The sequence below is a fragment of the Pseudomaricurvus sp. HS19 genome (genome assembly GCF_009857815.1).
Lineage (GTDB): Bacteria > Pseudomonadota > Gammaproteobacteria > Pseudomonadales > Cellvibrionaceae > Pseudomaricurvus.
Window position 1 is genome coordinate 57,672 of the sequence record NZ_WVVW01000009.1, and the last position, 42,886, is coordinate 100,557.

A 42,886-nucleotide genomic window follows, 5' to 3' on the forward strand; every position below is an offset into this window, starting at 1 on the left:
GTGATCACCAGGGCCAACGCCAAGGCCAATGCGCCGGTGGGTATCCTGCACTTCGGTACCTCCATGCACGCCACCCTGGAAGCGGTAGATCTGCTGGCGGGCGAGGGCATTGCGGCGGACACCTGTCGTATCCGTGCCTTCCCGTTTGCCGATGAGATTGTAGACTTCATCAACAGCCACGAGCAGGTGTTTGTGGTTGAACAAAACCGCGATGCGCAGATGCGCACGCTGCTGGTCAACGAGTGTGACCTGGATCCAAGACGCCTGAACAAGGTTCTGAACTACAACGGTATGCCCATCACCGCGCGCTTTGTTGCCGATGCGGTCAGTGCAGTTGTGAACAAGAGCAGCGGCAGCCAGCGCAAGAAAGCTGCTGCGGCCAAGGCGTAATCCAGGAGGATAGACAATGACTTATTTAAGACCCGAATTTCGTCACCCGCAGCTGCCCGTTAACGAGCTCGGTTACAGCCGCAAGGACTACGAAGGTGCACTCTCCACCCTGTGTGCCGGTTGTGGTCATGACTCCATCAGTGCCGCGGTGGTGCAGTCCATGTTCGAGATGTCCATCGAGCCGCACCGCGTTGCCAAGTTGTCCGGTATCGGTTGCTCGTCCAAAACGCCGACCTACTTCCTCGGCAAGTCCCACGGCTTCAACTCCGTGCATGGCCGTATGCCTTCCGTAGTGACCGGTGCCAACATGGCCAACCGCGACCTGATCTACCTGGGTGTTTCCGGGGACGGTGATACCGCGTCTATCGGTATGGGCCAGTTTGCCCACGCCGTGCGCCGCAACCTGAACATGGTCTACATCGTCATGAACAACGGTTGCTACGGTCTCACCAAGGGCCAGGACTCCGCCACGGCGGATGTGGGTTCCTGCAGCAAGAAGGGCGAGCCCAACAAGTTTGAGGCCATCGACCTGGCCGGCGTGGCGCTGGAATTGGGTGCTACCTTTGTGGCCCGCAGCTTCTCCGGCGACAAGGACCAGCTGGTGCCACTGATCAAGGCAGCGGTTTCCCATCGCGGTTTCGCTTTTATTGATGTGATCTCTCCCTGTGTGACCTTCAACAATAACCCCGGCTCCACCAAGGGGTACGAGTTTGTGCGTGATCACCTGGAGGCCACCGGCACCGTGGACTTTGTGCCCATGCGCGAAGAGATCACCGCCTGCTACCCGAACCAGACCTCGGAAGAGGTGACCCTGCATGACGGTTCTGTGGTGCACCTGTGCAAGATGGACGACAAGCTCAACGTGCGCAGCCGCAACTCTGCGGTGGAGCGCATGAAGAACTACAAGGATCGCGGTCGCATCCTCACCGGCCTGCTGTACATGGACCCGGACTCACAGGACCTGCACGACAGCATCGACAGCAGCAAGAAGCCGCTGCGTCAGCTGGGCGAGAAAGAGCTGTGCCCGGGTGTTGCCGTACTGCAAAACATCAACGACTCCCTGCGTTGATGCCTTTCGGGGCTCGCCGGCACCCTGCCGGCGGGTCACCGCCTGCCTGCTCAATTCCCCGAATTTTACACCGATCACGCCAGACTCCCCCCGTCTGCGCCGCTGAATTGCGTATATTGCACAAATTAATCCGCTAAATGGCCAAGATCCCCCACAGGGCTTGTGCTTAAATGAGGGTTTGTATTGGCTAACCGGGCATCTGCCCGGCTCGTGAGACAGGTGTTATGGATTTTAATCTGAGCGAAGAACAGCTGGCCTTCCAGGAGGCTGCCCGGGCCTTTGCCCAGGGCGAGATGGCGCCCCATGCGGCGGAGTGGGACGAAAAGAAAATATTCCCCACTGACGTGATTGCCATGGCCGGCGAGATGGGTTTTTGTGGTCTCTACTGCCCGGAAGAGAACGGCGGTATGGCGCTGTCCCGGCTGGATTCGGCCATCATCCTTGAAGAACTGGCAGCCGGCTGTACCTCCACTGCGGCGTTTATCTCCATTCACAACATGGCCACCTGGATGCTCTGCAGCTGGGGCACTGATGTGGTAAAGGACAAGTGGGCGGCGGACCTGACCTCCGGTCAGAAACTGGCTTCCTACTGCCTGACCGAGCCCGGCGCCGGCAGCGACGCCGGTTCCCTGCGCACCACCGCCCGTCGGGAAGGCGATGAGTATGTTCTCAACGGCAGCAAGATGTTTATCAGTGGTGCCGGCAGTACCGACGTGCTGGTATTGATGGCCCGCACCGGTACCACCGAGGACGGCGCGCGCGGCATCAGTGCCTTTGCCATTCCAGCTGACGCCGCCGGTATCAGCTACGGCAAGAATGAAGACAAGATGGGCTGGAACTCCCAGCCCACCCGTGCCATTGCTTTCGAAGATGTGCGTGTGCCAGCCGACCACCGCCTGGGTGACGAAGGTGAAGGCTTCAAGATCGCCATGAAAGGCCTCGACGGCGGCCGCATCAATATCGCCACCTGCTCCATTGGTGCAGCCCAGGCCTGCCTTAACCATGCCCAGGCCTACATGCACGAGCGCAAGCAGTTCGGTAAGTCCCTGGCCAGTTTCCAGGCGTTGCAGTTCAAGCTGGCGGATATGCTCACCGAGCTGGTGGCGGCGCGGCAGATGATCCGCCTGGCAGCCACCAAGCTGGATGAGAATCACCCGGACAAAACCACCTATTGTGCCATGGCCAAGCGCTTTGCCACCGACGTGGGCTTCGAGGTGTGCAACCAGGCGCTGCAGCTGCACGGTGGTTATGGCTACATTCGCGAATACCCCATTGAACGCTTCCTGCGCGACGCCCGGGTGCACCAGATTCTGGAAGGAACCAACGAGGTTATGCGCCTGATCACTGCTCGTCGCATCCTCGAAGAAGGGGCGCCGGAAGCGCTGCGCTGAGGCCGTCCGCCCGCTGGCTGGCGCAGCCCCGGGCGCATTGGCGAAGATGCGGGCCAGTGTAGGGATAGTTTCCCGGCAGCCTGCTAGAATCCCCCGCCGGATTTTTAAAAAAACAATACCACGGAGCCATCATGTCTGATCTGCTGAAACTGGAAAAACGCGGACACACCGCCATCATTACCTTCAACAACCCACCGGCCAACACCTGGACGCCTGAGAGCCTGGCCTACCTGAAACAGCTGGTGGAAGATCTGAACGCAGATAAGGACAACTACGCCCTGGTGCTGGCCAGTGAGAGTGAAAAATTCTTCAGCGCCGGTGCCGACCTGAAGCAGTTCGACCACGACGACAAGGGTAAGTCCTTTGCTTCAGCCCAGGCGTTTGGCGACGCCTTTATGGCACTGACCAACTACAACGGCGTCTCCATTGCGGCGATTACCGGTTACGCCATGGGTGGCGGCCTGGAAGTGGCTCTGTGCTGTGATGTGCGTATCTGTGAAGAGCAATCCCAGATGGCGCTGCCGGAAGCGGCTGTGGGCTTATTGCCTTGCGGATTGGGTTCCCAGCACCTCTCCTGGCTGGTGGGCGAGCAGTGGGCCAAGCGCATGATCCTGCTGGGTGAGCGCCTCAAGGCTCCACAGGCAGAAAAGATCGGCCTGGTTTCCGAGGTGGTGCCCACCGGTACTGCGCTGGAAAAGGCCCTGGAGCTGGCGGCCAAGGTGGAAGGCCAGTCCCCCACCTCAGTGCGCTACTGCAAAGAGCTGATTATGGCGGCCCGCGATGGCGACATTAACAGTGCCTTCTACAAGGAGCGCGAGCTGTTTGTAAAACTGTGGGACAGCCAGGACCAGAAAGAGGGCGTCTCTGCGTTTCTGGAGAAGCGCAAGCCCGAGTGGAAAAACGCCTGATCCCGGTTTGTCATTCCCGCCCGGGCGGGAATCCAAAAGCTGAGGATCGGCACTGTAATCTGCAAGATGTCATTCCCGCGCAGGCGGGAATCCAGAGGTTCAGAATCGACACGGGCATCTTCAAGGTGTCATTCCCGCGCAGGCGGGAATCCATGGGCTCCCGCCTGCGCGGGAGCGACGAAGGATGTGCAGAGCGCGCTCCTGCGGGATAAAAATGAGCCGGGGGACGAAAATGAACCGGGTCTCCAAATGTTTGATCCCGGCAAGCGCTGCGCGCTTGCTGTGTTAATGGGGTAATCCATGACTGATGTAGTGTTGTTCGAAGAGCGCCCGGCCGCCGGCGGTAAAAAACTCGCGGTAGCCCAGCTCAATTCCGAAAAATCTCTTAACTCCCTCTCCGCAGAGATGGTCTCCCTGCTGCTGCCAAAACTGCAGCAGTGGCAGGACGATGAGTCGGTACTGGCGGTGTTCCTGCACTCCGCCGGCGACAAGGCCTTCTGTGCCGGTGGCGACGTAGTCGCCCTGCACGCCGGCTCCGCCAACTACGGCGAAGAGTTGCCGGATAACAGCTGCGCCGAGTTCTTCGAAGAGGAGTACCGCCTCGATTACCTGATGGCCACCTACAAAAAACCGCTGGTGGTGTGGGGAACCGGTTTTGTCATGGGGGGCGGCCTGGGGCTGCTGTGCGGCGCTACCCACCGTATCGTCACCGACACCACCCGCATGGCCATGCCGGAGATCACCATCGGCCTCTACCCGGATGTGGGGGGGACTTACTTCCTCAACCGGGCCCCGGGCAAGACCGGCCTGTTCATGGGCCTCACCGGTTGCCAGATCAACGCGACTGACGCGCTCTATGTGGGCTTCGCTGATCACTACATCACTGCCGATCTGCGCGAAGAGGTGATTACCGCCCTCACCGAGGTGAAATGTGAGCGAGGTGTTGCCGGCGTGATGCAGCATTTCGGAGCCCTGTCCGCTGACAGCAAGCCAGCCGGCAATCTGGAAACCCACCTCGACTGGATCAATGAGTCCTGTGCCGGCGACGACCTGCTGGCCATCATCGGCCGCATCCGCGCCTACGAGGGCGACGACAAGTGGTGCGCGCGGGCGGCTCAGACGCTGGCTTCCGGCTGTCCGGTTACCCCCTATCTGGTGTGGGAGCAACTGGTGCGCGGCAAGGAGCTGTCACTGGCAGACTGTTTCCGCCTGGAGCTGACAATGTCGGTGAACTGCGCCCGTTTCGGCCATTTCAAGGAGGGCGTGCGCGCCCTGCTGATTGATAAGGACAAGAGCCCCAGCTGGACGCCATCCCGTTTTGAGGATGTCACCGCCGGGCAGATAGAGGCGTTCTTCGTGGAGCCCTGGGCATCTAACCCGCTGGCCGACCTGTAAGTCGGCGCCGGGTGTGCAGCCGGGGTTTTTAAGGTTAAGAGTTGAGGAGAGTGAGTGATGGGTAAGACAGTAGCGTTTATTGGTCTTGGCAATATGGGCGGCGGCATGGCGGCCAACCTGGTCAAGGCCGGTTTCCAGGTCAACGCCTTTGACCTGATGGAGGCCAACCTGAAAGCGGCGGCAGAGAAAGGTTGTACGCCGGTAGACTGCCCGAAAAAGGCTGTGGAAGGGGTGGATTACGTGGTTTCCATGCTGCCCAATGGCGCCATTGTGGAAGGTGTCTATATCGATGACGGCCTGTTGGATGTGATTCCCACCACCGCACTGGTGCTGGATTGCTCCACTGTGGCGCCGGAAAACAGCCGTCGCGTCGGCCGTGAGGCGGCCATCCGCGGCCATCGTTTTGTGGACGCCCCGGTATCCGGTGGTGTGGCGGCAGCCGCGGCAGGTACCCTGGCCTTTATGGTGGGCGGCAGCGAAGCAGATTTCGAGGCATCGAAGCCGGTACTGCAAGCCATGGGCGCCAATATCTTCCGCGCCGGTGATGTGGGCGCAGGGCAGGTGGCCAAGATCTGTAACAACATGCTGCTGGCCATCCACATGAGCGGTACCGCCGAGGCGCTGCAGCTGGGTATGGATAATGGTCTCGATCCGAAAGTGCTGTCTGAAATCATGCTGCAGAGCTCCGGTTGCAACTGGTCCCTGCAGAAGTACAACCCTGTACCGGGCGTGATGGAGGGTGTACCAGCCTCCAACGGCTACAAGGGTGGCTTTATGGTGGACCTGATGCTCAAGGACCTGAGCCTGGCCCAGGCCGCTGCGGTATCCAGCAAGTCCTCCATCCCCATGGGCTCCGCCGCCCGCAACCTGTTCAACCTGCACAAGAACAGCGGTGGTGAGGACAAGGGCATGCAGGACTTCTCCAGCATCCTGGAGCTCTACTCCCGCTGATTTGCCCGCCCTGCCGGCGACTGATGACCGGGGTCCATGAGGCCCCGGTAGCCGTTTCGGGGGGCCGGATTCAGGCCATTGCCGGCTGCTTGTGAAAATTCGTCCCGTATGTGCGATTTCGCGAATGAATAGTGTACAATTCGCGCCCTTATTTCCTTCTCCAATCACCGTACCGACTGCAGGGTGGCCCCATGTTTGATAAATCTCTGACCATCGAAGCCTTTGATCCTGAGCTGTGGACTGCTATTCAGCAGGAAGAGCGCCGCCAGGAAGAGCACATTGAGCTGATCGCCTCTGAGAACTACACCAGCCCTATGGTAATGGTGGCCCAGGGCACCAAACTGACCAACAAATACGCCGAAGGCTACCCCAGCAAGCGTTATTACGGTGGTTGTGAGTATGTGGACAAGGCCGAAGAGCTGGCCATCGAGCGTGCCAAAGCGCTGTTTGGTGCCGACTACGCCAACGTCCAGCCGCACTCCGGTTCCCAGGCCAACAACGCCGTTTACGCCGCCCTGTGCGCCCCCGGTGATACCGTATTGGGTATGAGCCTGGATCACGGTGGTCACCTGACTCATGGTGCCAAGGTGAACTTCTCCGGCAAGATCTACAACTCTGTGCAGTACGGCCTGAATCCGGCCACCGGCCAGATCGACTACGCCGAAATCGAAGCCCTCGCCGTTGAGCACAAGCCAAAGATGATCGTGGCCGGCTTCTCTGCCTACTCCCAGGTGATGGACTGGTCCAAATTCCGCGAGATCGCCGACAAGGTGGGTGCCTACCTGTTTGTGGACATGGCCCACGTGGCCGGCCTGATTGCCGCCGGTGTTTACCCCAACCCGGTTCCTTTTGCTGACGTGGTAACCACCACCACCCACAAAACCCTGCGCGGCCCACGCGGCGGCCTGATTCTGGCCCGTGAGAACGAAGAGATCGCCAAAAAGCTGAACTCTGCGGTATTCCCCGGTGGTCAGGGTGGCCCGCTGATGCATGTGATTGCCGCCAAGGCGGTGGCCTTCAAGGAAGCCATGCAGGACGACTTCAAAACCTATCAGCAGCAGGTTGTTAAGAACGCCAAGGCGATGGCGGCGACTTTTATCGAGCGCGGCCTGAAAATCGTCTCCGGCGGCACTGAAAACCACCTGATGCTGGTTGACCTGATCGGCAAGGAATACTCCGGTAAAGATGCCGATGCGGCTCTGGGCGCGGCTTACATCACCGTTAACAAAAACTCCGTGCCTAATGACCCCCGCTCCCCGTTTGTTACCTCCGGCCTGCGTGTAGGTACCCCCGCCGTTACCACCCGTGGTTTTGGTGAAGAGGAGTGTGTGCAGCTCACTAACTGGATGTGTGACGTACTGGAGAGCCTGGAAAACGGTAACTCCGAGCAGGTGATTGCGGAAGTGAAAGCCAAGGTGCTGGAGCTGTGCAAGCGTTTCCCGGTCTACGCTGACTGATCGCGCACAAATCCCGGACACAAAAAAACCGGCCATTGGCCGGTTTTTTTGTGTCCGGTCAGAAACTGACTCAGAAGGTATAGCTGGCACCCACCGAGAAGTAATCGATGTCGATCTTGTCGAGATCAAAAAGCTCGTACTCGGCCCGTACCGCCAGGGAGCCCAGCTGCAGCTTGGCGCCGAGACCGTAGAGCGGGTCGGTGCCATCATCGGAGCCGTTAAGGGGGCCGGAGACATCGCCATCCCAGGTGGCCAGTCCCATCTTGCCAAATACACCGACCGGGCCGAGGTTGAAGCCAACCAGTCCGGCTGCGGTCCAGGCATCGACTTCCAGTTTGTTATTGGTAATGTTGGCAACTTCGCCTTCGTGCTTGCCGAAATCAACGTAGGAAATTTCAGCGGCGATATCGATCAGTGGTATCAGGCCGAAGTTGTAACCGGCGAAGACCTTGTAGGCTGTGTCGTCGTCATCAAATTCTACGTCTCCCCAGTTGTTGTTTTCCGAGTAATCCAGACTGGCATTACCGAGGGAGCCGCCCAGGTAAAAACCACTGTCCTTTCCCGCCATGGCGGAGAGCGGCAGGGTGGCGAGGGTGATTGCGGCAAGTGCGGAAGTGAATCGGATATTCATACGGGTAGGCCTCCGTGCTTATTGGTGTGGCGTCAAGCTACTCCGCTTTCCCGAACCTGTCTACCGGCATGAGTGGAATGGTGCCGGCTTTCACAGAACTGTCGCGGCAGGTGGGGATGGCCGATGCCGCAGGCGCCAAAAATTTGTAACAAGTGCCAATAGTGTCTGGGTGAAAGGACGTTCTTGTCTGTCGTGTGGAGCAAGAAGCGTTGCAGTTTGGCGCATTTCTCATTGATCGGTTTAACCCTTCGTCTAATTCCTCAAGTGCCGAGAGTTGTTCTATCCTGAAGCAGGGTGCTGTGCAGTTTGTAAGTTCAGGCGGTCGGTGATTTTTCCCCAATCAGGCTGCCAGGCGGATAAAAAGGTTCGTTGGGTCGGGTTAACTATTGTAAAAGTAGTGCCAGCGGTTGCTTCGGCTGCAAAAGTAATCCAAATTCACTATTGTTGAGTACACAATGAGTGCTCATGCTTCGCCGTTGGCAGATTGCTGCCCGGCAACGTCGTAGCAGTGGCGTGCGTCAAAGGAGTGATAATGCGTAATTCGTGGTTTTCAGGCCTGAATGTCCTGAGTCCGCAGAGGCTGTCCCTGTTGCGTCAGACAGCCGTGATCGCGGCAGCGGCTGCGCTCGCCGGTTGTGCGATGGGGCCGGGGGGCAAGAGCGCCTCTGATCGCAGTCTCGCGTCTTACATGCAGCCCCCGGAGAAGCAGGTCTGTTACGATCGTAGTAAAGAGCCCTATACACCGGTGGTGGATGCCCACTTTCACCCGCGCCCCTTCGGTGGGCCGGCGATCCCCCCGCAAGAGTTGTTCGGCTATTTTGACAAGCTCGGTGTGCGCTTTGTTAACTATTTTGGTATCGGCCAGGTGCTGGAGCTGCAATCCGGTTGCACCTATTACCTCGATTGCCCGGGGGTATCGGCCAAGCCCAGCATCAAGAACGACTTCGTCAATGGTATGGATGTAAAGGCCTACCAGCATGACAACCTCTACGTCATCCTCTCCATGACTTTTATCGATCTGGCGCACCCGGAAAACGCGGCCAGGATGATCGAGCTGTACGATACGGAATTTCCGGGGATGTTTCGCTGGGCCGGCGAGCTGAATGTCATGAAGCAGGCGCTGGTGGAAAACCTGCATGAGCCCGCTACCCTTGCCAGTATCGATGCCTGGGCTCCTTTTATGACGGTATTACGACAGCGTAATATCCCCGTGACCCTGCACGCAGACCTCGGGCATGATGCCAACCCTACAGAGTTCCTCTACCTGATGGAGCATGTGCTGGAGACCTATCCACACAATAAAATTGTCTGGGCACATGCGGGGCTGTCAAAGGAACTCGTTAAAATGAGCCCTGACCAGCATGTCGTCATCATGAGCCGTTTGCTGGATCAGTATCCCAACCTGATGCTCGATATTTCCTGGGATGTGCTCTACAACGCCTATCACCAGTGGGGCGACATTTACCTGCCCCTCCTGAATAAATATTCCGAACGCATATTGCCCGGCTCCGATTTTGTCGCCGCGGGAAGCAAGGATTACGCACAGTATGCGCATGAGCTGGAAGTCACCAGTCGCGCCCTGCGTAGCCTGAACGACGAGGCCTTCCGTAATATTGCGCTCGGCGAAAACTATTTCCGCCTGCTTAACCTGAACTACAACGCCCCGCTGGTCTGTGAGCCTCAGGTTGCCAACTGAGAGCGACGGGCGAGAGCGGCTGCAGGAGCAGCTTGGGCGTACAAAGCTGTATGACCCGGACTTGTTTCAATGGGGTTAGCCGGCGTATGGCGTGAAAGCGGAATTCTGTTGTGCGGGTGTCAGACACAGTGGTGGTCGCACCGGTGCAACGGATTAGGAAGTCTGGTGCACCGGGATGGGGTATCGCATTCTGTGGCCAGGTCTTTTTGTCGTGCCGAAGTTCGATGATGTTGTCTAAAACCGAAGGAGAAACACAATGAAATTGAAGCTTCTGACTATTGCTGTAGCCGCCGGTATCAGTGCTACAACCCTGACCGGATGTATGGGGCAGATGGCGTTGACCAACAAGGTGGTGGAGATCAACCTCAAGGCGGTGGATAACCGCTACGGCCGTGAAGGTTTGTTCCTGCTGTTGTCACCGGTCTGGGGTATTGCCAACCTGGTTGACCTGTTTGTCATTAACGCCATTGAATTCTGGACTGGCACCAACCCGGTAACCGGCAAGTCTCCGGCCGTTGTGGATACCCCGGTTGATGCCTGGATGAAGGTCAATGACAGTCTGGGTGACAGCGTCACTGACGCACCACTGTCGTCCATCAATGTGGAAGATGTGAAGTCTGCCACTATGCAGCAGTTGGATGACAAAACCCTGCAAATGAATATCCAGTACAAGGACGGCACCGAGAAAACCCTGCGCGGTGTTAAGGGTGATGACAGCGTCGCGTTCTATCTGGATGAGAAGTACATTACCACTGTGTCCAGCGCAGAGTTGCAGAGTTACGCCATCGCTACCCGCGGCTGAGGTCGAGTCTGCACCACACAGCGCCCCGCCAGCAGCGGGGCGCTCATTTTTTCGCTTAATAAATAGTTTTATCGATAAATACATAGAAAGCAGCTGGCGGCACAGTGACAACTGCTGTGGTCCAAGGTGTGCCGGAGAGGAACGGATATGGGATCAGGGACGCGAATCCCGCTCGGTTTACTGCTGGTCGCTGTACTGATTGGTGGCGCTGCCAGTGCCGCCGAACTGACGGATGAGCAGCAGCGTCAGGTGGCAGAAGAGTTGCGCCGCTTGCAGCAGGATCGGCAGCAATTGAACGAGCAAATGAAAGCCTTTGACGCGCGTATCCGCGCGCTGGAGTCATTGATGCTGGGCACGCCCGTTACGGAGTCAGCGCCGGAAGCGGTTGCTGCAGCGCCGGCAGGGCAGTCACGGGATGGAGCCGGGAACAAGCCGGCGACCCCGGGCAGCTACACGCCGGGCAAGGGCTTTAGCTTGGCAGCGGGTGAGCAGGGCGAAGTGAACTTCAGTGTGTACACCTATGCCCGCTACCTGAACAACTCCGGTCTCGATGAAACCTACACCGACTCGTTCGGTCGACCACACACTGTTGAGTCCCGTAACGATGTGCAATTCCAGAAACTGACCCTGAACTTCAAGGGTTGGCTGTTTGATCCGAAATTCCGCTACCTGTTCTACACCTGGACTTCCAATACCAGTCAGGGTGATCCGGCGCAGGTAGTAGTGGCCGGTAATCTCGGCTACCAGTTTGATCCGGCGTTCAATCTCTATGCCGGTATCGGGGCACTGCCCAGCACCCGCTCCACCAACTATACATTCCCCAACTGGCTCAAGAATGACCACCGCACCATCGCCGACGAATTTTTTCGAGGCTCCTACACGTCCGGAATCTGGGCCTCGGGTGAGCTGACCAAAGGGTTGAAGTACCGTGCCATGCTGGGTAATAACCTCAGCCAGCTGGGGGTGAACGCCAACCAGCTGGATGATGAATTCAACACCGTGTCGACCGCGCTGTGGTGGATGCCCACCACGGGAGAGTACGGTCCCGGCGAAGGACTGGGGGACTACGAGTACCACGAAGAGCTGGCCACTCTGCTGGGCCTGCACTTTACCCGCAGCCGCGAGGATGCCCAGGGACAGGCTGACGACGAAGGCTTCGAGAATTCCCAGATTCGCCTTTCCGATGGCACGCTGATCTTCAGCGGCGATCCCTTCGGCAGCGGCGGAGACATCCGCAAGGCAACCTATCAGATGGCCGCCGCCAACGCCGGCTTCAAGTATCGTGGCTGGTCTGTGGAGGCGGAATACTATCGCCGCTGGGTAGATGACTTCGTTACCACCGGGCCCATTCCCGTGCGTGAGCTGGATGATGAGGGCTACCAGCTGCAGGCATCTGCTATGCTGATACCCGAGGCATTGCAGGCTTATGTGGGTTATTCGAAAATTTATGGTGAGTACGGGGATCCCTATGACGTCTCCGTGGGTGTGAACTGGTTTCCCTTCCTGCGCCGTGAGGTGCGCATGAATATACAGGGGCTCTACCTTAAGGACTCGCCTGTGGGTTACAGCAGTGTACCGTTTGCGGTAGGTGGTAATGGTTGGGTCATGACGACCGATTTTATTGTGGCATTCTGACAGTGATCCGCATGCCATGTGACTGAGGAGCATACAGGATGAGAGAGAGATCTATGGCAAGCACAGTGCGAGCACCTGCAGGACGGCGGGTTACCTTCTGGTTGGTGGCCCTGACATCATTAACCATGATGGGGTGTGCAAGTATGAAGCAATCCGAGTCGGTGGATGGCAAGTCCCTGGTGGGGAGCAACTGGCAAATCGAGAGCGTCGACAGTGGTGGTATTATCGACAACAGCATGATTACGGCGAGCTTCCCTGAGCAGGGGCGTATTTCCGGCTCCACCGGCTGCAACCGCTATATGGGGAATTTCGTAGTCAGCGGCGAGGGCGCGGTGCAGGTGACAGGTATGGGCAGCACCCGCAGGGCCTGCCCCGAGGCGTTGATGAATCAGGAGAGCCGGGTGCTTGAGGCCTTGCAGGCCACTACCCAGGTGAAGATGGAAGGCAGCCAATGGCTGTTGTTCCTGGATTCCGAAGGCAAGCAGCGCCTGAAGATGATTGCGGTTGAGCCTTGACCGATACCCGGTTGTCGGGCGACAGCCGGGGGCAACTGAGTTAGTCTAAGCCGTCTTCCCCGGGGGACGGCTTTTTGCGTTCTGATGTTGGCCGGCAGGCTGATTTTATATGACTGATATAACAACTATGAAAATTGTGGTGGTCGATGGCAACACCCTCAACCCCGGTGATCTGAGTTGGTCTGCCTTGCAGCACCTGGGTGAAGTGGAAATCTATACACACAGCAGCGCTGAAGAGGTGCTGTCGCGCTGTCAGGACGCTCAGCTGGTACTCACCAACAAGGTGGTGTTTGACGAGCCTTTAATGGCGCAACTGCCGCATTTGCGTTACATCGGTGTGACGGCCACCGGCTACAACGTGGTGGACGTGGCGGCGGCGCGTGAGCGGGGCATCGTGGTGACCAATACCCCGGCCTATGGCACCGACTCGGTGGCGCAGTTTGTCTTCGCCCAGTTGCTGATGATGGCGCAACCGGTGGCGGCCTACTGTGAGGATGTTTCGGAGCGCTGGCCGCGCAGCCGCGATTTCTGCTACTACGACAGCAGCATGCTGGAGTTGGCGGGCAAGACCTTTGGGGTCATTGGCTACGGTGCCATTGGCCGGCAGGTGGCGCACCTGGCGCGGGCTTTTGGCATGCGGGTGCTGATTTACAGCCGTACACCACCGGAAACCCTGCTGGAGGGGTGCCGCTTCGTGGCGCTGCAGGAGCTGGTGGCGGAGAGTGATGTGATCAGCCTGCACTGTCCGCTGACCGAGGCTAACCAGCAGATGGTGAATGAAACCTTCCTGCGAGCCATGAAGCCCACGGCCATGCTGATCAACACCGCCCGTGGCGCACTGATTGATGAGTTGGCGCTGCGGCTGGCACTGAGTGAAGGTTGGATTGCTGCTGCAGCTCTCGATGTGCTGTCGGTGGAGCCACCACCGGCGGACCACCCGCTGTTCGATATGCCCAACTGCTACATTACACCGCACATTGCCTGGGCCACACGTGAGGCGCGTCAACGCCTGTTGCAGGTCGTGGTCGATAACCTCAAGGCCTTCCAGGCCGGGGCGCCCATCAACTGCGTCAGCTGAGCGGTTGCCCGCCAGACTCAGCGCAACATGGCCATACTCTCTTCGGCGAAGCCGGTACCGGCCTCGGTATAGAAGTTGAATACCCGGTCGATACCGGCGGCGTGCAGCAGCTCGCTCTCGTCTTCGTAGCGGGCAATGGCGGCGATCTGTCCTTTGTAGCCCACCAGTTTTAACTGTTGGGTGACGTTGGTGGCGTCTTCCATGGAGGGGAGTGCCAGCAGTACCAGCCGCACCGTGCTGATGTCGTAACCCTCCCAGTAATCCGCGTCTTCACCATCCCCGACGCAGACGTGCATGCCTTGCTTCTTCTGGCGCACCACGCGCTGGCGGTCGGCATCCAGTCCCCACACCCGGTCCCCCAGATGTTGGTAGAGTGCTTCGTAGGCCCCTTTGCCCACCCGTCCCATACCGATCACCAGCACCTCCGCGCCGATGGGATAGGGGTAGACATCCCGGGGCAGGCGCTTGCTGCGTTCGTAGCTTTTCAGCCGGTGTTTGTAGCGGCTGTAAATGCTGTGGGCGTGGCGGTAGGTGCCGCTGGTCAGCGCAAAAGAGATGGAGACCGCCAGCGCCAGGGTCACCAGCCACTCCTTGTCCAGCCAGCCGTTGTCGACACTGATGGCCGCCACGATAAGGCCGAACTCACTGAAATTGGTCAGCGCCATGGAGGTGAGGTAGGCACTGCGGGCCCGCAGGCGCAGGCCGGAGAGCAGCAGCAGGAACAGCATGTACTTCAGCGGCAGCAACAGGCAGATGGCCAGTGCCATGGCCAGCATGCCCCAGTCCGGCAGGGCGGTGAAGCCGATGGAGAGGAAGAAGCCGATCAGGAACAGGTCCTTGAAGCTGAGCAGGGATTTGGCCAGCTCCGAGGCTTTGCTGTGACTGGCCAGCAGGATGCCCAGCAGCAGGGCACCGAGGTCACCCTTGATGTTAACCATGCTGAACAGCTCATAGCCGCCCAGGGCGAGGAAAAATCCCATCAGCGGCAGCAGCTCGCCGTGGCCGGCTTCCTGCAGCAAGCGTCCCAGCAGGGGCCGCAGCGGAATCAGCAATAACAACAGTGGGGCCCACAGGCTCGGTACCTTGCCGGTGGCAAACACCAGAAAACCCACAGCGACTATGTCCTGCATGACCAGGATACCGATGGCCAGCTTGCCGTGTCGGGTCTTCATCTCGCCGCTCTCTTCCAGCAGCTTCACCACGCACACGGTGCTGGAAAAGCTGCTGGCGAAGGCCAGCAGGGCGGCGGAGGAGAGTGACAGGTTGGTAAAACTGCTGAGTCCAACAGCGGCCGCCAGCATCAGCAGGCTGCCGCAGAGGATGATCCACAGCACCATGGCGGCGCTGGTACCGAGCCAGATCTCGGTGGTGAGCAGGTCCTTGATGTTGAGCTTCAGGCCGATGGAAAACAGCATCAGTGTGATGCCGATGTTGGCCAGGGTTTCGAGATTTTGTGCTGGCTGAAAGCCAAGGAAGTGCAGGGCAAAGCCGGCGGCCAGGTAGCCTACCAGGGGTGGCAGTGCCACGAGGCGCATGGCCAGTCCGCACGTAAAGGCGAACAGAATCCAGATAAAGTCCATAAATCAGGAGCTGCAGATACAGGGGTGGTGGTTACAGCCGGGGCTTTGCTCTGCGCCGGCACAGCGTTTACAGGTGCAGTTTAGTCATTTCTCGCAGTCGATGGCCAGCGCGGGCTTGCCGCACGGCGCCGCCATCAGACCAAAGGTGTAGTTGGGCTCACTGCGCCGGTGGCTCATGCAGGAACGAGAACGACAGCTGTATGCCGTGGGGCAGGAACTGCTCCTGTTCCGAGGTGAGGTCCGAGTGAAACAGCATCTCCCGCGCCTGCCACAGCGGCTGGAACTCCAGTTGCAGGGCAGTATTGCCCGGCGCACTGGCGTGATAGCTGTGCAGCACTTCGTTCTGGCGGAACTGGTTGAGGCGAATGGCCAGGCGCAGCAGCAGTGCCAACTTGAGGATGCGCTGCAGGCAGAAAACATCCAGCTCCGGCGCCTGTGACAGCTTCAGGGATTTGCGGTGGCAGAGTAGCAGGAAGGCGAGAATCTGCTGGCGCTCGCGATCAAAGCCGGCGAGGTTGGCATTACTGACGATGTAGGCGGCGTGCTTGTGGCATCCCATGTGATTGATCTGGCGTCCCGCTTCATGCAGCTGGCAGGCCCACTGCAACAGGTTGCGGTAGTCCGGGTGATCGAAGTCCCACTGTGGCGCGACGGTATCAAACAGCGCCAGTGCGGTTTGTTGTACCTTGCCGGCGTGCTCTTCGTCGCAGGCAAAGCGGCGGGCAATGATCTGTACCGAGTGGTGGCGATTGTCCTTCAGCTGCAGTCGCTCCTGGGTCTCCAGCAGCAGGCCTTCACGCAAGGCGGAGTCGCTGTAGTCCATGCTCTCAACGTCGAGCAGGTCGAACACCGCCAGCAGCACCGCCAGTCCACCACAGATGACGCTGCGCCGGTCTTCCGGCAATCCTGGCAGGTCGATCTGGTCAATGTGACCGCAGCGGATCAGTTGCTTTTTCAACTCTTCCAGCGCTGTCAGCGTCAGCGCGCCGCTGCTGATGCCGGCGCTCTCCACACATTGCGCTAACGCCTTGATGGTGCCGGAGGAGCCGATGGCCAGGTCCCAGCCGGTGGCCTGGTAGTGGGCGCGGATCGCTTCCAGCTCCTGCTCGGCCTGCACGATGGCGGCATCAAACGCTTTGCGGGTGATGTTGCCATTGGCAAAAAAGCGCTGGCTGAAGCTGACGCAGCCCATGTTGCAGCTGTGCAGGTGCAGGGGTTGATGGTGCTCGCCAATGATCAGTTCGGTACTGCCGCCGCCAATATCCACCACCAGGCTGCGTCCACTGCGGTATTCGCCGTGGGACACGCCCTGATAGATCAGGCGAGCCTCTTCGATACCTTCGAGAATTTCAATGCGGCCGGGGATCAGCTTGCGCGCCGGTTTTACCAGGGCTTCGATATTGCGGGCGGCGCGGAAGGTGTAGGTGCCGGCGGCGCGGACGATATCGGGCTGGAAATCCTGCAGTATCTGGCCGAACAGGCCCAGGGTTTCCAACGCGCGGTCGATGGCTGGCTGGTCCAGGATGCCATCGGCGCTGAGACCGGCGGCAAGCTGTACCTTGCGCTTCTCCCGGTGGTAGGTCTTGATCCCCTGCGGGCCCACTTCGGCCAGGGTCATGTGAAAACTGTTGGAGCCCAGGTCGAGCACCGCCACCCGGCGACTGCTGGCGGCGGATTCGGGCTCAACCGCCGTGGCGGAGGGGGTGGTGGGATCGGGCACGGCTCATCCTGCGTGGGGACTTCACTGGGGAATCAATCGAAGTCGGTATCTCGGTTCTGGTTTTCAATTCTACTGAGATATTGGTGGATGGCAATTTGTGAGCGAATGCGACGCCCGGGGAGATCCACATAGGGGTTGGTCTGGTTATAGTCCAGCCGCCGCGCCTTGCAGTTGTCTTTCATCTGCAGGTCAAAAATTTCCAGGATCTGGCGGCGCAGGTGGCGGTCGTAGATGGGCACGCCCACCTCCACCCGGTGTTCAATGTTGCGCTTCATCAGGTCGGCGGAGGTGATGTACACCAGCGGATCGCCCTGGTTGCCAAAGATCATCACCCGCGCGTGTTCCAGGAACTGGTCGACGATGCTGTGCACTTCAATGCGGTCGCTGATGCCCGGGTCTTCGGTGCGCAGGGAGCACATGCCGCGCACGATCATCTTCACCTCAACACCGGCGTTGGAGGCTTTGCACAGCAGGCGGGCGATGCCGTTGTCACAGAGGTTGTTGGCCTTGATATGGATGGAGGCGGCTTTACCGGCGGTGGCCGCGGCTATCTCGTCCTCTATCAGCTGGCTGATCTTTTCCCGGCAGTTAATGGGCGACACCATCAGGTGGTTGAACTGATAAGGCTTGTAGCTGCGGTGGATAAATTCAAACACCTGGGCCACTTCACGGGTGATCTCCTCGTGGGCGGTGAAGTAGCTGTAGTCGGTATAGATACGGGCATTGCCTTCGTGGAAGTTGCCGGTGCCGATATGGGCGTAGCGTTTTAACTGGCCGCCCTCCTTGCGCTCAATCAGGCACAGCTTGGAGTGCACCTTGAGGGTGGGAATACCGAAGGCCACGTTAATGCCTACACTCTCCAGTTGCTTGGAGAGTTCAATGTTGTTGTGCTCGTCGAAGCGCGCCTGCAGCTCCACCACCACGGTGACCTTCTTGCCGTTGCGGGCTGCATCGCAGAGGGAGTGCAGCACGCGGGAGTTCTTTGCCACCCGGTAGATATTAATGGTGATTTTCTGCACCCGCGGGTCAAAGGCGGCCTGCCGCAACAACTCGGTAAAGTAGCCAAAGGAGTGGTAGGGATAATAGAGCAGGATATCCTCGTGGGCGATGGCATCGAGGGCGTTGTCAAAGCTGTCAAAGGCGGCGCTGCGAATGGCGGGCAGCTTGCGATGCTCCAGCGACTTACCGCCCACATTGGGGAAGCCGATAAAATCGCGGAAGTTGCGATAGGGGCCGCTGGGAACAATGGAGTCGTGGGACGTGAACTTCAGCCGTTTGGCGAGAAAATCCAGCATCGACTGTGGCATATCCTGATCGTACACCAGCCGCACCGGCTCGGCGGTGAGACGGCGGCGCAGTCCGCGGGACATCTTGTCCAGCACACTCTGGTCGATGTCGCCACCGAGATTGAGTTCGGCATCGCGGGTCATCTTGAAGGAGTAGGCGCGGATCTCGCTGTAGGTGAATACCGCCCCGAAAATATCGTTGAGGCAGTGCTTCATGGCGTCGTCCAGCAGCAGGAACTGCCGTTCACGGGCGTTGTTGGGGAGCAGGATAAAGCGCGAGGTCTCCTTGGTGGGGACTTCCACCACAGCGTGCTCGACGCCATCGTCGCTGAGCATCTCCACCGCCAGGTAGAAGGCGTCATCACTGAGCAGTGCCGGCAGGTCCATGCCGGCGTGAACGATGATCGGGCAGATGTAAGGCAGGGCTTCGCTTTTCATATAGCCCTTCAGCCAGCGTGACTGGTCTTCGCTGAGATCGGTATGGGCCGTCAGGATGCTGATCTTGTTGGCCTTCAGCTCGCGACTCACCTCCTTGTAGAGCTTGTCGAAGCGCTTGTTGAGGCGGAACACCTTGTCCTGGATGTCGTGCAGCAGCTGGGCGTCGTCAACGCCGTCGTCGGAGCTCTCGTATTCCAGGTGAGGGAAGAGAATACGGCGCCGTACGTCGGCCACCCGCACACGGAAGAATTCGTCCATGTTGTTGGAGAAGATGCCGAGGAAGCGCATCCGCTCCACCACCGGATTGTTGCTGTCAGCGGCCTCCTGCAGCACCCGCTCGTTAAACGCCAGCCAGCTCAGCTCCCGCGGCACAATGTGAATCGGCTGTTCCCCGGTATGGGCATCTGCAGTGGTCGGGGTGAAAGGGGTTTGCGGGGCTTGGGACATCCGGAATTCCTCGGTACAGATCGTCTCGCGGCAGCGATGCTGCAGCTTGCCTGTCGTCTGTGACAGTTCCATGACAGTCACTGGGCTGTTGCGCCTTACACTAACGCCGAAGGCGGGTGGCAGCAAGCGTCCACCGTGCTTGCCCCGGGGCTGGGGGGCGCATAGGGTAATTTTGCACTGAGGTCGCCCAAGACCTAGTACAAAGCGGTAATAGGATGCGACAAAATCGCCATCGTGTATAATCGGCGATCCTGTTGGGCTACGGATTTGAACATGTCTGCTAACCATCCGGCAAAACGGGTTGCGGTGCTGGCCACGGATCAGGTCAGTGGCGGCAACCTGCTGACCTGTCGAGACATCCTTTACGGTATTCAGTGGCGCGCTGAGCGGCTCTCCGATTCCAGGCTGGAGTTTGCCCTGTTATCGCCCGATGGTGAGCCGGTAACCTCCTACAGTGGCAGCCGCATCAGCGTTGATGGCGCCCTGGATGATCGCGAGTGGGATGTGATTATCTTCCCCCACCTGTGGATCCGCCCCGAGGTGCTTGAGCCCCTGCAGCCGCAGATCCGCGCCTGGATGCGCCCCCACCTGGCCCGTGACCGCATGGTGGTGGGCATGGGGTGCGGCATCTACTGGGTGGCGGGTACCGGCTACCTGGACGGGCGTGAGGCTACCACCTACTGGCGTGAGCATGACCACTTTGCGGAGATGTTCCCGGGCGTGTTGTGGCAGAAAGACAAGGTGATCTCCGAGAGCGGCAATGTTTACTGCACGTCGGGGGGAACCGCCATGGCGGACCTGTTGCTGAACCTGGCCATCCGTCTGTTCGGTGATGGGGTGGCGCGGGGGATCAGTCGTGACATCCTGTTTGATATTCGCCGCAGCTACGATTTTGCCCCGCTGAAAATCAACCGCCAGCGCCATCACGGCGATCGCCTGATCGAGCAGGTGCAGGTGTGGCTGGAGACCCGCTACAGCGAGGATGTCAGGCTGGCGGATGTGGCGGAACAGCACGGCATGAGCCTGCGCAATTTTGCCCGCCGTTTCAACTCCGCCACCGGTGAAAAGCCCCTCGCCTACCTGCAGCGTATTCGCCTGGAGGCGGCGCGGGATCTGCTGGTGCACAGCGACAAGAGCATTAAACATATTTCCCTGGATGTGGGTTACAGCGATAGCAGCTACTTCTGCCGCCTGTTCCGCACCCAGGTGGGGGTGACCCCGGCGGCCTATCGCAAGCAGTTCTGCGGTGAACCCTGACGGCAGCCGCCAGACAGTTATGACTAACGGCGTGCGTTGGGGCCGCCACGGAAACAACCTTTACACGGGGTGCAGCCCATGCATTGTCCCTTTTGCGGTGCCGACGACACCAAGGTAATCGATTCCCGCCTGGTGGCTGACGGCGACCAGGTGCGCCGCCGCCGCGAGTGCCTCTCCTGTCGCGAGCGTTTTACCACCTATGAGACGGCGGAGCTGCTGTTGCCCAAGGTCATCAAGCAGGACGGTTCCCGCGAGCCTTTTGACGAAGACAAGCTGCGGGCGGGCTTTATGCGGGCATTGGAGAAGCGCCCGGTGAGTGTGGAGAAAGTGGAAACCGCCGTCAGCCAGATCAAGCACAAGCTGCAGGCCACCGGTGAACGCGAGGTGCCCTCCATCCTGATCGGTGAATCGGTGATGGAGCAGCTGCGCGCCCTGGATGAAGTGGCCTACGTGCGTTTTGCCTCCGTTTACCGCCGCTTCAAGGACCTGAATGAATTCCGTGAGGAGATCGACCGGCTGGAGCGCAGCTGAGTCGCGCCGCCACGAATACAACACCCATGACAGACCTCACCGATCGCAAACACATGGCCAGGGCACTGCAGCTGGCTGAACTGGGACTCTATTCCACCATGCCCAACCCCCGGGTGGGCTGCGTACTGGTGCGCGATGGCCGGGTGGTGGGCGAGGGCTGGCACCGCCGCGCCGGCGAGGGGCATGCCGAAGTGAATGCGCTGGCCGCCGCCGGTGACGCCGCCCGCGGTGCCACTGCCTATGTCACCCTCGAGCCCTGCAGCCATACCGGCAAGACCGGTCCCTGCTGCGAGGCGCTGGTACAGGCCGGTGTCAGCCGCGTGGTCTACGCCATGGAGGATCCCAATCCGCAGGTGGCGGGCCGCGGCCTGGCGCACCTGCTGCAGGCGGGGATTGAGGTGGATGGTCCGCTGCTTGAAGAGCAGGCCTGGGGCCTTAATCCCGGCTTTATCCGCCGCATGGAGAGCGGGCGCCCGTTTGTACGCTGCAAGATGGCTATGAGTCTCGATGGTCGCACCGCCATGGCCAGCGGCGAGAGCAAGTGGATCACCGGTCCGCGGGCCCGCGCCGACGTGCAGAAGCTGCGCGCCCGCAGCTGCGCCATTATCACCGGTATTGACTCCATCGACCTGGACGATGCCTCCCTTAATGTGCGGGCAGAGGAGCTGAAACTGGCCGATGCGGCCCTGGCGGCCTCAGTGCAGCCGCTGCGGGTGGTGCTGGATAGCAAACAACGACTACGTCCGCCGGCGAAAGTGTTACAATCGCCGCCCCTCACGCTGGTGGTCTCTGCCATGGCGGAGCCGAATACGGCCCTGACTGGCCTGGACGGGGTGGAGCAACTGAGCCTGCCCGACCGCGATGGCCGTATCGGCCTGCGGGCACTGCTGGCAGAACTGGCGGCGCGCCAGTGCAACGAGGTGCTGGTGGAGGCCGGGGCAACCCTGGCGGGGGCATTCCTGCGTCAGGGGCTGCTGGACGAGCTGGTTATCTATGTGGCGCCGAAGCTGCTGGGCAGCAGTGCGCGGCCACTGTTCGAGCTGCCGCTGGACACTATGGCCAAACAGTTGCCGGTGTCGATCCGCGATATGCGGGCGGTGGGCAGCGACTGGCGTATCACGGCGGTGCCCGACCCGGATGCCTGACCTGTAACCTGGGCGGCGGAAAGGCAGGCGCGGTGAAGCGAGACGAATGAGAGGCAGGATTTATGTTCACAGGAATTGTTGAGGCGCTGGGTGAAATTGTGGCCCTGCAGCCCAGTGGCGGCGACCTGCGGGTGCGGGTGAAAAGCCATGGTCTCGACCTCGGCGATGTGGCCCTGGGGGACTCCATTGCCACCAACGGCGTCTGCCTGACGGTGGTGGAGCTGCCGGGGGATGGTTACTGGGCCGATGTCTCCCGCGAAACCCTGGAGTACACCACCGTCGGCGAGTGGAAGCTGGGCAGCCGGGTCAACCTGGAAAAGGCGCTGACGCCCCAGACCCGCCTCGGCGGCCACCTGGTGAGCGGCCATGTGGACGGCGTTGGCGAGGTGGTATCGCGCCATGCCGATGCCCGCTCCGAGCGCTTCCGCCTGCGGGCGCCCAAGGCGCTGGCAAAGTACATCGCCCACAAGGGCTCCATCTGTATTGATGGTACCAGTCTGACGGTCAATGCCGTGGACGGTGACGAGTTTGAACTGAATATCGTGCCCCACACGCTGGAGCGCACCGTGATCGGCGGCTACAGCACCGGCACCCGCGTCAACCTGGAGGTGGACGTCATAGCCCGTTACCTTGAGCGGCTATTATTGGGTGACAAGGCGGCGGACAGCAGCACCGGAGGCGGCATCGATATGGCCTTTCTGGCCGAGAACGGATTTCTGCAACGCTGAGTCCCGCACGGCGGGCCAGTACTTGATGAATACGCCAGTGAGCCGGTGTGACCGGTAAGCGGGTGACGGTAATCGTGGAAAAGTGAGAAGAACATGAGTCAGATTAAAGTTGTTGAAGGGGATTTTACCCAGTGCCAGGGCCAGTACGCGCTGATCGTCAGCCGTTGGAACAGCTTCGTGGTGGAGAGCCTGAAAGAGGGTGCCCTGGATACCCTGCGTCGTCACGGTATCAAGGACGAGCAGATCACCATCTACTACGCTCCAGGTGCGTTTGAATTCCCGCTGCTGGCCAAGCGCCTGGCGGAGAGCAACAAGTTTGACGCCATCATTGCGCTGGGCGCGGTGATCCGCGGTGGCACCCCTCACTTCGAGTATGTGGCCGGTGAATGTACCAAGGGCCTGGCGCAGGTCTCCCTGGGTGCCAATACCGTGGTTACTTTCGGTGTCCTCACCGTCGACAGTATCGAACAGGCCATTGAGCGCTCCGGCACCAAGGCCGGTAACAAGGGCGAAGAAGCGGCCAAGACGGCGCTGGAAATGGTTTCCCTGCTGGGCAAACTCTGATTCCCGGCTCATTGACAGGTTTGATCTCCATGACCGTATCACCTGCGGCGCGCCGCAAAGCCAGACACTACGCCATGCAGTCGCTGTACCAGTGGCAGATGACCTCCGCGGCGCTCAACGTCATTGAAGCGGAGTTCCACAGCGACAACGACATGAGCAAAGTGGATACCGCCTACTACCGCGAGCTGCTGCACAAGGTGCCTCAGCGCCTCTCTGAACTGGAGGAGGCCTTTGGCCAATACCTGCAGGAGCGGGAGCAGAACGAGCTGGATCCCATCACCCAGGCGCTGTTGCGCCTGGCGACCTACGAGCTGATGTTCCGTATTGATGTGCCCTACAAGGTGGTCATCAACGAAGCCGTGGCGCTGGCGAAGAAGTTTGGCGCTACCGACAGCCACAAGTTCATCAACGGCGTACTCGACAAGGTGGCCGCTGATCACCGCGCTATCGAAGTTCAGGCCGAGCGCGGTAGCCGCTCCTGAGAGTGTTGCAGCGCAGGGCATGACAGGAACGGATATCTGAGATGGCGATGGGTGAATTTGAGCTGATCCGGCGCTACTTCCAGCAGGATGGTGGGGCGTTTGGTGTAGTGCGCGGGGTAGGAGACGACTGTGCGCTGTTGAGCGTGCCCGAGGGGCAGCAGCTGGCGGTCTCTATGGATACGCTGGTGGGCGGGGTGCACTTCCCCCCCAATGCCGACCCGGAACTGATTGCCGAGCGGGCGTTGCGGGTCAACCTCAGCGACCTGGCAGCCATGGGGGCAGAACCGCTCTGGTTTACCCTCGGCCTGACCCTGCCTTCGGCGGACGAGGCGTGGGTGAAAAGTTTTGCCCGCGGCTTGTTGCGGGTGGCTGCGGATTACAACATTGCGCTGGTGGGTGGTGATACCACCCGCGGCCCTCTGGCCATCACCCTGCAGGTGCATGGCAGCGTAGCGCCCGGGCGGGCGCTGTTGCGGGGCAACGCCTCGGTGGGTGACTGGGTCTTCGTCACCGGCACCGTTGGTGATGGCGCCGCAGCACTGGCGGTGATCAAGAAGCAGCTGGAGGTGGGCAAGTCCGCCTTCAACTACTTCATGAACAGTTATTACCGGCCTGAACCGCGCATTGCCTTTGGCCAGGCTTTGCAGGGTGTGGCCAATGCGGCTATCGACATCTCCGACGGTCTGGTGGCGGACCTCGGCCACATCTGCGAAGAGAGTGTGCTGGGGGCGAGGATTGACCTGGGCAAGTTGCCGCTGTCGGAGCCAGTGCGCAAACTGGTGTCGCTGGATAAAGGCGTGCAGTGGGCGCTGAGCGGTGGCGACGACTACGAGCTCTGTTTCACCGTGCCGCAGGCGCGTATCGGTGAACTGGAACGGCTGATTGAGCAGAAGCGGCTGCAGGCCACCCACATTGGCGAAATAACCCGGGGCTCCGGCGTGACCTGCTTCTACAAGGGGCGGGAGGTGCCGTTGAAGCGCCAGGGTTACCAACATTTTGAGTAGCATGACTGATTCGTTTCGCGCCCTGTTGCGTCATCCTGTGCACCTGCTGGCGTTTGGTTTTGGCTCTGGCCTGTCGCCGAAAGCGCCGGGTACCGTGGGCACCCTGGCAGCGGTACCCCTCTATCTGCTGCTGGCGCAGCTGTCGCTGCCGCTCTATGCCGCGCTGGTGCTGCTGGCGTTTCTGCTGGGTGTCTACCTCTGCCATGCCACTGCCGCGGATATGGGGGTGCACGATCACCCGGGTATTGTCTGGGACGAGTTCGTCGGCTACTGGATTACCATGCTGGCGGCGCCAGCGGGCTGGCTGTGGGTGGTGCTGGGTTTTGCCCTGTTCCGCCTGTTTGATGTCTGGAAGCCCTGGCCCATCTCCTGGTGCGACAGGCACGTGTATGGTGGCTTTGGCATCATGCTGGACGATGTGCTGGCGGGAGTGCTGGCACTGGGATGCCTGCAGGCCATAGCCCTGTGGGTCTAGCGCAAGGACAAGGATGATGAGAAGGGCGCTTGCGGTACTGTTGCTGGGGTGGATGACCGCCCTGCAGGCGGCGCCGGCGGTGCAGGTAAAGGCGCTGTTTCCCAAGCGTGCCCTGCTGCAGATTGGTAGCGAGCAGCAGTTATTGCGTGAGGGTGAAAGTGTGGCTGGTGTGACCCTGTTGCAGGCAAACAGCCGCGAGGCGCTGCTGGAGATCGATGGCAAGCGCCACAAAGTGGGGGTGTCCCGTTATATCGCTGCCAGTTTTACCGAGAGTGAAGGCAGCGAGGTGCGGCTCTCCCCGGACGCTGGCGGACACTATGTCACATCGGTTGATATTAATGGTCACCAGGTTGAGGCCATGGTGGATACCGGAGCTACCACCGTGGTGATGAGCCTGCCACAGGCAAAGGCACTGGGGCTGGATTATCGCAATGGACAGGCGGTGACCATGCGGACGGCCAACGGCAATGCGCGGGCCTACCAGGTGATGCTGGAGCGGGTCAGTGTCGGCGCGGTGACCGTGGAGAATGTGGCGGCGCTGGTCAATATGAGTGATTTTCCCCATGTCATTCTGCTGGGTAACAGCTTTCTTAATGAGGTGCAGATGCAGCGGGAAAATGGCGTGCTGGTGCTCAGGAGCCAGTACTGATGACACCGGTCGCTGCCGGTTTGAAATGAGGTTAGAGAGTGACTGTTCGTTACGTTGAATCTTCAAAGCTGCCCACTCCCTGGGGCACTTTCGATATGCACGGCTTTGAAGATGCCGAAGCCAATAAAGAGCACCTGGTGCTGAGCATGGGTGATATCGGCCCCGATGAGCCGGTTCTGGCACGGATCCACTCCGAGTGCCTGACCGGTGATGCGCTGTTCAGCCTGCGCTGCGACTGCGGCGCCCAGCTGCAGGCGGCCATGAACAACATCGCCAACGAGGGGCGCGGGGTGATCTTCTACCTGCGTCAGGAGGGGCGTGGTATTGGCCTGCTCAACAAGATCAAGGCCTACCATCTGCAGGATATGGGTGCCGATACCGTGGAGGCCAACGAGGCCCTGGGTTTCGGTGCCGATATGCGCGATTACAGCATCCTCAAGCCGATGCTGGAACACATGAATATTCGCCAGATTCGCCTGATGACCAACAACCCGCGCAAGGTGCAGGCCCTGAAAGAGCTGGGAATTGACGTGGTGGAGCGGGTGGCGCACGAGTCCGGGCGTAACCCCCATAACCTGCGTTACCTGCAGACCAAAAAGGGTAAGCTGGGACACCTGCTGGATGAGCAGGGCGAGGACGACCAGACCTGACCTGTAGCAGCGGCGCTTTCGCCGCTGCCGTCAGTCTGCCTGATTGCTGTCAGCCGAAGGTGTGCTCGGGGCTGGGGAAGACACCGGTCTTCACATCGTTCGCGTATTTGCGCAGTGCACCGGGGATATCCCCCGCTTCCACCAGAAAATTCTTCGAGAACTTGGGCGGCTTTTCGGTCAGGCCGAGGATGTCGTTGATCACCAGCACCTGGGCGTCAGTCTCCTTGCCGGCGCCGATACCGATGGTGGGCATGCTCACGGCTTCGGTGATACGGCGGGCCAGGTCGCAGGGCACACACTCCAGCACCAGCAAATCGGCACCGGCGGCGTCCAGCAGGCGGGCGTCTTCCAGTATCTGTTCGGCGCCTTCGTCGTCACGGCCCTGCACGCGGAAGCCACCAAACTTGTTCACCGACTGCGGCGTCAGGCCCAGGTGGGCGCAAACCGGAATGCCGCGTTCGCTGAGCATTTGCACTGTGGGCGCCAGCCACGCGCCACCTTCGATCTTGACCATGTGGGCACCGGCCTGCATCACGCGGGCGGCGTTGGTCATGGCCTGTTCCGGCGTAGCGTAGGTCATGAACGGCAGGTCGCCCATGATCAGCGATTTGTCGTTACCGCGTTTCACCGCTTCCACGTGGTAGATCATCTGTTCCATGGTCACCGGGATGGTGCTGTCATAGCCCAGCACGGTCATGCCGAGGCTGTCTCCCACCAGCAGCACTTCCACACCACTCTTCTGTGCCATGGCGGCCATGGGGGCGTCGTAGAGGGCAACGGTAACAAATTTCTCCCCGGCCTCTTTCATCTTGCGCAGGGTGAGGATGGAGATGGGCTTGCTGAGGGCCGAGCTGGCCTGAACAGTCGAGTAGGGCATGGCGGTCTTCTACAGGGTCGGGGTTGGGTTGTAGTAGTGGCGGCCGCTCTTCACGGTCAGCATATAGTCCACCAGCTGGTGATAGTGATCCGGATTGTTGGCCAGATCCAGTTCGGTGGCGTTGACGATCAGCAACGGCGCCTGGTCGTAGTAGTGGAAAAAGTGCATGTAGGCGTCGTTCAGTGTGGCCAGGTAGCCGCTGTCAATGTTGCGCTCCGCCTCCACGCCACGGTGTTTTACGCGCTCTTCCAGCACGGCCGTGGGCGCCTGCAGGTAGATCACCAGGTCCGGTTGCGGGGCGTCTATCTGCAGCTGGGCGTGCACCTGCTGGTAGATGTTGAGTTCGTCATCGTCGAGGGTCACCTGGGCGAACAGCTGATCCTTGTCCATCAGGAAGTCCGCTACCAGGCAGCTCTGGAACATGTCCTGCTGGCGCAGGTCCTGCAGTTGCTGGGCACGTTGGAACAGAAAGAAGAGCTGGGTGGGCAGCGCAGCGGCTTTGGGATTTTCGTAAAAGCGGTTGAGAAACGGGTTCTCACCGGTTTTTTCCTGCAGCAGCTCGTACTGCAGGCTCTTGGCCAGGTGCCTGGCCAGTGTGGTCTTGCCCACCCCGATGGGCCCTTCAATGGCGATAAAGCGCGGCAGGCTTTTACCGGCGTTGTCCAGGGTGATGTTAAAACCTTCAGTCACGGTCTGCTCCTGCTGAGAGTGCCAATGGTTCCAGCCCGTCCATCGAGCAGTCTGCCAATAATGACGTAATTGACTCACCGCTGGGAAGGGTTAACGCCGGATCTATGTCCGCCAGTGGCCACAGCACAAAATTACGCCGGGTCAGCCAGGGGTGTGGTACCTGCAGTCGCTCGTGGTCGATGCACTGCTGGTCGTAGAGCAGCAGGTCCAGGTCCAGTGTGCGTGGCCCCCAGCGAATGTCGCGCACGCGTTGGTGGGCGTGCTCGATGGCTTGCATCGCATCCAGCAGGGCCAGCGGTTGCAGTGTGGTTTGCAGTAGCGCGACGCCGTTGACGAAATCCGGCTGTTCACCGGGGCCGATGGCTTTACTGCGGTACCAGCGTGAGACTTGCAGCAGCTCGCTGCCCGGCAGTTGGGCGAGCGCCTGCAGGGCGCTCTTCACCTGTTGCAGAGGGTTGTTGAGATTACTGCCCAGGCCGATGTACGCCAGACTCATGGGATTGCGACCTCTGTTACCAATGGCGGTTCGGTTTAATGAGTCTGTTGCGGTTTGCGGCGGCGCGGCCGGCGACGGCGTTTGCCGCTGCCCTCTTTTTTACCGAGGTCGGCCACCAGCGCCTCGCGGCCCGCTTCATCGGTGTTCTGGTAGCGGGTCCACCAGTCGCCCAGACCTTGCAGGTCTTCGCCGGCGGCCTCACGCATGAGGACGAAATCGTAGGCGGCACGGAAGCGGGGATGCTCAAAGTTGCGCTGTGCACGCTGGCCACTGCGGCTCTGCAAGCGGTACTGCAGCTCCCAGATCTCGCGCATGCTCTGGGTAAAGCGTTTGGGAATGGCGGTGATCTGCAGTTGGCGCTGTATCACAGTCTGTGCGGCCTGCTGGTGGGCGAGGTTGCCCTGCATGCCACTGGCGCGCAGGCGCGCTTCCTCGGCACACAGGGGTGGCCACAGCAGGGAGGCAAAGATGTAGGCCGGTGTCACCCGCTGGTCGGTGCGGATGCGGTGGTCGGTGTTGTGCAGTGCCTGTTCTACCAGTTTGCGTCCCAGCTCGTTACCGTCGGCCAACGTCGCAGCCAGATCCGGAAACACCTGGGCCAGCAGGCCATACTGCTCCATAAGTGGCAGCAGCGATGCGCCATAACCACCCATAAAGAGTTTCAGGACTTCATCGAAGATGCGCGCCGAGGCGATATTCCCCAGCAGTGGCGCCAGGCGGGCAATGGGTTCCGCGGTGGCCTTGTCGAGGGTGAAGTCCAGCTTGCCGGCAAAGCGCACGGCCCGCAGCAGGCGCACCGGATCCTCTTTGTAGCGGGTCTCGGGATCGCCGATGATGCGTATTTTGCGCCGCGCAATGTCCTGCATGCCGCCGGTGAAGTCGTGGATGCTGAAATGATCCAGGGTGTAGTAGAGGGCGTTGACGGTGAAGTCCCGCCGTACGGCATCACTGCGGATATCACCGTAGACGTTGTCCCGCAGCAGCATGCCGTCGTCGGAACGGGCGGAGTGGTTGCCGCTGGTGTCTTCGGTGTGGTGTCCGCGGAAGGTGGTGACTTCGATAATCTCGCGGCCAAAGCGCACGTGTACGATCTTGAAGCGGCGACCGATGATGCGGGAGCTGCGGAACAGGTTGCGCACCTGCTCCGGTGTGGCATTGGTGGCCACATCAAAGTCCTTCGGGTGCCCGCCCAGCAGCAGGTCACGCACGCCGCCACCCACCAGGTAGGCCTCAAAGCCACCTTCTTCCAGCCGCTGCATTACTTTGATCGCTGAGCGGCTGATGTTGCGCCGGGAGATGTTGTGCTTCTCCCTGGGCACGATGGTGTGGTGCAGGGTCGGACTCTTTTTGGTCAGGGAGTTGATCAGTGGTAAGCGTAACAGCTTCTTCAGCATGGTCAGAACTACTGGTTGGATGCCCGGCTCCGCGGTGCGCAGGAAGGGTATGGGTGATGATGTCCTGCCGGGTAACGGGGAACTCATGTCGGGGCAGGGGGTCTATTCTGCGGGCGGCAGTGTAACACGCCAACAGGGGATTGTCAGAACAGAGGCTGTGGGCAGAAATGAAAACGGGAAAGCCGTGGCTTTCCCGTAGAATTTATCATCATCCTGATGTCTGGCCGCGAAACAGTCAGCATCCCTGCCCGCGGTAATTTGCTCTTTGGCAAATTCTCTCCAAATGTCGTCAGTTGTAACAGTCAGTCAAACGCTATTGTTATTGTTTTGCCGTTATCTCAGTAGTTTTCTGTTTTAGTTATTATTTGTTGTTTTTATTATTGTCGTTTTAAGTTTCTTATTATTTGTTGTTGTTATTAGAGTTATCAGTTGTTGTTATTATTTGTTGTTATTATTGCTCGTATATAAAGCATTTGGTGTGCCAACTATTGAAAACCCTTTTAAATCAATAGCTTAAAAAAATATACCCCGATTTTCTTTGAGACGCTGCGTCTTACTTCGTTACCGAATATCCCTGTTTCTGTTACACCACTCCGCTTTGGTAACACCTGCCACCACAGGGGCGTTGTTACCGGCGTGACGCTGCCGGCCTGGGTATTGGCAGGGCGTACTGATGGCGACGAGGGGGCCGGATATGGGGCCGGGACCCCGGGTTACAAGGGGCTATTGCAGCGGACTATTGGCCAGGCGAGGGTAAGGCAGGGGTGGCCGGGGGGGAGCTGCAGCCGGCATGGCGGCTGCAGGGCTTTGTGGCGGGCGGGCTGCAGGGCTGTGTACCGGGCGGGAAGTTACTTGGCAGCGGTCTTTTTGCGCGGGATGCCGAGGCGTTGGCGCCTTTCCCACAGGCATTTACGGCTGACGCCCAGTTTACGCGCCAGTTCGGTTTCGCTCATGTGGTCCTGGTGTTCCAGGACGAAGTGCTGGAAGTAGTCCTCCAGGGAGAGGTCTTCGGTCGGTTCCGGGGTGGAGCGGGTATCGGCGTCGGTATCGCCCCGCGCCCGTCGAACCTCTTCAATGATCTCCTCTTTCTCGCCACTGACGTCAACCAGGTCCAGATCGATGGAGAGCAGTTCGTGGGAGATCTCCCGTTCATCCTCACAGAGGATGACGGCGCGCTGAATGGCATTCTCCAGTTCCCGTACGTTACCTGGCCAGGTGTAGGTGGTAATGGCCTGGATGGCTTCCGGTGTCAGGCTCAGGATCTCCTTGCCCATGTCGCCACAGTAGCGCTGCAGCAGGGACTCCGCCAGTGACAGAATGTCGCGGCCACGGTCGCGCAGTGGTGGCAGCACCAACTGGACCACGTTGATACGGTAGAAGAGGTCTTCGCGGAAACGGCCCTCCTGGCACAGCTTGCGCAGGTCGCGGTGGGTGGCGCTCACCAGGCGCACATCCACACGGCGGGATTCGGTGGAACCCAGCGGTCTGACCTCACCCTCCTGCAGCACCCGCAACAGGCGCGCCTGCGCCTCCAGCGGCAGTTCGCCGATCTCGTCCAGGAACAGGGTGCCACCGTCGGCAGCGGCAATCAGGCCCTCGTTTTTGTGGGCGGCGCCGGTGAAGGCCCCTTTCTCATGGCCAAACAGCTCGGATTCAATCAGGGTCTCGGGGATGGCGGCGCAGTTCACCGAAATCAGCGGCTTGCTGTGACGCGGGCTCTCGCTGTGGATGGCCTTGGCCACCAGCTCCTTACCGGTACCGGTTTCACCGTGGATCAGCACGGTAGCACTGGTAGGGGAGACCTTGTGGATGCGGTTGTAGAGAGTCTTCATGACCGGGCTGCTGCCGATCATGCCGGGAATCTGGTGGCTGGAGGTCTTGCTGGGCTGGCGCTGGCGCGCCGCGTCATTGGCCTTGCCAATGGCGCGCTTGACGGCCGCCACCATCTCGTCGTGGTCGAAGGGTTTGGCGATATAGTCGACCGCCCCCATACGCATGGAGTCCACAGCGGAGCGCAGGCTGGCGTAGCTGGTCATGATCAGTACCGGCACTTCACCGGCGGCTTTGATCATATCGGTACCCGGGGCGCCGGGCAGGCGCAGGTCGCTGATGATCAGGTCATAGCTGCCGATGTCATAGCGGCTCAACGCCTCTTTCACCGAGGCGGCTTCACTGACGTCGTATTTGTTGCGCTCCAGCAGCTTGCGTAGTGCGGTGCGGATAATAACTTCGTCTTCGACTACCAGTATGTTACCCATAGGTCTTTTGTTACCTGATCTGTTACTGGGGGGCCAAGTGAGCGCTAGTGTTACCCTAGTCGCCGCGAGATTCAAGTTGGCGCGGTAATTTTATGCGGATTTGAGTGCCAGATACCTGCCCGGGTGCGGGGCTTTCGATCTCCAGGTGGCCGCCGTGATCCTCGACGATGCTGTAGACCATGGCCAATCCCAACCCTGTCCCCTCGCCCGGTTCCTTGCTGGTGAAAAAGGGTTCCAGCACCCGCTCGCGGTGCTCCTCGGCGATGCCGGTGCCTTCATCGGTGACGCTGATCAGCAGCATGTCACCCAGATCCTCACCCTCCAGGCTGATGTGCCCGCCATCGGGGCTGGCGTCGCGGGCGTTGGAGAGCAGGTTGATAAACACCTGGATCAGGCGCTGTGAGTCGCCCTTGATCACCAGGCTGGCATCAATCCTGTTGTCATAGTGAACCTGGGTCTTCTCTTTCTGCAGTGACAGCAGCTGTACCGCCTCGGCGGCCATCTCCCGCAGGGCTACCGGCATAAAGTCTGCCTGATCCTGCTTGCCGGTGTGGGAGAAACTGACCAGTGAGTGCACGATGCGGCTGACGCGGTCCGTCTGGCTGAGAATCTGGTCGGCGGTCTCCAGGCAGGCATCCGGGTCGTCGGCCTCGTATTTCAGGTTTTGCGCCAGGCAGGCGATACCGGTTACCGGGTTGCCGATCTCGTGGGCGACGCCGGCCGCCAGGCGACCGATGGAGGCCAGGCGCTCGCTGTGCACCAGTTCCTGTTCCAGGCGCTGGTTCTCGGTCATGTCCTCCAGCAGGATTACCTGGCCGTCGGCACTGTCGGCTACAGGGCCGGCAATATTGGCCTTGTGCAGGCTGATCCAGCGCGGCACGCCATCCACTGTCAGTTGCTGTTTGTGGGTATGTGACTCCGAGATATTGGAGAAGCGCGCCAGAATCTGTTGCCAGGGGTCGGGAATGTCCTCCAGCAGGGAGCCCACCACTGACTCCGAAGAGATGCCGGTAAGTTCCTGCATGGCGTGGTTCCAGAGCAGGATTTCACTGTCGTCGCCCAGGGAGCAGGCGGCCATGGGCAGCTCTTCCAGTGTGTTGCGGTGGTAGAGGCGCAGGTTGTTGAGCTCGGCCGCCAGACCGCGCAGGTGGCTGCGGTATTGGGTGAGGCGGTTCTCGATCAGGTTGATGTCGGTGGTGCCTTTGGCTTCCGGCAGGTGATAGGGGATCTTCTTGTCGAGGATCTCGCCCGCCATGGCGGTGCCCATCAGGCCGGAGAGGTTGGCTTCAATCTTGTCGCGCAGGCGGCGCAGGGCGTAGGGGCGACGCTCGCTGACCGTCAGGTTGAGCTCTTTCAGGGCGCGTTTGACCTCCCGTTCGGCGTTGGTCTGGCCGAGGCTGCTGCGCAGGCGGTCGATAAACTCCTCGGCGCTGTGCACGTCGAGGATCATGCGCAGCGGGTGGCTCAGCTCATCTTCGGCGCAAAGCTCTGCCGAGTAGCGCTCCTCCACACTGGATTTGGTCAGCAGCGAGAGACCGATAAAGGCCGCCAGGTTGGCGGTCAGGGAGACCATGGTGATGCTGTTCCAGTGCTCAATACCCAGCGGCAGCTCCAGGTTGAGCCAGGGCAGTGCCAGCGTCTCCCAGCCGGTGAATGCCGGGATCAGGAGGCCGGTCAGCCAGACACCGGATCCCAGCACGAGCCCACCAATAAAGCCCCGGCTGTTGGCCGCTGGCCAGTAGGAGACCGCCAGCAGTCCGGGGAGGAATTGCAGGGTCTGGATAAAGCCCATCAGGGCCAGCTGGGTGAGACTGAGGCGGCTCTCCAGTACCTGATAGAAGCCGTAGCTGATGACAAACACCGCCAGGATCAGGCCGCGGCGCAGCCACAGCAGCTGGCGGTAGATGTTGTGCGGGTTGCGGATGTTGAGCACCGGCAACAGCCAATGGTTGAGCAGCATGGTACTCAGTGCCAGGGCGAAGGAGACCATGGCGCCGGTGGCCGCCGATAGACCACCGAGAAATGCCAGCACCGTCAGCGAGGGCGATTCACTCAGCAGCGGGATGCCGAGGGTGAAGTACTGTGCAGGCAGTGGTACGCCCAGTTCAAAACCTGCCCACAGAATCGGGAATACCGGCAGTGCCAGCAGCAGCAGGAACAGGGGGAAGGCCCAGCTCAGGGTGGAGGTCATCTGCTTCAGCGGTCCCTCCACCACGCTCATGTGGAAGATGTGGGGCATGGCCACCGCGGTGGCCAGGAACACCAGCAGCAGGGTGTGGGAGGCGGTGTCGCGGATGGGGGTGTGCAGCAGCTCGATATGTTCCGGGTAGTCCAGCAGCCACTGGTCCAGCGCGCCGAGGCTGCCAAATACGCCGTAGATGGCCAGCAGGCCAATCGCCAGCAGTGCCACCAGCTTCAGCAGTGACTCGAAGGCCATGGCCACAATCAGCCCCGGGTGCTGGTCGCGGCTGGAGCCAAACAGGATGGTGAATACCGCCAGCACCGCACAGTAGGAGAAGGCCAGGAACTCCCGCGAGTTCCAGTCACTAAAGACGCTCAGCGGCTCCTCGCGGTTGTAGAGGGTCATGATCTGCAGGGTGTCGGCTACCGCCTGCAGCTGCAGGGCCAGCAGCGGCAGTGCAGCCAGCAGCATGCAGAGGGTGCTGAGGGCGCCGGCGGTCTGGCTGTGATAGCGGAACACCAGCAGGTCGGCGAGGCTGCCGATCTGGAAGCGACGCGCCAGCTGCGCCAGCGGCGCGATGGCCACCGGGGCAAACAGGAACAGGGCGCCGGTGCCCAGGTAGTAGGCCAGGGCGCCGTAACCAAACTGGAAGGCGAGGTCGATCACCCCGTAAAACGCCCAGGCGCTGGCGAAGACCCCCAGCGACAGAATATAGGTGACCGGGTGACGGGAGATCTTCTTCGGGATGATGCCTTTCTCGGCGGCAAAGGCGATGCCGAACAGTATCACCAGGTAAATGATGCCGATGACGGCGATGTCGGTGATATCGAAAGTCATTGATGCTTCTTGCGCGAGTGGTAGAAGAAGGCCGCCACGACCAGCATGGCCCAGATCAGGTAGGGGCGATACCAGGCACCCTCCGGATTGATCATCCAGGTAAACAGGGTGGGAGAGAAAATGTAGGCCACAAGCAGTAGCAGAATCAGATAGCGTTGATTATTCATAGGGCCGGGTCAGCGGAAAAATGGCTGCGCTGAGTGTACTGAAAGGCTGCCATCGGTGCACGCCTGCGAGGCCGCTTTTACGGCACTGATGACTCAGGGAGGCTGCGCAGGGCCGCTACGGCACCGCGATGCCAGTGGTTGAGCCCCCACGCCAGCAGGGTCTGGCAGTCGGCGCCGCGCAGCTCCGGCGGCGGCTGCAATTGCAGGCGGTGCAGTGCCAGCCACAGGTTATGGCTGGCTTGCACGGCTTGCAGCGGGGCGGCAAAGGTCTGTTTGCTGAGCTTCTGCCCCTCCGGGTTAACCACCACCGGCAGGTGACCGAACTGTGGTGCCGGCGCCTGCAGCAGCCGGAACAGCCACAGTTGCCGGGGCGTGGAGTCCAGCAGGTCACAGCCGCGCAGCACGTGGGTAATACCCTGGGCGATATCGTCCACCACCACTGCCAGTTGGTAGGCGTAGAGACCGTCCTTGCGGCGCAGGACAAAGTCCCCAACCTCGCTGCGAAGCTGCTGGCACTGGCGTCCCTGCAGCAGGTCGTCGAAACAGAGCTCATCCTCGCCGCTGGCAGGTGTCTTGACCCTCAGCGCCACCGGGCCGGAGGCAGGCGGGTGTTGCAGGCAGTGGCCGTCGTAGGCGGTGAGGGATTGCAGGCGCTGGCGATTGCAGTTGCAGGGGTAGATGAGTTCGCGTCGGGCCAGCTCGTCAAGGCAGGCCTGATAGGCGTCATGGTGTTCGCTCTGGTACATCACCTCGCCGTCCCATTCGAGCCCGTGGGCTTCGAGGGCCCGGAGGATGGCTTCGGCGGCGCCGGGCTGTTCCCGGGGGGGGTCGAGATCTTCCATTCGCACCAGCCACTGGCCGTGGTGTTGGCGGGCATCAAGCCAGGAGGCGACCGCAGTCAGCAGGGAACCCTGATGTAATTCACCGGTGGGGGAGGGCGCGAAGCGACCGATGTAATCGGCGCCGGGGGTAATGGTCACTAGGGTAAGGGGGAGTGGAGAGGCTCACCGGCGGGGTAGCCGCCGGTGAGCCAGGCAGGTCGGGGGTCAGCCGCCGATCTGCTTTTCCTTGATTTCGTCGAGGGTTTTGCAATCGATACACTGGGTCGCAGTGGGGCGCGCTTCCAGGCGGCGGATGCCGATTTCCACACCGCAGGTCTCGCAGAAGCCGTAGTCGTCATCGTCGATCAGCTGCATGGTGTTATCAATTTTCTTGATCAGCTTGCGCTCGCGATCGCGGGTGCGCAGTTCGAGGCTGAACTCCTCTTCCTGGGTGGCGCGGTCGGCGGGGTCAGGAAAGTTGGCGGCTTCGTCTTTCATATGGGAAACCGTGCGATCCACCTCTTCCATCAGCTCTCGCTTCCAGGTTTGCAGAATTCCGCGGAAATGCTCTTTCTGAGCATCGTTCATGTACTCTTCACCCTTCTTCTCTTTGTAGGGTGTAAAACCCCGTGAAGTGACGCTGTCGGTGTTTTTAGAGTTTTTCGGCATCTGTGTACGCCTCGTTCCAAGATTCCAGATTAAACAGTGTGGGGTGCGAGAGTCCGCAAATATGGGCAAATAAAACCCAAACGGGCAAGCTACCAGATATGCAGAAAGCCTGCCAGCGCTTTGTCAGGCCGCAGGATGGGTCCCCAAAATCAATAACGGTCGCGGATACTGCGCCTAAGGCGGGGATCTGTCAACTCTGCAAATGGCGGTGCGGCAGGCCCTGCTGGGAATTGCGACTTGCACTCGTCGCCATGCGCCATAGACTGGCTGCGCGATCCCGCCGGAGTCGCTGCAATTCCGCTTTCGGGATGTCATATAAGGAACATTTAACCCATGAATTTTGATCCCCCACTGGCCGAGGGCCGGTTGCTGCGTCGTTACAAGCGTTTCCTGGCGGACGTGGAGCTGCCGGGCGGCGAGCAGGTGACAATCCACTGCCCCAATACCGGCTCCATGAAGGCCTGTCTCGCGGAAGGCAGTCCCTGCTGGTTTTCGGTATCGGATAACCCCAAACGCAAATATTCCCGCACCTGGGAGATCGCTACCACACCCACCGGCGATCTGGCGGGCGTGAACACCGGCCGTGCCAACGCCCTGGTGGAGGAGGCGATAGTCAACGGCACAATCGCCGAGCTGCAGGGCTACGAGCGCGTGCGCAGGGAGGTGCCTTACGGGGCCGAGCGCAGTCGTATTGACCTGTTGCTCGAAGGCGCGGCCGGCAACTGCTATGTGGAGGTGAAGAATGTCACCCTCTGCGAGGATGAGGGGCAGGGACTGTTTCCCGATTCGGTCAGCAGCCGCGGCACCAAGCACCTGCGCGAGTTGGCCGCCATGGTGGCGGAGGGGCACCGCGCGGTGCTGCTCTTCTGTGCACAGCACACCGGTATCCGGCGGGTATCGGCGGCGGCAGAAATCGATCCTCTCTACGCACAAACGTTGGCGGAGGTGGCGGCCCAGGGGGTGGAGGTATACGCCTATCAGGCCAGTATTGCGCCCGACGCGATTGCTCTGCGAACGCCGTTGCCGGTGATAATCTGAGGGACGAGTTAAAGAGCGGAGGCGTCTACCCATACCTGCTGCTGGCGCAGCTCTGCGGGGATCGCGGTCAGTGAGCGGCCACTGCAGGGGCCGGCGACGCAGAGGCCGTCGTGGATGGTAAACAGCGCCCCGTGAGTGGAGCACTGGATCAGTTCACCGTCGAGGTCGAGAAAGCGGTCCTCCACCCACTCCAGCGGAATGCCCATGTGCGGGCAGCTGTTGTGGTAGACATGCACCCGCTCTTTCTGGCGCACGGCAAACAGGTTCAGCCCCTGCAGGCTGAACCCCTTGCTGCCGTAATCGGGAATATCCCCCAATTCACACAGGAACTGCACTGTCGGTCGACTCAGGCAGTGGCTTGCAGGGCGGCGATACGCTCCTGCAGGGGCGGGTGGCTGGCGAACAGTTTGGAGAAGTTCTGTTTGAAGCCGCCGCTGATTCCGAAAGCGTAGATGCTGTCGGGCATGGAACTGGGTACCTGGGCCTCAACTTCCATCTGCAGGCGGCGCAGGGCGTTGATCATGGCGCCGCGACCGGCCAGGCGGGCACCGGCATCGTCAGCGCGGAATTCACGGTGGCGGGAGAAGGCCATCACAATCATGGAAGCGAGCACCGCCAGCACCATCTCTGCAACAAATGTGACGATGTAAAACGCCGGGCCGTGGCCCTGCTCGGTTTTGAACACCGCGCGGTCGACGGTGTGGCCGATGATGCGGGCAAAGAACATCACAAAGGTGTTCACCACCCCCTGGATCAGGGTCAGGGTCACCATATCACCATTGGCCACGTGGCCAATTTCGTGGGCCAGTACGGCGCGCACCTCGTCCTTGTTAAAACGCTGTAACAATCCCGCGCTCACCGCCACCAGGGCTGCATTGCGGTTCCAGCCGGTGGCAAAGGCATTGGCCTCCCGGGCCGGGAAAATACCCACCTCGGGCATGCGGATTTTGGCTTTTTCGGCCAGCTCGGCAACGGTCTCCAGCAGCCATTTCTCCTCGGCGTTGGAGGGGCGTTCGATAATCTGGGTGCGGGTGCCCATTTTGGCCATGAATTTGGACAGAAACAGCGACACCAGAGCGCCGCTGAAGCCGAAGATGGCGCAGAACACCAGCAGGTTGCCGAGGTCGAGGCCGCTGCCGCTGGCATCCAGGTAAGAGCCTACGCCCAACAGGTTGAGAGTGATGCTGGCGACCAGGATCACGGCCAGGTTGGTCATCAGGAAAAGGCCAATTCGTAACACAGAGTACTCCTGCACAGAGAGAAAAATTCGGAGTATCTAAGATAGGTCTGGCGGCGGAAAATTCAATGTCCGCATCTCTGTAGCAGGGTAAAAAACTGCTAAGTCCGCGGGGGGATGGCGAAGCGCCGGGTTACAGGCAAAAAAATGGCCGCCCCGTAAGGAGCGGCCCACAACCGTGATTAGCCTGTTTAGGAGAGAAGGTCATGAGGACCTTAAACTCTACCGCCGCTGCATTAGCGACGATATGAGAATGATAACTCTTCTCGTTAATATGTAAATAAAAATTATTCTCATTTGAGAGTAATTTTTATTGGGCTGTGCTTTTTGCTCCTCGGCTTGCTCCTCAGTGCCGCTGCGCGGGCCTTGAGTCGGAACCGGGAGATGGAGTGGTCAGCGCCTGTTCGGCCTGTGCCACCAATTGTTGTTTCTGCTCGGGATCCAGGTCATTCCAGTGCACATCCTGCAGCGCGCCTTGCAGGGCATAGAGCATGACTTTGGAGACATGAATGCCACGGAGCTTGATACGGATGTAAGCCTGCACAGGGCCGACTTGTTTGAGATCGTCGCAGGAGTGGATGCCGATGGCTCTGAGGATGTTGACCGAGGCGACACCAAGATTTTTCAATTGCAATAAGTCACTATGACTGGTCGTCATAAAAGCAAACCCCAATTTTGTTTTTATTGTATTTTTTGCTACACGTATGGTCGGGTAGGCCAAGCGGTTATAATACATTTTCCCGCCGCGATGGCAAATTGGACTTTTGGATGACTTGCTCTCCCCCCGACCTGGACTTCGCCCGGCTCACCGGGCAGACCGAAGCGCACCTGGTGCCCGGCCCGGGTGGCGTGCTGGTGCACAGGCAGGTGCTGGAGCCTTTGCAGCGTCTTCACCGCAGGGCGCAGGCGGCTGGTTTTGAGCTGACGCTGGCCAGCGGTTTTCGCAGTTTTGAGCGGCAGATGAGTATCTGGCAGCGCAAGCTGCGGGGTGAGTTACCCCTGCTCTCCCGTACCGGTGAGCGCCTTGACGTAGACGCCCTCAGCCCTGACGAGCAACTGCAGGCGCTGCTGCGTTGGTCGGCACTGCCCGGTACCTCGCGCCATCACTGGGGTACCGATTTTGATATCTACGACGCCGCCGCCGTCCCCGCGGGCTACCACCTGCAGCTGGTGCCGGAAGAGTACACCGGCGACGGTCCTTTTGCCCCCATGACCCAGTGGCTGCAGCAGGCAGTCGCCAGCGATTCGGGCGAGGGATTCTTTTTCCCCTATGCCGAGGACATTGGCGGAGTGGCACCGGAGCCCTGGCATCTCAGTTACCGGCCACTGGCGCAACAGTTTCTGCAGGCTTTTGAGCCAGCCGTTTTTCAGGCCCTGCTGCAGGGGGCGGGCTGGCCACTGGCGGACAGCATCGCCGGACGGGCTGAGGAGATCTACCGGCGCTACATCTGCCTGCGGCCGGACGCTTGAGGCCTGCCTGCCGCTGCAGCGGCTATATGTTAAGCTTCGCCCATCAGGCAGAGGACACCAATCATGAACACAGAAGCCCTGCGGGCGCCTGACGCCGGAGAACAGGACCTCATCTGGCAGGCGATCCGCACCGAAGCAGCCGCCGCCAGCCGCGAGGAACCGGTGCTGGCCAGCTATTACCATGCGGCCATACTCAACCACTCCACCTTCGCGGCGGCCATCAGTTTCCACCTGGCCAATCGCCTCGACAGCGCGGCGGTGCCGGCCATGACCGTGCGGGAGGTGATCCTGGAGGCGATGCAGGCGGATTCGGCCATTGGTGAGGCCATGCGAGCGGATATCCAGGCCTGCCGGGAGCGCGATGCGGCCTGTGACAAATTCAGTACCCCCTTTCTCTATTTCAAGGGCTACCAGGCCATTCAGACCCATCGCATCAGTCACTGGTTGTGGCAGCAGGGGCGCAAGCCGTTGGCGCTCTACCTGCAGCACCAGATGTCGCAGGTGTTCGGGGTGGATATTCATCCCGGCGCCCGTCTCGGTCGCGGCATTATGATCGACCACGCCACCGGGGTGGTGGTGGGGGAGACCGCCGTGATCGGTGACGACGTCTCCATGCTGCATTCGGTTACCCTGGGCGGCTCGGGCTGCAGCGGGGGTGCCCGTCACCCGCGGATTGGCCGCGGTGTACTGATCAGTGCCGGTGCCAAGGTGCTCGGCGATGTGTATGTAGGGGAAGGTGCCAAGATTGCTGCCGGCAGTGTGGTGCTGGAGTCGGTACCGGAGCACACCACCGTGGCGGGCGTACCGGCGCGCATTGTGGGGCGGCCCCAGTGTGAGAGCCCTGCCCTCGATATGGATCATAAGATCGAGTAGCCTTTTGCACGTTGGGCAGGCTGCCAGCGTCAACCGCGAAGACCGGCGACCGGACAGATTCAGCACAGGAACAGGGAACAGCAGACCCATGGCGACTTTCGACATTATCTTTCGCGGCGACCTGATGCCCGGCTTTCAGCTGGCGGACGTCAAGCGCAACCTGGCGTCCCTGTTCAAGGCGGATGCGGCGCGGATAGATGCCCTGTTCAGCGGCGCGGCGACGCCGTTGAAGCGCGGCCTGGATGAGGCGACCGCACAGAAATACCTGGCCGTGCTGAAAAAAGCCGGTGCCGACGTGCAGCTGGCGGCGGAAGGCTCCGTGGGTGCAGGCCGTCGCCGAGCCGCTGCGGCCGCCCCCCCGCCACAGCCATCTGCGGCAAAACCGTCCATGCAGGAGCGTCTCGCCGCCCAGGCACAAACTGCACCGGCTGTGGCAGCGGTGAGTCAGCCAGAGGTTAAACCTGCAACTGCAGCCGCGGCTTCCGGCTTGAGCCTGGCCCCCGTGGGTACGACGCTGGTTGAGCCTGCACGTGCTGAGGCTCCGGTGGCACCGGACATTGGCCATCTGAGCCTGCGCGCCCAGGAGGGGAACCTGGTGGATGGCAATGAGATTGAGAGGCCAGTGCCGGTGGCGGTCAACGAACTCAATGTGAGCCTGCGGGAAGCCGGCGCCTCCCTGCTGGATGAGGGAGAGCGAGAGATCAAGGCGGTAGTAGCTGTCGCCGACCTCGGGGCAGAGCTGGCACCAGCCGGTAGTGACCTGGGGCAGATTCGCCGCCCCCCGCCCCCTCCGGCACCGGACACCTCCGCCATCCAATTGCTGGACAATTGACAGCGCCTGCCACGTAAATTGCACCGGAGCCCATCGCCCGGGCACAAAAAAGCCGCAGTTACTGCGGCTCAGGTTAATGCCTAATCCTGTCCCGTCATTGCGAGGAGCGTTTTTCAGCTCCGCGGCAATCCATGTTTGGCACCGTATCGGCTGGCCTGTGGTAAACATGGA

General features: G+C 60.4%; 42 protein-coding genes (1 of these 42 running past the window's edge). 26 read left to right on the forward strand and 16 right to left on the reverse strand.

Going from position 1 to position 42,886, the window contains the following annotated elements; genetic code table 11:
• The 7 genes from GSF27_RS12995 to glyA form a co-directional block, all read left to right on the forward strand.
• Positions 1–390, forward strand: partial view of a 2-oxoacid:acceptor oxidoreductase subunit alpha gene (locus tag GSF27_RS12995; RefSeq protein WP_160969758.1) — the 3' end only. 1,476 nt of this gene lie to the left of the window's left edge; 390 of the gene's 1,866 nt are visible here — the last part of the coding sequence; its start codon lies off the left edge, out of view; its stop codon occupies positions 388–390.
• 16 nt (positions 391–406) lie between these two features.
• A complete protein-coding gene (locus GSF27_RS13000) occupies positions 407–1,459 on the forward strand; it encodes a 2-oxoacid:ferredoxin oxidoreductase subunit beta (protein WP_160969760.1) in 1,053 nt (350 codons plus the stop codon).
• 224 nt (positions 1,460–1,683) lie between these two features.
• Entirely contained in the window at positions 1,684–2,850 is a 1,167-nt protein-coding gene (locus GSF27_RS13005) for an acyl-CoA dehydrogenase family protein (RefSeq protein ID WP_160969762.1), read from the forward strand.
• Between the two features lie 131 nt (positions 2,851–2,981).
• On the forward strand, positions 2,982–3,758 hold the full coding sequence (locus GSF27_RS13010) for an enoyl-CoA hydratase (protein WP_160969764.1): 777 nt from the start codon (positions 2,982–2,984) through the stop codon (positions 3,756–3,758).
• Between the two features lie 300 nt (positions 3,759–4,058).
• Positions 4,059–5,153 carry an enoyl-CoA hydratase/isomerase family protein gene (locus GSF27_RS13015; protein WP_160969766.1) on the forward strand — a complete coding sequence of 365 codons (1,095 nt, stop codon included), beginning with the start codon at positions 4,059–4,061 and terminating at the stop codon, positions 5,151–5,153.
• Between the two features lie 57 nt (positions 5,154–5,210).
• Positions 5,211–6,104 (forward strand): 3-hydroxyisobutyrate dehydrogenase, encoded by an 894-nt coding sequence (gene mmsB / locus GSF27_RS13020; protein WP_160969768.1) that lies wholly within the window; start codon positions 5,211–5,213, stop codon positions 6,102–6,104.
• A gap of 191 nt (positions 6,105–6,295) precedes the next feature.
• A complete protein-coding gene (glyA, locus tag GSF27_RS13025) occupies positions 6,296–7,561 on the forward strand; it encodes a serine hydroxymethyltransferase (RefSeq protein ID WP_160969770.1) in 1,266 nt (421 codons plus the stop codon).
• A 70-nt stretch (positions 7,562–7,631) separates the two neighbouring features.
• Here glyA and GSF27_RS13030 read toward each other — a convergent pair whose 3' ends face one another.
• Positions 7,632–8,192 (reverse strand): outer membrane beta-barrel protein, encoded by a 561-nt coding sequence (locus GSF27_RS13030; RefSeq protein WP_160969772.1) that lies wholly within the window; start codon positions 8,190–8,192, stop codon positions 7,632–7,634.
• A gap of 532 nt (positions 8,193–8,724) precedes the next feature.
• On the opposite strand from GSF27_RS13030, the gene GSF27_RS13035 reads away from it, so the two are divergent.
• From GSF27_RS13035 to GSF27_RS13055, 5 genes are all read left to right on the forward strand, one after another.
• Positions 8,725–9,888, forward strand: a complete 1,164-nt coding sequence (locus GSF27_RS13035; RefSeq protein ID WP_160969774.1) for an amidohydrolase family protein — start codon at positions 8,725–8,727, stop codon at positions 9,886–9,888.
• 256 nt (positions 9,889–10,144) lie between these two features.
• A complete protein-coding gene (locus tag GSF27_RS13040) occupies positions 10,145–10,690 on the forward strand; it encodes a DUF3332 domain-containing protein (RefSeq protein ID WP_160969776.1) in 546 nt (181 codons plus the stop codon).
• Between the two features lie 147 nt (positions 10,691–10,837).
• Positions 10,838–12,325, forward strand: coding sequence for a hypothetical protein (locus GSF27_RS13045; protein ID WP_202410441.1), 1,488 nt, complete (start codon positions 10,838–10,840; stop codon positions 12,323–12,325).
• Between the two features lie 143 nt (positions 12,326–12,468).
• On the forward strand, positions 12,469–12,840 hold the full coding sequence (locus GSF27_RS13050) for an META domain-containing protein (RefSeq protein WP_160969778.1): 372 nt from the start codon (positions 12,469–12,471) through the stop codon (positions 12,838–12,840).
• Positions 12,841–12,949: 109 nt separating this feature from the next.
• The gene (locus GSF27_RS13055) at positions 12,950–13,918 is read left to right on the forward strand and encodes a D-2-hydroxyacid dehydrogenase (RefSeq protein WP_202410442.1); all 969 of its coding nucleotides are present in this window, start codon (positions 12,950–12,952) and stop codon (positions 13,916–13,918) included.
• A 17-nt stretch (positions 13,919–13,935) separates the two neighbouring features.
• Here the strand turns inward: GSF27_RS13055 and GSF27_RS13060 are convergent, their stop codons facing one another.
• The 3 genes from GSF27_RS13060 to ppk1 all read right to left on the reverse strand — a co-directional run bounded on the left by GSF27_RS13060 (position 13,936) and on the right by ppk1 (position 19,389).
• Positions 13,936–15,498 (reverse strand): cation:proton antiporter family protein, encoded by a 1,563-nt coding sequence (locus tag GSF27_RS13060; protein ID WP_160969780.1) that lies wholly within the window; start codon positions 15,496–15,498, stop codon positions 13,936–13,938.
• Positions 15,499–15,655: 157 nt separating this feature from the next.
• Positions 15,656–17,218, reverse strand: a complete 1,563-nt coding sequence (locus tag GSF27_RS13065) for a Ppx/GppA phosphatase family protein (RefSeq protein ID WP_160969782.1) — start codon at positions 17,216–17,218, stop codon at positions 15,656–15,658.
• A gap of 32 nt (positions 17,219–17,250) precedes the next feature.
• A complete protein-coding gene (ppk1, locus tag GSF27_RS13070) occupies positions 17,251–19,389 on the reverse strand; it encodes a polyphosphate kinase 1 (protein ID WP_160969784.1) in 2,139 nt (712 codons plus the stop codon).
• Positions 19,390–19,662: 273 nt separating this feature from the next.
• Here ppk1 and GSF27_RS13075 point away from each other — a divergent pair, with 273 nt between their 5' ends.
• From GSF27_RS13075 to ribA, 10 genes are all read left to right on the forward strand, one after another.
• On the forward strand, positions 19,663–20,646 hold the full coding sequence (locus GSF27_RS13075; RefSeq protein WP_160969786.1) for a GlxA family transcriptional regulator: 984 nt from the start codon (positions 19,663–19,665) through the stop codon (positions 20,644–20,646).
• A gap of 78 nt (positions 20,647–20,724) precedes the next feature.
• Positions 20,725–21,177 carry a transcriptional regulator NrdR gene (gene nrdR, locus GSF27_RS13080; RefSeq protein ID WP_160969788.1) on the forward strand — a complete coding sequence of 151 codons (453 nt, stop codon included), beginning with the start codon at positions 20,725–20,727 and terminating at the stop codon, positions 21,175–21,177.
• Between the two features lie 26 nt (positions 21,178–21,203).
• Positions 21,204–22,322 (forward strand): bifunctional diaminohydroxyphosphoribosylaminopyrimidine deaminase/5-amino-6-(5-phosphoribosylamino)uracil reductase RibD, encoded by a 1,119-nt coding sequence (ribD, locus tag GSF27_RS13085; RefSeq protein ID WP_160969790.1) that lies wholly within the window; start codon positions 21,204–21,206, stop codon positions 22,320–22,322.
• Positions 22,323–22,384: 62 nt separating this feature from the next.
• Complete coding sequence (locus tag GSF27_RS13090) at positions 22,385–23,050, forward strand: riboflavin synthase (RefSeq protein WP_160969792.1); 666 nt, start codon at positions 22,385–22,387, stop codon at positions 23,048–23,050.
• 93 nt (positions 23,051–23,143) lie between these two features.
• Positions 23,144–23,614 (forward strand): 6,7-dimethyl-8-ribityllumazine synthase, encoded by a 471-nt coding sequence (ribE, locus tag GSF27_RS13095; protein ID WP_160969794.1) that lies wholly within the window; start codon positions 23,144–23,146, stop codon positions 23,612–23,614.
• A gap of 29 nt (positions 23,615–23,643) precedes the next feature.
• Positions 23,644–24,096, forward strand: coding sequence for a transcription antitermination factor NusB (nusB, locus tag GSF27_RS13100; RefSeq protein WP_160969796.1), 453 nt, complete (start codon positions 23,644–23,646; stop codon positions 24,094–24,096).
• 41 nt (positions 24,097–24,137) lie between these two features.
• A complete protein-coding gene (gene thiL, locus GSF27_RS13105) occupies positions 24,138–25,100 on the forward strand; it encodes a thiamine-phosphate kinase (RefSeq protein WP_160969815.1) in 963 nt (320 codons plus the stop codon).
• A 1-nt stretch (position 25,101) separates the two neighbouring features.
• On the forward strand, positions 25,102–25,575 hold the full coding sequence (locus GSF27_RS13110) for a phosphatidylglycerophosphatase A (protein WP_160969817.1): 474 nt from the start codon (positions 25,102–25,104) through the stop codon (positions 25,573–25,575).
• A 13-nt stretch (positions 25,576–25,588) separates the two neighbouring features.
• Positions 25,589–26,224 (forward strand): TIGR02281 family clan AA aspartic protease, encoded by a 636-nt coding sequence (locus GSF27_RS13115; RefSeq protein WP_160969819.1) that lies wholly within the window; start codon positions 25,589–25,591, stop codon positions 26,222–26,224.
• A gap of 38 nt (positions 26,225–26,262) precedes the next feature.
• Complete coding sequence (gene ribA / locus GSF27_RS13120; protein ID WP_160969821.1) at positions 26,263–26,874, forward strand: GTP cyclohydrolase II; 612 nt, start codon at positions 26,263–26,265, stop codon at positions 26,872–26,874.
• A gap of 49 nt (positions 26,875–26,923) precedes the next feature.
• Here the strand turns inward: ribA and panB are convergent, their stop codons facing one another.
• The 9 genes from panB to dksA form a co-directional block, all read right to left on the reverse strand.
• Positions 26,924–27,751 (reverse strand): 3-methyl-2-oxobutanoate hydroxymethyltransferase, encoded by an 828-nt coding sequence (panB, locus tag GSF27_RS13125; protein WP_160969823.1) that lies wholly within the window; start codon positions 27,749–27,751, stop codon positions 26,924–26,926.
• Positions 27,752–27,760: 9 nt separating this feature from the next.
• Positions 27,761–28,441, reverse strand: a complete 681-nt coding sequence (locus GSF27_RS13130) for a deoxynucleoside kinase (RefSeq protein WP_160969825.1) — start codon at positions 28,439–28,441, stop codon at positions 27,761–27,763.
• Positions 28,434–28,937, reverse strand: a complete 504-nt coding sequence (gene folK, locus GSF27_RS13135) for a 2-amino-4-hydroxy-6-hydroxymethyldihydropteridine diphosphokinase (protein ID WP_160969827.1) — start codon at positions 28,935–28,937, stop codon at positions 28,434–28,436. The genes GSF27_RS13130 and folK overlap by 8 nt, the downstream gene beginning before the upstream one ends.
• A 35-nt stretch (positions 28,938–28,972) precedes the next feature.
• The gene (pcnB, locus tag GSF27_RS13140; RefSeq protein ID WP_160969829.1) at positions 28,973–30,331 is read right to left on the reverse strand and encodes a polynucleotide adenylyltransferase PcnB; all 1,359 of its coding nucleotides are present in this window, start codon (positions 30,329–30,331) and stop codon (positions 28,973–28,975) included.
• A gap of 848 nt (positions 30,332–31,179) precedes the next feature.
• Positions 31,180–32,589 carry a sigma-54 dependent transcriptional regulator gene (locus GSF27_RS13145; RefSeq protein WP_160969831.1) on the reverse strand — a complete coding sequence of 470 codons (1,410 nt, stop codon included), beginning with the start codon at positions 32,587–32,589 and terminating at the stop codon, positions 31,180–31,182.
• A gap of 55 nt (positions 32,590–32,644) precedes the next feature.
• Entirely contained in the window at positions 32,645–35,608 is a 2,964-nt protein-coding gene (locus GSF27_RS13150; RefSeq protein WP_160969833.1) for an ATP-binding protein, read from the reverse strand.
• Complete coding sequence (locus tag GSF27_RS17750) at positions 35,605–35,775, reverse strand: hypothetical protein (protein WP_202410443.1); 171 nt, start codon at positions 35,773–35,775, stop codon at positions 35,605–35,607. The genes GSF27_RS13150 and GSF27_RS17750 overlap by 4 nt, the downstream gene beginning before the upstream one ends.
• A 77-nt stretch (positions 35,776–35,852) precedes the next feature.
• The gene (gene gluQRS, locus GSF27_RS13155) at positions 35,853–36,755 is read right to left on the reverse strand and encodes a tRNA glutamyl-Q(34) synthetase GluQRS (RefSeq protein ID WP_370462605.1); all 903 of its coding nucleotides are present in this window, start codon (positions 36,753–36,755) and stop codon (positions 35,853–35,855) included.
• A 66-nt stretch (positions 36,756–36,821) separates the two neighbouring features.
• Complete coding sequence (dksA, locus tag GSF27_RS13160; protein WP_160969835.1) at positions 36,822–37,265, reverse strand: RNA polymerase-binding protein DksA; 444 nt, start codon at positions 37,263–37,265, stop codon at positions 36,822–36,824.
• A gap of 333 nt (positions 37,266–37,598) precedes the next feature.
• Between dksA and sfsA the strand changes: the two genes are divergently transcribed.
• Positions 37,599–38,303: a DNA/RNA nuclease SfsA gene (gene sfsA, locus GSF27_RS13165; protein WP_160969837.1), complete on the forward strand. Its 705-nt coding sequence runs from the start codon at positions 37,599–37,601 to the stop codon at positions 38,301–38,303.
• An 8-nt stretch (positions 38,304–38,311) separates the two neighbouring features.
• On the opposite strand, the gene GSF27_RS13170 is transcribed toward sfsA, so the two are convergent.
• The 3 genes from GSF27_RS13170 to GSF27_RS13180 all read right to left on the reverse strand — a co-directional run bounded on the left by GSF27_RS13170 (position 38,312) and on the right by GSF27_RS13180 (position 40,198).
• Entirely contained in the window at positions 38,312–38,638 is a 327-nt protein-coding gene (locus GSF27_RS13170; RefSeq protein ID WP_160969839.1) for a Rieske (2Fe-2S) protein, read from the reverse strand.
• 11 nt (positions 38,639–38,649) lie between these two features.
• Entirely contained in the window at positions 38,650–39,543 is an 894-nt protein-coding gene (gene htpX / locus GSF27_RS13175) for a protease HtpX (RefSeq protein ID WP_160969841.1), read from the reverse strand.
• A gap of 343 nt (positions 39,544–39,886) precedes the next feature.
• Positions 39,887–40,198, reverse strand: a complete 312-nt coding sequence (locus tag GSF27_RS13180) for a TfoX/Sxy family protein (protein ID WP_160969843.1) — start codon at positions 40,196–40,198, stop codon at positions 39,887–39,889.
• A 110-nt stretch (positions 40,199–40,308) separates the two neighbouring features.
• Here GSF27_RS13180 and GSF27_RS13185 point away from each other — a divergent pair, with 110 nt between their 5' ends.
• From GSF27_RS13185 to GSF27_RS13195, 3 genes are all read left to right on the forward strand, one after another.
• The gene (locus tag GSF27_RS13185; RefSeq protein ID WP_160969845.1) at positions 40,309–41,010 is read left to right on the forward strand and encodes a M15 family metallopeptidase; all 702 of its coding nucleotides are present in this window, start codon (positions 40,309–40,311) and stop codon (positions 41,008–41,010) included.
• A 63-nt stretch (positions 41,011–41,073) separates the two neighbouring features.
• On the forward strand, positions 41,074–41,883 hold the full coding sequence (gene cysE / locus GSF27_RS13190) for a serine O-acetyltransferase (RefSeq protein ID WP_160969847.1): 810 nt from the start codon (positions 41,074–41,076) through the stop codon (positions 41,881–41,883).
• 88 nt (positions 41,884–41,971) lie between these two features.
• Positions 41,972–42,715 (forward strand): hypothetical protein, encoded by a 744-nt coding sequence (locus GSF27_RS13195; RefSeq protein WP_160969849.1) that lies wholly within the window; start codon positions 41,972–41,974, stop codon positions 42,713–42,715.
• The last annotated feature ends 171 nt before the right edge of the window (positions 42,716–42,886 follow it).

Excerpts from the sequence above, each read along its gene's own strand:
- cysE (WP_160969847.1), top strand. The coding sequence starts at position 41,074 with ATGAACACAGAAGCCCTGCGGGCGCCTGACGCCGGAGAACAGGACCTC.
- GSF27_RS13075 (WP_160969786.1), top strand. The coding sequence starts at position 19,663 with ATGTCTGCTAACCATCCGGCAAAACGGGTTGCGGTGCTGGCCACGGAT.
- mmsB (WP_160969768.1), top strand. The coding sequence starts at position 5,211 with ATGGGTAAGACAGTAGCGTTTATTGGTCTTGGCAATATGGGCGGCGGC.
- GSF27_RS17750 (WP_202410443.1), bottom strand. The coding sequence starts at position 35,775 with ATGAATAATCAACGCTATCTGATTCTGCTACTGCTTGTGGCCTACATT.
- GSF27_RS13015 (WP_160969766.1), top strand. The coding sequence starts at position 4,059 with ATGACTGATGTAGTGTTGTTCGAAGAGCGCCCGGCCGCCGGCGGTAAA.
- GSF27_RS13145 (WP_160969831.1), bottom strand. The coding sequence starts at position 32,589 with ATGGGTAACATACTGGTAGTCGAAGACGAAGTTATTATCCGCACCGCA.
- GSF27_RS13060 (WP_160969780.1), bottom strand. The coding sequence starts at position 15,498 with ATGGACTTTATCTGGATTCTGTTCGCCTTTACGTGCGGACTGGCCATG.
- GSF27_RS13040 (WP_160969776.1), top strand. The coding sequence starts at position 10,145 with ATGAAATTGAAGCTTCTGACTATTGCTGTAGCCGCCGGTATCAGTGCT.
- GSF27_RS13050 (WP_160969778.1), top strand. The coding sequence starts at position 12,469 with ATGAAGCAATCCGAGTCGGTGGATGGCAAGTCCCTGGTGGGGAGCAAC.
- nusB (WP_160969796.1), top strand. The coding sequence starts at position 23,644 with ATGACCGTATCACCTGCGGCGCGCCGCAAAGCCAGACACTACGCCATG.
- thiL (WP_160969815.1), top strand. The coding sequence starts at position 24,138 with ATGGCGATGGGTGAATTTGAGCTGATCCGGCGCTACTTCCAGCAGGAT.
- GSF27_RS13000 (WP_160969760.1), top strand. The coding sequence starts at position 407 with ATGACTTATTTAAGACCCGAATTTCGTCACCCGCAGCTGCCCGTTAAC.
- panB (WP_160969823.1), bottom strand. The coding sequence starts at position 27,751 with ATGCCCTACTCGACTGTTCAGGCCAGCTCGGCCCTCAGCAAGCCCATC.
- glyA (WP_160969770.1), top strand. The coding sequence starts at position 6,296 with ATGTTTGATAAATCTCTGACCATCGAAGCCTTTGATCCTGAGCTGTGG.
- sfsA (WP_160969837.1), top strand. The coding sequence starts at position 37,599 with ATGAATTTTGATCCCCCACTGGCCGAGGGCCGGTTGCTGCGTCGTTAC.
- GSF27_RS13030 (WP_160969772.1), bottom strand. The coding sequence starts at position 8,192 with ATGAATATCCGATTCACTTCCGCACTTGCCGCAATCACCCTCGCCACC.
- nrdR (WP_160969788.1), top strand. The coding sequence starts at position 20,725 with ATGCATTGTCCCTTTTGCGGTGCCGACGACACCAAGGTAATCGATTCC.
- GSF27_RS13055 (WP_202410442.1), top strand. The coding sequence starts at position 12,950 with ATGACTGATATAACAACTATGAAAATTGTGGTGGTCGATGGCAACACC.
- GSF27_RS13115 (WP_160969819.1), top strand. The coding sequence starts at position 25,589 with ATGATGAGAAGGGCGCTTGCGGTACTGTTGCTGGGGTGGATGACCGCC.
- pcnB (WP_160969829.1), bottom strand. The coding sequence starts at position 30,331 with ATGCTGAAGAAGCTGTTACGCTTACCACTGATCAACTCCCTGACCAAA.
- GSF27_RS13045 (WP_202410441.1), top strand. The coding sequence starts at position 10,838 with ATGGGATCAGGGACGCGAATCCCGCTCGGTTTACTGCTGGTCGCTGTA.
- GSF27_RS13195 (WP_160969849.1), top strand. The coding sequence starts at position 41,972 with ATGGCGACTTTCGACATTATCTTTCGCGGCGACCTGATGCCCGGCTTT.
- GSF27_RS13090 (WP_160969792.1), top strand. The coding sequence starts at position 22,385 with ATGTTCACAGGAATTGTTGAGGCGCTGGGTGAAATTGTGGCCCTGCAG.
- ppk1 (WP_160969784.1), bottom strand. The coding sequence starts at position 19,389 with ATGTCCCAAGCCCCGCAAACCCCTTTCACCCCGACCACTGCAGATGCC.
- ribE (WP_160969794.1), top strand. The coding sequence starts at position 23,144 with ATGAGTCAGATTAAAGTTGTTGAAGGGGATTTTACCCAGTGCCAGGGC.
- folK (WP_160969827.1), bottom strand. The coding sequence starts at position 28,937 with ATGAGTCTGGCGTACATCGGCCTGGGCAGTAATCTCAACAACCCTCTG.
- GSF27_RS13150 (WP_160969833.1), bottom strand. The coding sequence starts at position 35,608 with ATGACTTTCGATATCACCGACATCGCCGTCATCGGCATCATTTACCTG.
- GSF27_RS13010 (WP_160969764.1), top strand. The coding sequence starts at position 2,982 with ATGTCTGATCTGCTGAAACTGGAAAAACGCGGACACACCGCCATCATT.
- GSF27_RS13185 (WP_160969845.1), top strand. The coding sequence starts at position 40,309 with ATGACTTGCTCTCCCCCCGACCTGGACTTCGCCCGGCTCACCGGGCAG.
- GSF27_RS13180 (WP_160969843.1), bottom strand. The coding sequence starts at position 40,198 with ATGACGACCAGTCATAGTGACTTATTGCAATTGAAAAATCTTGGTGTC.
- GSF27_RS13035 (WP_160969774.1), top strand. The coding sequence starts at position 8,725 with ATGCGTAATTCGTGGTTTTCAGGCCTGAATGTCCTGAGTCCGCAGAGG.
- GSF27_RS13005 (WP_160969762.1), top strand. The coding sequence starts at position 1,684 with ATGGATTTTAATCTGAGCGAAGAACAGCTGGCCTTCCAGGAGGCTGCC.
- dksA (WP_160969835.1), bottom strand. The coding sequence starts at position 37,265 with ATGCCGAAAAACTCTAAAAACACCGACAGCGTCACTTCACGGGGTTTT.
- ribD (WP_160969790.1), top strand. The coding sequence starts at position 21,204 with ATGACAGACCTCACCGATCGCAAACACATGGCCAGGGCACTGCAGCTG.
- GSF27_RS13110 (WP_160969817.1), top strand. The coding sequence starts at position 25,102 with ATGACTGATTCGTTTCGCGCCCTGTTGCGTCATCCTGTGCACCTGCTG.